Raw genomic sequence first — 40,916 nt, 5'->3', positions numbered from 1 at the left:
ACAACGGCATCCAGTTCGCAGAGCAACCCCGGAACCGGAACACTATCTATTCCAGGCCGATGCGGTTCGACATGATCTGCGAGGTCAACGGGGTTGAACATCGTCTGACAAAGCCGAACCACCCATGGACCAACGGTCAGGTCGAACGCATGAACCGCACCATCAAGGACGCAACCGTCAAGCGGTATCACTACGAAAACCACGACCAGCTTCGCCCGCACTTGGCCGACTTCCTCGATGCCTACAACTACGCCCGTCGTTTGAAGGCACTAAGCGATCTCACGCCATGCGAATACATCTGCAAAACCTGGACTTCAGGACCAGATCGATTCATCGTCAATCCAATCCACCAGATGCCGGGACTTAACGCCTTAGCAACCATGCTGGATTCACAAGATGAATCCCCTAGGCCGATTTATGCAACAAAGCCGCGTTGAGCAATTTGCCCCAAAGCTGATCATTCGCTAAAAACACAAAAGAAATCCTCATTGTGCCAAAATAAGTTCACCATCGATCTTTGAAAAGCTTTTCAAGCCTATGGTCAGGATTCAAAACCAGTAAATGACAGATGCCGCGAGTGCGATGGCTGAAAGAAAAACTTTGGGACAGAGGTCATATCGGGTCGCCGCGTGACTCCAGTCTTTGAGCCTGCCGAACATGATCACAATGCGGTTTCGCCGCTAGTATCTGTGCTTGTCGTATTTGATCGGTGTCTTGCGCTACATACGGTCGTGGATGCAGGCGCATATCCCTTTGTCTTTCAACGCCACTCTGAACCAGTTGGCGTCATAGCCGCGACCCCTTAGACTTCAATCCACGTTTGGCAGGCTGCCAAGCAGAGCCCGAGCACCTTTGTGCTCATTGACCTGCCAGGCAGTCACCAAGAGGTTCAAAGGCCGCCCTTTGCTGGCACAGATGGCGTGCAGTTTGGTATTCATACAACCTTTAGTTCGACCGATCAGGCGGCCATGCCCCCTTTTTGACGCCCCAACTGGACGCCGTGCGGTGGGTTTCTAGAGAGGCCGCCATTATCATAGCCGTCCTCTTTTCGCCGTGCTCGGCGGCTAAACCGGCCATCATTCGTGCGAAGATGTCTTTCTCGCTCCACCGGCTATGAAGAGTCTTGTGCGGGTCATGGGCTTCAGGCACGTCTCGCCAACGCAACCGATTGCGGTTGATGAAGATAATCCCATTCAAGACCCACCAATCATCGACCCGAGGTTGGCCGTGGAAATTCGGACAAAAAAGGGGCTAGCTTGGTCATCTGTTCGTCAGTCGGCCAGTAAAGGTCGCTCTTGTCACCGTTGCGTTTTTTGGACCGGGGATCCAACAAATTAGTTTCAACCTCCTGCCGGGCATTGTCCCTGGAGCTGACTTTTCCGCTTTTAGTCACAAGCGATCGGCAAAATGCCTCTTGCCCTGGCGATCTCGTTTGCGGCACGCAAAGGTTCGATCAAAGATGCCAGGCTCGCTATCGGAAAGCCGGCAAAAAGTGGAATTCTGATCTCTGGCCTTTTTTTCTGACAGCATGATTATTTTACTATCAGGAAAACTTTGATGCTATGATGCTCCGAATGGATTGGGTTTTCCGCTGCTCCTGCTTGCAGAACCGGTTTGGACAAGTGTAGCAAGACATTGAAAGAGTGAAATTGAAAAAACGCGATAAAGAAATGGCGGCAAATCTGACTCAGGACCCACATTCCGTTCGTTCGGGTAACAGAGAAAAAGTTCTTGAAGTTGCCATCGGCCGCGAGGTTCGCGCCTTTCGCAAGCAGCAGGAAATAACCGTCGCGGAGCTTGCACAGCTAACCGGATTGTCGATCGGCATGCTGTCCAAGATCGAAAATGGAAATACGTCACCGTCCTTGACGACCTTGCAGTCATTGGCGGATGCACTGTCGGTTCCTTTGACAAGTTTTTTCAGACAGTTCGAAGAACGCCGGGAGGCGGTTCATACAAAAGCAGGTGAAGGTGTCGAGTTGGAGCGTGAAGGAACACGCGCCAACCATCAATATAATCTTTTGGGGCACATAGGCGCCAACGGATCAGGCGTAATCGTGGAACCCTATCTGATCACCTTGACTGCTAAATCCGATGTGTTTCCAACATTCCAACATGGTGGCATCGAGACGATTTACATGCTGGAAGGTGAAGTGGATTACCGCCATGGAGACCAGATTTACGCCCTGAAACCAGGTGACACCCTGTTCTTTGATGCGGATTCACCCCATGGCCCGGAACGGTTGGTTAATCTGCCGGCCCGCTACATATCGGTGATCAGCTATCCACAGACAAACTGATCGGCTTGCGCAATTGGAAATCCGTGGGTCTGTTATAGCCTTCATGGCTGCCCGTATTCACGATCGTGAACCCAAGCCTTGAAAAAACGCGATGGTTTTCAGTAAGTTCCACGCGCGTTTCCAGTTCCAGCGCAGGCAGACCAAGCTCAGTTGCACGGCTTGCAGCATGATCCACCAATGTGCGGCAGATACCTTGCCCCCGCAATCCTTCCTGAACTGCAAGCTTCCCCAAGTACAGGCAGTTGGGTTTGGGCGTCAGAAACATACATGCGAACAGCGGTCGACCAATGGCCCAGATTTCACCACCATCCTGACAATGCTCCCGCATCCCTTCCACCGTCAGTCTATGGATAGAAGACGGCGGGTCGATCCGGGCATCCATGAATTGAAATGACGCACGAAGCAGCGCAAGCGCGTCATACAAAGCAAAGTCATCGCTTGGAATAAGCCAAGGCGTGATGTCCGGATCAGTCATTTGAGCAAGGGCACTTCACAATGCTCACTTCGACAAAGGCGGTTCCGTTTCCAAGTCCGGCCAAATCCCTGGCGAAGTGGGTAACCCGTCGTCGAACTGGCTGAGATAGTCCAGCATCATCGGACGGTTGTCAATGAACCCCTTATACGTTGCCAGCTCTTCAGGCAGGTCCCGAATAACCCGGTGCAGACGGCGACCCCATTTGGGAACAGTCATCAGATCCTGAAAACTGCACAGATAGCAGCGGATCGGGAACACCAGCGCATTGGAGCGCGGCAGACGGAAGAACGTCTGCAACTCGACCCGCAGATGCTGCTTGTGGGCGATGTTTTCGGGCGTCAACGTGGTCTTTTGAATGCCCCATTTGTGATAGTTTTCCGGACTTGTATCCAGCAAAGGATTCACCGTCATGGTCCAGTTGAGACGCCGCACAGGGGCGCCCTGTTGGATATTCAGCAAGAACTTCAGCGCGCGCTGGAAAATACCCATTTCATGGGCCTTCGGAACCGGCGCATGCCATTCGAAAAAGTTCATGCCGATGTCGAAATCCAGACTCCAATCGGCTTGCGTCGTCACCATACCAGCATCCATCCACAGCATCTCATCACGCTGATCCAGCACAGCGAAATCGCCCTGAGCCTGTCGCGTGATGTATTCCATCGGCCCATAAGGCAGCGTGGTTTCATCCATGAAGGTAAAGCTGTGATCGATGCCCATTGGCTTGTTGATCCAGCGCCACTGATTGCCGTTGCGATGCAACTCGAACAGATCAGGATAGTCTTCGGACTTACTGACCATGATCAGTTCCAGCAAGTCCCAACCAGCCAATGTCATATGCGGCAACGACTGACAACGCAGCGGGTCCTGATCCAGAACCATTGCGCGGTCTTTCATTTCCGAGACATAATGCTCGTCCACATCGAACCGCATCTCATAGACTGATCCCTCTGGCCCGCCGCGATGTTGTTCCATGTTGACCGAGTACATGTAGCTGTCTTCGTGAAATGGGAACGGAAAACGTTTGATCGCCCAGTCCGAGTTGTGGAACGTATAGTCGTCGCGGAAGGACTCGTCGTTGAATTGAATGGTCATGGTGGGCCTCCTCTCAGCGGTCCAGCACGAGGGACTTGCCCTCGAAACGCGATACGCAGGGCATGATTTTCTTGCCCGATGCCTTTTCTTCGTCGGTCAGCCAGTGATCGCGGTGCACAAAGTTGCCGTCGTGGTCTAGGACCACGGTTTCGCACTGACCGCAGGCTCCGCCACGACACAGATAGGGCGCATCCACGCCTTCGCGCTCGATAGCTTCCAGCAGGCTTTCGTTCTCGCCGACATGAACGACTTTGTCTGACGCGGCCAGACGCACTTCGAACGGTTTGCCGGGCTGTGGGGCCAGAAACTCTTCGTAATGCACGCAATCATCGGGCCAGCCTTCAGCAGCGGCCGTGTTGCGTACCCAGTCGATCATGCCCTTGGGGCCGCAGACATAGACATGTGTGCCCAAAGGTTGCCCGCTCAGCAGGTTCTTCAGATCAATCTGCTGGTTCTGGTCGTCGTAGTACAGATGCGTCTCATTGGGATGCCGGTCGGTCAGTTGATCCGCATAAGACGCCAGCGCGTGATTGCGGCAGGCATAGTGCAGCTCCCAATGTTCGTGCAGCAATTCAAGTTGTTTGATCTGCGCCAGAAACGGGGTGATCCCGATGCCACCGGCCAGAAACAGGTGCTTGCGGGCGCGTAAATCGAGCGAGAACAGGTTGACCGGATAGCTGATGGTCATCTCGTCGCCCAGCTTGACCTGGCGGTGCATGAATAGTGACCCCCCCCTGCCCTCATCATCACGCCGAACCGAAATGGTGTAGGATGACTGATCAAACGGGTCCGACATCAGCGAATAGGGATTAAGCCGCGTGATGCCACCATCCTGCATTTCGACAACCGTATGAGCCCCGCCCGAAAAGGTCGGCAACTGACCTCCGTCGATACGTTCGAACCGGAACCGCGTCACCAACTCGTTCAAGGGAGTGATTTCGGTCACTTTGGCTTGGATTTTCTCGGCACCACTCATTCGTAGATCCCCTTCGGCTCGGGCACGTTGCCATGGTCTTCGGCATCGACACGGACGCCCTGATAGGCGGCAAGACGGCGGGAATAATGATCGCGCACGAACAGGTTCAGCCCGCAATGCGCGCAGACAAAGGGGTCAACCTCAACATCTTCGGTGATGCCTTTGCAATGCACACATTGCATTCGGCGCGCAACCGATCCGCGATGTTCGGTCTGAATTGCCGTGTGCGGCAGGCCTACGGCCATCACCTCGTTCATGGCCTGACCCATCATGCCTTCAGAGCCGGTCAGGTAGACCTGCAACCCCATATGCGCGTCTTCCAAAACGCGGCGAATGCGCTGCAGCGAGGCTTCATAGGATGGACCTTCGTAGAATTGCGCAGGCTTCAGTGCCTGCAGTCGCTCAACGTAATCCGTTCCCTTGGGAATGTAGATCAGATGGGTTTTGGCCATCAGGTCGGGTGTTGCGATGGCAAGAACGGCTTCGACCCCTTCGGCCTCAGCGATCATGAGATGGTGTTCGCCCGGGCGGACCTCTAGCGTGCCCCAGACTGGGCGGCTTGCGATTGACTTGGGAAATTCGAACTTTGACATTGTGCCCTCAAATAGGAAAAGGGCGCCACGGTGTGTCCGTTGCGCCCCCTGAAACTCAGCCCTTTGCGGTTCGGATAGATTTGTCCTGATCGTAGAACGGCATCTCTTCTGCAGTCACCGCTATTTCTGTCCCATCACCGTTGCGCACTGTCAGCTTGGTGCCGGGTGAGGCACAGGCGACCGGCATTCGCGCGATACCTACGTTGTGCCCGTTGATTTCGGAATACATGCCAAAGGTGACAACCCCGACCTTTTCGCCGTTTTGCAGCAGGTCCGCACCCTCATCCGCAGGGGTCGTGCCGCCAAGCTTGACGCCGTAGATCTTGAACCGTTCTTTGCCTTGCGCGGCATAGTGGTTCTCGGCCCCAATAAATCCGGTTTTACCGGGTGAGACTGTAAATTCCAGGCCCAGTTCCCAAAGCGTATCACCGCATGTTTCATCGTCGAAGGGATAGGTTTCCGAGTTGTCACCGGGGTAAAACAGCAGATAGCTCTCGGTGCGCAGCAGATCGAGGGTCGAGAACTGTACCGGGACGATCCCCATATCCTTGCCTTCCGCCAAAATGTTGTCCCACAGGTGTACTGCGTGCTTGGCCTGACAGAAAATTTCGTATCCGCGCTCACCAGTATAGCCCGTCCGCGAAATCATCACGGGGCAGCCATAGAGTTTGGTTTGCATGATGCCGAAATAGGCCAGATCCCGAATTCCGGGAATGTGGTTGGCCAGGAAATCAACGGCCACCGGTCCCTGCAGCGACATGTCGTGCATGTCGTCGTCAAAAATGACCGAGCAGTTCTTTCCAGCCGCAACCGACGTCAGCTGCTCCATGCCCGTGCCGGTGCCGTGCACCACAAGCCATGTGTTCACCGACAAGCGATAGATGATGCAATCGTCAACGAATTTACCTTCGGCATTCAGAATCGAGGCATAGGTCGAACGACCCGGCATGATCTTTTCCACGTTCCGCGTGGTGACCCGATCAATGACATAAGCGGCATCTTCGCCGACCACGTGAACCTTTTTCAGTCCGGAAACATCCATGAGGCCCGCCTTGGTGCGGATTGCCTCATAATCAGCTTTGGCGCGCTCCGGGCTGTGGTCATAGAACCATGCGGTTCCCATGCCGTTCCAGTCCTCAAGTTCGCCGCCGATCTCGGCATGGCGCTGCGCAAGGGCGGACGTCCTCCAAAGAATGGCCATGGTTCAGCTCTCCCGTTGATTGCTTTTTGTTGCCCATATTGAGGCCGATGTCAGATTGAAAATCAACACCTCTGTGCAGATTATTTTCCTGTTGGGAATATTTGCCTTCAAATTCTGAACCCTTAGACGGGGGCTTAGAGTTAAAGAAAACCCCTTATTTTCATGAAGAAAAGCCAGTTTCCGACCCTTCAAATTGAGTATGCGACACCACCGTTAAAGATGTTTGCCCCACATATCTATTGACAGGTGCCCCACGAGATTGTCCCCTGAGTAGATAAAATTTCCCAGCAGGAAAACTCCACAGAGAGACCTCCTGCTGCAACAACAGGGAGACTACGAAGTGGATGGCAATCTAAATGCTCTCACGACGATCTTTACCGAGTTCTACTACTGGGTAACGGTCGTTTTCATGTTCCTCATCCATGTGGGTTTTTGCATGTACGAAGTCGGCGCCAGCCGTGCCCGTAACCATATGCACACATTGATGAAAAACATCATGATCATCCCACTGGTGACGGTCACGTTCTTCTTCTTTGGATGGTGGATCTACTGGGCTTTTCCGAACTTTCCGTTCTGGGGCGGTCTGGACGCAGAAGCGGGCGCAGCGAATCTGCCTTGGGCCGACACGATGGCAACCAATGTTAGTGACAGAATCACCGGCGTTTTCTGGGCAGCATTCCTGCTGTTCTCTTGGACGGCAGCCTCGATCGTTTCGGGTTCCGTGATCGAACGGATCAGGTCTTCGGCGCTCTGGGTACATGCGGTCATGATCGGATCGGTCTGGTGGATCATCGACGCTGCATGGGGCTGGCACTACGGTGGCTGGATGGTTCGAATTCTCGGCTACCATGATGCATACGCTTCCGGTGTAATTCACGCAATTGCAGGTGGTTACGCATTGGGTGTAATCATGGTTCTTGGCCCGCGCCTAGGCAAGTTCGCCAAGGACGGGACACCACGGGACATTCCTCCGCACAATCCGTGGCTGCTGACGATCGGCATCTTCCTGATCTACACTGGCTTCTGGGGCTTCTATGCCGCGTGCAACGTGCCTGTGATTTCACCTGAAGGGATCGATGGGCAGATCACTGGCGTAACCTGGACAGCTACCAATATCTATCTGGCTCCGACGACCCTGTCGGCGATCACCTTCAACTTCCTGATGTCGCTGTCCGGCGGTCTGATGGCGGCTTATGTGATCTCGAAAGGTGATGCGTTCTGGACCTTCTCAGGCGGGCTTGCCGGAATTATCACTGCCTCGGCCGGAAACGATTTGTATCATCCGATTCAGGCAATGATCATTGCCGCGATCGGCGTCGTGATCGTGTACAAGCTGCACTACTGGGTTGAACGCCGGTTCAAGCTGGATGATGCGGTGGGCGCCGTTGCTGTGCACGGTTATGCCGGGGTTGTTGGCCTGGTGATTTCAGGCTTTGTCCTCTGGGGTGTGCCATCTTCGCCGTACGAAGGATACGCAACAATCAACCCGATCGGTCAAATCACCGGCGCGGTCATCATGTTCTTTGTTCTTGGCTTCCTACCCGGCTGGGCTCTGGCCAAGATGCAAGCGGCCGCAGGTGTGCTTCGCATCCCGGAAGAGGTTGAACTTCAGGGCCTCGATTACGCCGAGCACCACGCCTACGAAGATGCCAAGACAGCGATCATTGAAGCTGACAAACAGGAATTGGCTGCCCGTGCTGGCGCGGCAGCGAAGTAAAGGAGAAAGACATGTCTACGAATGGATACACAAGCTGGGCTGTCGATCTTGCCGAGGTCGGTCCGATCTACCCCTTCCAAGGTTACGAAGTTCTGATGGTCATCATTGGTGTGGTCTTCTGGATTGGCTGGCATCGCATCCAGTTCGTCCGGGAAGGTGAACACCTTGAGAAGGCCCGCCACACTGGCGACGAAGAGAAGGTGAAGGCACAACTGGAACGATACTGATCCAGCTTTAAGAACTGGCAATGGGCGTGAAATCAGAGATCGCGCCCATTGCCTCTTAGGAAAAAAACTTTCCTACTATTATTGATGTCCCCCAGTTTTGTTGATACCGTCGAATCATAGTGAAACACACAAGGAGATCTGCCAGCCATGTGCGGAATTGTTGGATTATTCCTCAAAGACCAGTCTCTTGCGCCCCAACTGGGTAACATGCTGACGGACATGCTGATTACGATGACAGACCGCGGCCCCGATAGTGCCGGTATCGCGATCTATGGCGCAGAGTCGGCAGGCAAAACCAAGATTACAGTCCAGTCGCCCAACCCCGATGCTGACTTTGTCGGCCTGGCTGATGAACTGGGTGAAAAGCTGGGCGCAACGGTTGGTCAGACAAACAACGACACACACACCGTTCTTGAAATTCCCGCCGGTCAGTTTGAAGCCGCACGCGCTGCGCTGGCCGACATCCGCCCGTCGGTTCGGATCATGAGCCGCGGCGAAAGCCTCGAAATCTACAAGGAAGTTGGCCTGCCTAAAGATGTTGCAGACCGATTTAACCTCAACGGTATGAGCGGCACCCATGGCATTGGGCATACGCGTATGGCGACCGAATCCGCCGTGACGACAATGGGCGCACATCCGTTCAACACCGGCCCCGATCAGTGTCTGGTCCACAATGGATCGCTGTCCAACCACAACTCGTTGCGCCGCAAACTGCGCCGCGAAGGTGTGGTTATCCAGACCGAGAACGACACCGAAGTGGGTGCAGCATATCTAACCTGGAAAATGATGAACGGCGCAACACTGGGTGAAGCTCTGGAAACCAGCATCGATGATCTGGACGGCTTTTTTACCTTTGTTGTTGGCACCAAAGACGGGTTTGGCGTCGTACGAGACCCAATTGCCTGTAAGCCTGCGGTGATGGCCGAAACAGACCAATATGTGGCCTTTGGTAGCGAATACCGTGCTTTGGTAAACCTGCCGGGCATTGAAGACGCCCGGGTTTGGGAACCTGAACCTTCCACCGTATATTTCTGGTCGCACAACGACAGCCCTACAACCCACGAAAAGGCCGCCTGATATGCAGACCTATGATCTAGAGGCAGACGGGCTGCGCGGATTGAACTCATCCCTGCAGGCGCAAAACGCCGAGACCAATCAAACCCGCTGGGAAATTGTGAACCCTAAAGGCAGCCACGCAATCGCCGTCGGTCTGGACGCGCCGATTGAGGTGACGGTCAAAGGCTCGACCGGGTATTATTGTGCCGGGATGAACCAGCAGGCAACCATCAAGGTTGAAGGCTCTGTTGGTCCGGGCGTGGCCGAAAACATGATGTCCGGTCAGGTCATCGTCGATGGTGACGCCAGCCAATACGCCGGAGCGACAGGCCATGGCGGATTACTGGTGATCAAAGGTAATGCCAGCTCGCGCTGTGGCATCTCAATGAAAGGGATCGATATCGTCGTTCATGGCAACATCGGCCACATGTCCGCCTTCATGGCACAGGACGGCAATCTGGTAGTCTGCGGGGACGCAGGGGATGCGCTGGGGGATTCACTCTACGAAGCCCGGCTGTTCGTGCGTGGTTCGGTCAAGAGCCTCGGCGCGGATTGCATCGAGAAGGATATGCGTCCCGAGCATCTGGATATCCTGAGGGATCTGCTGGCCCGCGCGGGCAGCGACGCCAAACCGGAAGAGTTCAAACGCTATGGTTCGGCTCGTCAGCTTTATAATTTCGACGTTGATAACGCCGCCGCTTACTGAGGAAGAAGGGTATGAAAGATATGGACGATCAGATCCCCCGCACCCTGCCGATCCAGTCGGCGACATTTTCCAACCCGATCAATGCCGAGATCCGTCGCGCCGCTGCGACCGGCATCTATGACATTCGAGGTGGGGGGGCCAAACGGAAAGTACCTCATTTCGACGATCTGCTGTTTCTGGGTGCGTCGGTATCGCGCTATCCGTTGGAGGGTTATCGCGAACGTTGCGATACCTCAGTAACGTTGGGCACACGCTTTGCCAAAAAGCCGATCGAGCTGGATATCCCGATCACCATTGCGGGTATGAGCTTTGGCGCATTGTCCGGTCCGGCGAAAGAGGCTCTGGGCCGCGGCGCATCCGCAGCGGGCACGTCAACCACCACCGGTGACGGTGGCATGACACCAGAGGAACGCGGCCATTCAACCAAGCTGGTCTATCAGTATTTGCCTTCGCGTTACGGCATGAACCCGAACGATCTGCGCAAGGCTGATGCAATTGAGATTGTGGTTGGCCAAGGTGCCAAGCCCGGCGGCGGTGGTATGCTGCTGGGTCAGAAGATTAGCGACCGCGTGGCCGAGATGCGAACCCTGCCCAAGGGTATCGACCAGCGCTCGGCCTGTCGACATCCCGACTGGACTGGCCCGGACGATCTTGAGATCAAGATCCTCGAACTGCGCGAGATCACTGACTGGCAAGTGCCGATCTATGTCAAAGTTGGCGCGACACGCCCCTACTACGACACTGCTTTGGCCGTGAAAGCTGGAGCCGACGTTGTTGTCATGGATGGAATGCAGGGCGGCACCGCTGCCACGCAGGACGTTTTCATCGAACATGTCGGTCTGCCGACGCTGTCCTGTATCCGCCCCGCCGTGCAAGCGCTGCAGGATCTGGGTGTGCATCGTGAGGTGCAGCTGGTTATCTCGGGCGGTATCCGCACCGGGGCCGATGTGGCCAAGGCTTTGGCGCTGGGTGCAGATGCGGTTGCTATCGGCACCGCCGCTCTGGTTGCCCTCGGGGACAACGATCCCAAATGGGAATCCGAATACCAAAAACTGGGCACAACAACCGGTGCATATGACGATTGGCACGAAGGACAGGACCCGGCTGGTATTACCACGCAGGACCCCGAACTGGCCGCACGTCTGGATCCGGTCGATGCGGGCCGCAGGCTGCGTAACTACCTGAAAGTTATGACGCTTGAGGCGCAGACCATTGCGCGCGCCTGTGGTCACAATCACCTGCACAACCTCGAGCCCGAGGACTTGTGTGCCCTGACAATGGAGGCCGCCGCAATGGCGCGGGTGCCGCTGGCGGGAACCAGTTGGTACCCCGGTAAGGAAGGGTTCTGAATAGATGCTGCGCGGCTCCCTGATGGGGGCCGCGTTTTTGCTTTGAAAAACTAAAATTCAACAGGGAAAGGAAAGCAATCGTGACGATAGATCTCGCAGCTTTCGCAAAAGAAAAAGGCGTCAAATACTTCATGATCTCGTTCACCGATCTGTTCGGTGGACAGCGGGCTAAACTGGTGCCTGCACAGGCGATTGCTGACATGCAGGAAGATGGCGCTGGCTTCGCAGGGTTCGCCACATGGCTCGACATGACACCGGCGCATCCGGACATGCTCGCGGTACCGGATCCGTCCTCGGTCATTCAACTGCCGTGGAAGCCCGAAGTGGCTTGGGTCGCCGGGAATTGCGTGATGGAAGACAAGGATGTCGCGCAGGCCCCGCGCAACGTTTTGCGCCGGTTGATTGACGAAGCTGCAAGCGAAGGCATGCATGTCAAAACTGGTATCGAGGCTGAGTTCTTTTTGCTGACCCCGGACGGCGAGCAAATCAGCGACCCATTCGATACAGCAGAAAAGCCCTGTTATGACCAACAAGCCGTAATGCGCCGCTATGATGTGGTACGCGAGATCTGCGATTACATGCTGGAACTGGGCTGGGGCCCCTACCAGAACGACCACGAGGACGCCAATGGCCAGTTCGAGATGAACTGGGAATTTGATGATGCGCTGCGCACCGCAGACAAGCATTCGTTCTTCAAGTTCATGACCAAATCCGTGGCCGAAAAGCACGGGCTGCGGGCGACCTTCATGCCGAAACCGGTTGAAGGCCTGACCGGCAATGGCTGCCACGCCCACATCTCGGTCTGGGATGCGCCGGGCGATGCGGCCAAGACCAACGTCTTTGCAGGTGAAGGCGACGGCCCCACCGGAGAGGTTGGCCTGGGAGAGCGCGGCAAGCACTTCCTTGGCGGCATCATGAAACACGCCTCGGCGCTGGCGGCAATTACCAACCCCACTGTGAACAGCTACAAACGTATCAACGCGCCGCGGACAATGTCGGGCGCAACATGGGCGCCCAATACAGTGACCTGGACAGGTAACAACCGGACGCACATGGTTCGCGTTCCCGGGCCCGGCCGGTTTGAGTTGCGTCTGCCCGATGGGGCAACCAACCCCTATCTGCTACAAGCGGTGATCATCGCCGCTGGTCTGTCCGGTATCCGGTCCAAAGCTGACCCGGGCAAACGTTGGGACATCGATATGTATGCAGAAGGCCACAAGGTGCGCGGTGCGCCGAAACTACCGTTGAACATGCTTGATGCCCTGCGCGAATACGACAAGGACAAGGAACTGAAGGCCATGATGGGTGCCGAGTTCTCATCCGCGTTTCTGAAAATGAAACATCAGGAATGGAACTCTTTCGTCTCTCACTTCTCGCGCTGGGAAAAAGACAACACTTTGGACATCTAAGCCGGGTTGCAGGGTTGCATCTCTGGGCCGCTGCAAAAGCTGCGGCCCCGTTTTTTGAGGTCCCAAGAGGCTCGTCAGGAACGCTTTCATGTTTCAGCATGCGCAAGGCGGGTCCCAGCTTATTTTGCAACCACATCACCAAGCATCAAGACGACCCGCAGATCGTACATTTCTGCAAAGAGTAATCTATTCCGCAACTAGACGAATTTGACCTTTTGCGCGTGATGCGCAGCCCGTTGGACGTTTGGGAGTTTAAGGCCAACCCTTTGCAAAAAATCGAAAAGAAAACCATCAGAATGTGGGTGCATGTTCTCGACCGACCGTATTTTGGAAATAGTCATTGGCATCAGCTTTAATTGGAACCGCAGAACACGTAACGTGATTTCCGCAAAGCGTCTTTACGTATACCCAGCATCTGCTTCCAACCGCCAATCTGGAACGTCATTGACCAGCATAAGCGCAGCCCTACGAAGCGTCGCGCGCATCTTTTCCACAACCGGACCGGTCAATTCGCAATCCGCCAATGCGGCATCGAAAGTATCCAGCCAAAGCTCTGCGTCGGCCTTCCGGATGGGAATATGCGCATGGATTTCGCGCAGGTCCATATGGCCGAAACGTTCTCGATAGTAGGCGCGTCCGCCGAGAAACCCGCTGAGAAATTCAAATTGAGCTTGTCTGGTGTGGTTTAGCCCATGTCCCCGAAAATGCAGCCTGTGCAACGAATGCGCTGCCGGATCCGTTTCCATCCGGTCATAGAAACGCTCGACCAGAGCGCGCAGTTGGGTCTCACCACCAAGTTGCTCTATCGCAGATTCCATGTGCTGCCTTTCTGTATCTCCGGCATCTGAAATATTGCATAGCAGGAAAATAAGTTTATCAACAGTGACATACTCATACTCAGAAGCGGAACCAGGTGAAATCAGTGATGGTGATGACGGAATGAACGCTCTGGTGCTTGGCCTTTTGGCGGCACTTTGCTGGGGGGTACACGATCTGGCAGTGCGCTATATCAGCCAGTCAGTCAGCGTGATTGCTTCGCTCATGGCTGTGCTGGTTTCGGGTGCGGTACTGCAACTTGGTCTGGTTGCGATGATGGGTGAAGTCGACCCAATTCCTAGCACGGCATTGATCAGCGCTGTTGCTGCAGGGGGGTGTTATCTGTTGGCGGGCGTCTGCATGTACGCCGCTTTTCAGCGCGGCCCCGTCCGGCTGGTTGCTCCGATTGTTGCAAGCTATCCGGTGTTGTCTGTCTCACTGGCCATCTGGCGCGGTGCAACGATCAGCCCGTTGCACTGGCTTGCCGTTATCGCGATTGGTGTCGGCGTTTCTGTTGTGGCTGCCCAATCTGAACGCGACGCAACCGAATACCCAGCAGCTGGCCCGACGGTGGTGCTATCGATACTTGCAGCAATCGGGTTCGCCGCCACCTTTGCGCTAGGACAATATGCAACCGAGCAAAATGACGAATACTCAGTCTCTCTGGTTATTCGGCTGACGGCAGTTTTTGCCCTAGGCATGATCGCCATGGCATCCCGCAGATCAATCTGGCCCAGGCGGCGGGCACTGCCTCTTCTCTGTGTCATGGGTGTTCTGGATGCTGTTGCCATCCTTTGCGTGATCGCGGCCGGCGGGTTGCCGAATGCGCAATTTGCCTCGGTGACAGCGTCCGTCTTTGGGCTGCTGACGGTTGTGTTGGCTTGGGCTATTTTGCGTGAAAAGATGTTGCCACGCCAATGGCTTGGATGTTTGGTTGCGTTTGCGGGCATAGGCTATCTGGCGCTCTGAGGCGACCATTCCGAAAGCTATTTTAAACAGGTCAGGCTGTGAGGCCTTCTGGTTCTGGCAGTTTGTTTGCGCGGCAGCAGGCGGTGAGTGTGTTGGCCAGCAGGCAGGCGATGGTCATGGGACCTACGCCGCCGGGGACCGGGGTGATGGCGCCGGCGCGTGTTGCGGCGCTGGCGTAGTCGACGTCGCCGACCAGCTTGTTCTTGCCGTCGCGTTCAATGCGGTTGATGCCCACGTCGATGACGGTGGCGCCTTCCTTGATCCAGTCGCCCGGCACCATTTCTGGGCGGCCAACGGCGGCCACGACGATGTCGGCGCGGCGGACCACGTCGGGCAGATCCTTGGTGCGGCTGTGCGCGATGGTCACGGTGCAGCTGTCGCCCAGCAGCAGCTGCGCCATCGGCTTGCCCACGATGTTCGAGCGTCCGATCACAACCGCATCCATGCCCGACAATGAGCCATGGTGGTCGCGCAGCATCATCAGACAGCCCAACGGGGTGCAGGGCACCATCGATTTCTGGCCGGTGCCCAACAGGCCCACGTTGGAGATATGGAACCCGTCCACATCCTTGGCCGGGTCGATCGAATTGATCACCAGATCCTCGTTCAGATGCTTGGGCAGCGGCAATTGAACCAGAATGCCATGCACAGCCGGATCGTTGTTCAGCTTTTCGACCAGCGCCAGCAGGTCCTCTTCCGAGGTATCGACATCCAGCTTATGCTCGTACGAGTTCATGCCGACCTCGACGGTCATCTTGCCCTTGGAGCGGACATAGACCTGGCTGGCCGGGTCTTCGCCGACCAGAACCACGGCCAGGCCGGGGGTGATGCCGTTTTCCTCTTTCAGCTTTGCAACCTGATCGGCCACTTGCGCACGGACCTTGGCCGCAAAGGCCTTGCCGTCGATAACCTGCGCTACCATCCTTTGATCCCTTCTTTCAAAAACGGATCGGGCGCGTGAAGCGCCCGGTCATTCAGTCCGGGCCGAGAACACGTTCCTCACGTGCAATCGACCAGTCAATCAACATGCGCCACAGTCTTTCGGCCAAATCCGGATCCATTCCCAGCTCGGCCGAGCTTGCGCGCACGCGGTGCACCACGTCTTCGACACGGTCCGGAATACGGGCAGGCAGGCCCTCGCCCGGCTTCAGCTCGGACGCGCGGTCAATGTAGCCTGCGCGCGCCACCAACATTTCGATCAGTTGGCGGTCCAGCTTGTCGATCTGAACCCGCAGATCCTGCATCGTTGCACAGTCTTGCGGCGGTGTCAGAGTGGGCATCGCGATCTCCTCATGGCCCGGGAAAACCCCGGACCACGAGATGTCCTATTCGGCGGCTTAGAACAAGCCCTCGATCTCACCTGCGTCATTGAGGCAGATGGTTTCCGCAGCCGGTTTGCGTGGCAGACCGGGCATGGTCATGATCTCACCGCAGACAACCACGATAAAGCCGGCCCCCGCGCTCAGGCGTACCTCACGCACCGGAACCGAATGACCGGTGGGCGCGCCGCGCAAGGTCGGATCGGTCGAGAACGAATACTGCGTCTTGGCCATGCAGACCGGCAGATTGCCGTATCCGGCCTCTTCCCATTCACGCAGCTGGTTGCGGATCTTGTTGTCGGCCAGAACCTCGTCGGCGCGGTAGATGCGCTTGGCGATGGTTTCGATCTTCTCGAACAGCGGCATGTCATCGGGGTAGATCGGTGCGAAGTTGGCACTGCCGCCTTCGACGATCTCGACAACCTTCTCGGCCAGCGGCGCAGAGCCTTCCGAGCCCAGTTCCCAGTGACGCGACAGAACCGCCTCAACCCCATGCTCGGCGCAATAATCGCTGACCGCCTGCACTTCTGCATCGGTGTCGGTGACGAAGTGGTTGATGGCAACTACAACCGGCACGCCAAAGGATTTCACGTTCTCGATGTGACGGCCTAGGTTGGCACAGCCTGAGTTGACCGCGTCGACGTTTTCCGCACCCAGATCGACCTTGGCAACGCCGCCGTTCATCTTCATCGCACGCACGGTGGCAACCAGCACCACTGCAGACGGCGCGATGCCCGCCTTACGGCACTTGATGTTCATGAACTTCTCAGCGCCCAGATCGGCCCCAAAGCCAGCCTCAGTCACAACGTAGTCAGCCACTTTCAAAGCAGTCTTGGTGGCAATGACCGAGTTACAGCCGTGCGCGATATTGGCGAACGGGCCACCGTGGACGAATGCCGGGTTGTTTTCCAGCGTCTGCACCAGGTTCGGCTGCATCGCGTCTTTCAACAGCACGGTCATTGCGCCTTCGGCCTTGATGTCGCGGCAGTAAACAGCGGTCTTGTCGCGGCGGTAGGCCACGATGATGTCACCCAGACGCTTTTCCAGATCCTTCAGGTCGTTGGACAGGCACAGGATCGCCATGACCTCGGACGCCACGGTGATGTCAAAGCCGGTTTCGCGCGGGAAGCCGTTCGACACACCACCCAGGGACGCCGTGATCTGACGCAGGGCACGGTCATTCATATCGACCACGCGACGCCATGCGACGCGGCGTACATCGATCTCGGCTTCATTGCCCCAGTAGATGTGGTTGTCGATCATCGCCGACAGCAGCGAATGCGCCGAGGTGATCGCGTGGAAATCCCCGGTAAAGTGCAGGTTCATTTCCTCCATCGGCACAACCTGCGCGTAACCGCCCCCTGCAGCGCCGCCCTTCATGCCGAAGTTCGGGCCCAGCGAGGCTTCGCGAATGCAGATCATCGCATTCTTGCCAATGCGGTTCAGACCATCACCCAGACCAACGGTTGTGGTCGTCTTACCCTCACCCGCAGGCGTCGGGTTGATCGCGGTGACCAGCACCAGCTTGCCGTCTTCTCGACCCTGAACCGAGTTGATGAACTCCTGGCTCACCTTCGCCTTATCATGGCCATAGGGCAGCAGATCAGCAGAATCGATGCCAATCTTAGCGCCGATTTCCTGAATAGGCTTCTTCTGCGCCTCGCGCGCAATTTCAATGTCCGATTTATAGCTCATTGGGCAAAACCCCCGGTTGAATTCCCTGCAAACCGGCGCAGCTGGGCCGGTGCTGGTCAATCCATACCGTTGTGTACAATCCCGATGGATAGAGATTCCGACATATTCAAGCCATGAAACGGCGTAGCGTCATTTCACCGGTTTCAAATCGAAAACGCTTGACGCTTAGGGCGCCCACGCCCGCTGATCCGGAACGAACAGGCTCATCTGGTCCCCCAACCGCAGTTGTCCGGGTCGTTCCACCCACGCGGTCACACCCCTTCGGCCCTGTGCTGCGGACTTGAAGGACGCCCCGTACCCGGGTTGATCGGCTTCGATCTCACGCCCGGGAATGACGCAGGGGCGGTTTTCCATATCCACGGTTATCGTGACACCGTCGCGGCCCTGCAAACGCGAGGATGGCGGAAGATGTGTAAAGTCCGGAATGCCGCGCAACAAGATGCTGACGCCCAGAAACGACGGGTCCAACCGATCCAGCCCCATCTCGTTGGCGGTGGAATCCATTTCCTCGGCGGACAGAACAGACAATTGGCGCACGTTGCGGATTTCAGTGCCTTGCGGATACAGATTCTTGACCCTGACACATGAGGCCCGGTTGAGACCCTCGTGCCGTTCGCCTTTGTCCCCTGAGAAATCCAGATCCAAAACATCGACCGCTTTGGCCCGGATTGAACCACCCGCGGGCACATGACCCAGCCAAGCAACTTCATCCGTGAATTCTGTTTCTCGCAATACCGGCATTTGAAATCCCCTTAGGCTGCGGGCCGTCAAAATCGTACTAAAAGTCAGACCGGGCCAAATGAAAAGCTGAAAAGAAAAGACCCGGGACTTGGCCCGGGTCTGATTTCTTTATGCCGAAGGTTCCGGCTCCATCCCACCGTCGGGCGGGGTCTTTTTGACCTTGGTCTTGGGAATGGCCGTAACGCTGGGCGCGCTGCCCTCATCCGGCTTGTCACCCTCGTCATCACCATCGGTCGGCGATTCGCCATTCATGACACGCTTAATCTCGTCCCCAGTCAGGGTTTCGTATTCCAGCAAGCCTTGCGCCAGACGTTCCCATTCCTCGTTCTTGTCGGACAGGATCTTGTGCGCGCGCTCATAACCCTGCTGGATCAGGCGTTTCACCTCTTCCTCGATCAGCTCTTTGGTATGCGCTGAAACCGAGAAGCCAGCAGTGTTGCCCGAATAGCCATCATGCGCCTCGGCATAATCAATGTTGCCGACTTTGTCAGACATACCCCAGCGCATCACCATGGCACGGGCCAACTGGCTGGCCTGCATGATGTCACCGGCGGGACCGTTTGAGACGTGGTCTTCACCGTATTTGATCACCTCGGCGGCTTTGCCTGCCATAGTCATGGCCAGCTTTTGCTCGCATTCGTCGCGGTGATAGTTCAGACGGTCCATTTCCGGCAACGACACCACCATACCCAATGCGCCACCGCGCGGAATGATGGTCGCCTTGTAGACCGGATCGCACAACGGCAGCGACAGACCGACGACCGCGTGACCAGATTCGTGATAAGCGGTCTTTTCTTTTTGGTCTTGCGTCAGCACCATCGAACGGCGCTCGGCCCCCATCATCACCTTGTCCTTAGCGTTCTCAAAGTCTTCCATGGTGACGAAGCGACGACCAACACGGGCAGCCATCAGTGCGGCCTCGTTCACGAGGTTCGCCAGATCAGCGCCTGAGAAACCCGGAGTACCACGCGCGATGATGCGCAGGTCGACATCGGGGCCCAGAGGCGTCTTGCGCGCGTGCACGCCCAGGATCTTCTCACGGCCTTTGATGTCGGGGTTGCCGACGGTCACGTTGCGGTCAAAACGACCGGGGCGCAGCAGCGCAGGGTCCAGAACGTCCTTACGGTTGGTGGCCGCCAGAATGATCACACCCTCATTGGCCTCGAACCCGTCCATCTCAACCAGCAACTGGTTGAGTGTCTGTTCGCGTTCGTCGTTCCCGCCGCCATAGCCGGCACCACGATGGCGACCCACGGCGTCGATTTCGTCGATGAACACAATACAGGGTGCATTCTTTTTGGCCTGTTCGAACATGTCACGCACACGGGATGCACCAACACCAACAAACATCTCAACAAAGTCAGAACCTGAGATGGTAAAGAACGGCACACCCGCCTCACCAGCAATCGCACGGGCCAGCAGCGTTTTACCGGTGCCCGGAGGGCCAACCAGCAGCGCGCCTTTCGGGATCTTGCCACCAAGACGGCTGAACTTCTGCGGGTTGCGCAGGAATTCCACGATCTCTTCCAGCTCTTCCTTAGCTTCATCGATGCCTGCGACATCGTCAAATGTCACGCGGCCATGCTTTTCGGTCAGCATCTTGGCCTTGGACTTGCCAAAGCCCATCGCGCCGCCTTTTCCACCGCCTTGCATCCGGTTCATGAAGTAAACCCAAACACCAATAAGCAGCAGGAACGGCAGCAGCGTGATCAGGAACGACTGGAAACCGGATTGCTGCTGTTTCTCGGCGCGAACGGGAATGTTCTCGTCGATCAGCAGTTTGGTGACCTCAGCATCGCCGGGTTTGATGGTGACATAGCTGGCACCGCTTTGCGTGGTATAGCGAATCTGTTCGCCATCCAGAGTCACATTCTTGACTTCGTCGGCTTGAACGGCCGTTACGAAATCAGAATAAGTTCTTTCATTGCTCTGAAGCGTCCCGCCTGGTCCGCTGAACAAATTGAACAGTGCAAGGATCAGCAAAAACAGAACGACCCAGAAGGCGATGTTACGAGCGTTGCCCAAGGAAAGTCTCCCAAAAGATTTCGGCAGATGGGGGTCTGCCGGGTTGCTCTATAAAATAGAGATGATTCAAGGAGGTTCAATGCGATAAAAAAGAAGAATGAAACTCGGGCGTTCCTGGGGCCAATTCAGCCGTCCATCCGTTTACGAACCCGGCAGTTGGCGCTGACACCAGTTCATCCGCAAGCCAAACAGCGGGTGAGGCCAACAAGACTTGACGCGGTTTACCCAAATCCCGCCAATCTGGAACCCTTGGCAGGCCCTGCTCGCCTAACGGGCGGATTTGCATACCAGCAGTCGAAGGTCCTGACAGAATCCAGCGTTTGTCCCACGGCTCGCCTGGGCGCGCGATTTCGCCCTGAACTACGTTTAGTTCTCTGCAAACCCACGTTTTATTGACCTTTGGGACAAGCAAACAGCCATTGATCGACGTACCGGTACCCTCTTCAACAGCCTTCACAGCCTGATCCACCGACGTTTGGCGTGGTGGATACCCCGCTCCGGCAATCCATGCGATGCAGCCGATCACAAGCCGGCGCTGGATTTCCTGAGGCAAAGACTGAAAGGCGGTGCGATCCAAGCAAACATCACCGGTTTCCACCACGGCGATTTTTCGGGCGGATTCCTGCGTAAAACGCTCCAACGCCTCACGCGCCTGCGCAAGGTTTTCTGCGACTCGGGTCAAAGAACTGGCCGTGATTCCCAAATCCTTGAGGTCAGACAAGGCCTGCCGTGCCTTGATCCGGTCAAACCGGAGGTCCTGATTCGAGGGATCTTCGATCCAGCCAACTCCCTCACCAGACAGATAGCCACGCAATGCTTGCCTTGTTATACCAAGCATCGGCCGCAACATCGTCACGCCATCCAAAATCCGTTCAACCGGCATGCCCGACAGACCCGTAACACCAGCTGCGCGGCCCAGTCGCATCAGGAAGGTTTCGGCCTGATCATCCGCGGTGTGGCCTAACGCAATCGCGCTGATCGCATTGCGTGTGGCCCATTCGGTCAACATCCGATAACGCGCCTGTCTGGCCTGATCCTGAAGGTTCCCCTGACCGGCCCACCCTGTCCATTTCAACGTTTGATGCGTGATACCCATACGCGCGGCAAGCTCGCTTACTTCCTGCGCTTCGACTGCGGACTCGGGGCGCAAACAGTGGTCAACGGTCGCTGCGAACAGCCTAACCTGCTCGTTTTGGGCAATATCATTCAACAGCAAAAGCAGAGCGACAGAATCGCCCCCGCCAGAGACAGCCACACCCAGACGCGAAGGAAGGGTCTTGGGTAAACGCGCCCGAATCTCGGCCCGCAGTTCTTCAGCGTTTTCGGTCAAGAACAGCCCAGGCTTGCCATTTCCTGTGTGGCATTGGTGGCCGAGGCCGAAGACGGGAAGCGCACGCCCACCTCGCCAAGGGTGATGCAAGCCTGATCGGTCTGACCCAGACGCCCCAGCGCCGAGCCCAACTCAAACAGCGCCTCGGGTGCGAATGCACCTTCGGAATCGCCGGTAAAGCTGGCCAGAAAGGCCCGCGCGGCCTCACGCGTGTCACCGATCCCAACAAGCGCCCGCCCTCGTTTCAGGTTGGCTTCGGGGGCCAGCGGACTGCCGGGATACGAGGTTTCGAATGTGGCGAATTGCTCCGCTGCGGCCTGATAGTTGCCATCTGCCAGCGCCTGTGATGCGGCATCAAAGTCCGCGCGCTCACCCACTGCAAGTTCACCTTGTTCGGTCGGTGCCGGTGCCGTCGGGTTTGCTGGTGTTGCGGGAGCCGCAGCGGTGATTTCGGTTTCGCCACCCAGGGTCGAGGTCTCACCAAGCGTGCTAAGATCGCCGCCTTCCAGTTCCACCAACCGGAATTCCAGATCGCCGATCCGATTGGTCCCGTCGGTGACGATGTTTTGCACACGCTGGTTCAACTGTTCGGTCTGACGGGTCAGGCGCTGCAATTCAGCCTCAATGGCGTCAACACGTTCCAAAACGGAACTGCCAGCCAGATTGGGTGCCGGAGATCCGGTCGTTGAAAACTCGCGCTTGAGGCGTTGAACCTCGACATGCAGCACCGTAAGCTCCTGACGGATATCCGCCAGGGTTTGCTGATCCTGTGCACCTGCCACGCCCGCAGTCGCCACGACCACAGCCAGAACCCATCCTGCAATTCGCATCATCTTACCCCAAAGTTGAACCGGTCAGGACCGTCACCGAACGACGGTTTTTGGAATAGCATTCCTCGGTGCTGCAAATCTCGATCGGACGTTCCTTTCCGAAACTGACGGTGGTCAACCGGTTGCCCGCGACCCCACGTGAAATCAGGTATTCACGCGCCGCATTCGCGCGACGCGCGCCCAGAGCCAGGTTATACTCGCGAGTACCCTGTTCGTCCGCGTGACCCTCGATCGTGGCGACGAAATCCGTATTGGCCAGTAGCCAGTCTGCCTGTCCCTGCAATATCGTCTGCGCCTGCCCGGTCAGGGTCGATTGATCGACCTCAAACAACACGCGGTCACCAACAGTTTGCTGGAAATAGGCCGGTGACTGAGGGTCGCTGGGCGAACCCGGCAGGATCGAGCCGTTACCGCCCGCGCCACCGCCCAGTGCCGAAGGATCGTTGTTGGTACAGGCGGCCAATACACTTAGCACGCCCAATGCTATGACTTTGCTCAATACATTCATTTCAGGTGCCTCGTCGTTTTATTGCTTTATTGCTGTCTCTGTTATCACAGTGCAGGAAATTTGTGAACTTTTCCAACCCCCTGCCCCGATCACTTCTGCAGTGGTCCCCAGGATGGATCGCTGCCACCATCCGGTGTACGTACCGGGCGCAGGTTCCGACCCGAGATATCCACCGAATACAGTGTCGCCCGACCGCTTGCGCCCTGCGATTCACGGGTGAACATGATGACGCGACCATTCGGCGACCATGTTGGCCCCTCATCCAGGAAGGACGAGGTCAGCAGGCGTTCCTCGCTGCCATCCGTCCGCATAACACCGATATGGAACCGGCCCTTGTTCTGTTTGGTAAAGGCGATCAGGTCCCCACGCGGCGACCAGACAGGTGTGCCATAACGCCCCTGCTTAAAGCTGATGCGGGTCGCCTCTCCGCCATTTGAAGGCATGATGTACAGTTGAGGTGTGCCAGAGCGGTCGCTTTCAAACACGATCTGCGACCCGTCCGGAGAATAGCTGGGGGCGGTCTCAATGGCAGGCGTGTTCGTCAGGCGCACGCTTTGCCCCGAGGCCAGATCCATTTTCCACAGGTCCGTGTTGCCACCCTGAATCAACGAATACAGAATGGAACGGCCGTCGGGCGAAAAGCGCGGCGAAAAGCTCATGGTACCGTCTTGTGTCTTCAATTCGGTCCGTTTGACGCGATCGACGTCCAAAACATAAATGCGCGGCTGACCGGTTTCATAGCTTGTGTACAACAGCCGATCGCCCGAGGGCGAAAAGCGTGGCGCCAGAACAATCGCGGCACTGTCGGTCAGGTACTGAACGTTTGCGCCGTCATAATCCATGATTGCCAGACGCTTCAGACGCTGGTTCTTGGGGCCGCTTTCGGACACAAACGCGATGCGGCTGTCAAAGTAACCGCTCTCGCCGGTCACACGGCTATAAACCTGATCGGCCACTTTGTGCGCCATGCGCCGCCAGCCGTCTGTAGTGCCGGAAAACTGCAGACCATTGCCCAATTCCTGACCCGAGAACACGTCCCAAACGCGAAACCGCACAGTCAGGCGCTTGCCCGAGACATTGACTGCTCCCGTCACCAGGGCCTCAGCATTGATGGCCTTCCAATCGGCAAATTGCACTGGGGCTTCGAAACTGCTGACCCGACTGATGAACGCGTCTGAAGAAATTTCACGGAACAGTCCGGTTCCCGTCAGATCCGCCGCTACGACGCGCGATAAGTCGTTTGCGTATTGTGTGGCTGCTGGCCCGTCGGGCACGAAATTCGGCACCGCAAAAGGCAAGGGTTCGATAATCCCCTGATCCAGCTCAAGACGCAGTGGTCCGCTTTGTGCATACACAGGCGCCGCCAAAATTGTCAGGCCAAGCAACAGGCTGGTCAGAAATCTCATCATTTGATCCGCATCCTCTCGGGATTGAATGTAATCTCAATATCCCGCCATTGTTCGTATTTGTCAGCAGGCAGGGTGTATCCTTTGGCCCCGCAGCGCAAAATCGCTCGCCGGGCGGCCTCGTAGGCTTGTCTTGCAGACGCATCATTACCGCCGGAACTGTCCAGCATGCGCAGGCTGCCGCCGAGCACCTTGCCATCCGGCGTCAGCGAGAACCCGACCACAACGACCGTTTGCAGTGCGTCCGTGGACAGAGAACCAACGTTCCAGCACTTCGACACAGCCAGTCGCATAGCATCCTTCTCACCCGCAGTCAGGGGTGGACCAGACGATTCGCTGCTCTGCCCCAGCGCCTCGGCCAGTGCGTCGTTGATCGCGGTTTCATCACTTGGCGCGGGCTCTGGTTCGATCGGTTCTTCGGTCTCGGCCACTTCGGGCTGCGCCGGCGGCGTCGGCCGGTTCGGCCGCACCAGCGGGCGCGGAGAGCTGCGCGGCGCATATTCCTTGGCTTCTTCCGCCTCGGTCACGATTTCATCCGTGGCCTCTTCGGGTGCCGTTTGATCCTGCTGTTCTTGCTGAGTTTCAGCTCCCTCGTCCAGCGATACAGCCGGGGATTCAATATCATCTGGCGTGGCCTCGGGCGGCGGCGGCGCAACAGGTTCAGGCGCTACTTTGTCCGCAGGCTGCGGCTGTGCCTCGGGCCCTGGCGGGGTGGGCAAAACGACGGCCTCGGGTTCTGGGGGGGCCAATTCGGGGGGCTGTTCGATCGCGACCGGTTCGGGAGGAGGGGCCAGCGGTTCTGGTTCCAGCTCTGGCTCTGGTTCATTTGGCTCAGACACTTCAGGCGTCGGAGGTTCCTGCTCCACCGGTTCAGGGGTGGGGATTTCTTCCTCGGGCGCATCGGGCTGTTGCAGGGCAGTTGGCGTAGGCAGCTCAGGCGCCTCACTCTGAGCCGTCATTGCTGCGAACTGTTCAGCCGAGATCACCGAGATATCCTGAACAGGCATAGGCAATGGTTCGGACCGAAAGGTGCCGCCAAACAGAGCCCACGAAATCAAACTGACATGGGCAATTGCCGAGATCTTGGTGCCGGTATCCACCGCGCGGCCTCACTCTCCACCTTCGTCCAACGCGGGGCCGCCGGTATCGGTCACCAGCCCCACATTGGAAAACCCACCTGCATTCAGCGCACCCATAACCTGCATAACCTGCGCATAAGGGATCGCGCCATCCGCGCGCAGGAACACCCGGTCACTGCTGCGTTCTGCCGCAATGGCGCGCAGCTTGCCAATCAACTCTTCGCGGGCAACATCGGTGGTTTGAATCTGAACGCGCCCTTCTGCAGTCATCGTGACTGTCAGCGGTTCTTCGTTATCGCCCGGCAACGCGCTTGCCGCCGTCTTGGGCAGGTCCACCGGCACGCCAACGGTTAGAAGCGGTGCCGCCACCATAAAGATAATCAGCAAAACCAACATGACGTCTACAAAAGGCGTCACGTTGATCTCGGCCATCGGCTGCGCCCGCCCGCGACGACGGCCGCGTCTGCGCCCGTTCCCGCCTCCGTTCTGCTGAACCGCCGCACCCATCTTAGCTGTCCAACTGACGCGACAGGATGGTGGCGAACTCGTCGGCAAAAGCCTCGTAGCCACCCACGATCCGATCACTGTCTGAACTGAGCTTGTTGTAGAAAATTACCGCCGGGATCGCAGCCAACAGACCCAGGCCCGTGGCCAAAAGCGCTTCGGCAATGCCGGGTGCCACAACGGCCAGGTTGGTGTTTTGCTGCTCGGCAATCTCAATAAACGCGTTCATGATGCCCCAAACGGTCCCGAACAGGCCAATGAACGGCGCGGTCGAGCCCACCGTCGCCAAAATGGGCAAGCCTTTTTGCAATGTCTCGGACTCTTTGGCGATTGCCACGTCCATCGAACGGTCAATCCGCGCAGTGGCCCCCGCGATCAGCCCACCATCCGTTCGGTGCGACCTGCGCCATTCGATCATGCCAGCGGCAAAAATCTTCTCGGAACTGCCGTCGGGCTGCGATCCGGTATGTTCGAACAACTCATCAAGCGGGTTGCCAGACCAGAAGGCCTCGTCAAACACCTGCGCCTCGCGGCGGGCCGCGCGATAGTTGATCAATTTCTGAATGATAATCGCCCAAGACCAGATGGATGCAGCGATCAGCATCAACATCACCAGTTTGACGACAAAGGTCGCGCGGGCATACAGCCCCCACATGGAGAAATCGATCTCCTGCGCCAGCGCCAGCGTTTCAGCTTCCATGAACCTGCTCTTTGTTTTTTGCCTGACGGCCGTTCGTTTGGCCTTGTTTTTCCAAACGCTATCGCAGTTGGTTATGAAAAGCCAACATAACCACCCCTGACCGACAAATTGTTACATCAATGCGCGAATCTCTGCCGGAAGGCGGACCGGCTTGCCTTGCGCGTTCATGCAAACAGCAGTCACCGAGGCGCGAAATATCTCGGTCTCCCCCCTCTTGACCAACTGCCCCATGGTCAGCCGCACACAAGAGATTGACGACAGCCAAGTTTCAACGATCAGCTCATCATCGAACTTTGCCGGGACCAGATAATCGGCCTCGATCCGGCGCACGACCCAGACGATCCCGCCATCGCGCATCGCGTTCTGATCATTGCCCAGACGGCGCACATAGTCAGATCGCGCGCGTTCGATAAACTTGAGGTAATTCGCGTGGTATACGACCCCGCCCATATCGGTGTCTTCATAGTAGACCCGGATCGGAAAGATATGCTTGTGGGGCGCATCAGCTTCATTGGCCATGTTATCAAGTCCGGTCTCTCAAATATGTAACGCGCGGGGCAAATCCTGCTTTGAAACAGATGCATGGTTGCCGCGGGTCCTGCAATCCCCATGTGGGGGCAAATTCCGCACCTTCCCAAGTCTGCTATCGAATTTCTACGATTTGCCCTCTAGAATTTCAACCAACCCACGTGAATTCAACAGGAGTTTCAATGGCTAAAGGACAAAAAGAAGAGAGGATGTTCTTTCTTCCAGTCCTTCAAGGCGTCTTGCCATTCAACCGCGCGACTTTGCCTGCGGAAATTTTAGCAGGCCTGACTTTTGCCTGCCTCGCGATCCCCGAGGTCATGGGCTACACAAAGATCGCAGGCACACCGGTTGTGACTGGGTTGTACACCATCCTTATCCCAATGGCGCTGTTTGCGCTGTTCGGTTCGTCCCGCCATCTTGTTGTGGGCGCGGATTCTGCCACGGCGGCGATTACGGCCTCTGCCCTGGCTGGCATGGCAGTGTCGGGTTCGTCCGAGTATCTGGCGCTGGCCTCCCTGTTGGCGCTGATGGCTGCAGTTTTGTTGATTGCCGCACGCATCATCGGCTTAGGGTTTCTGGCTGATTTCCTATCCCGGACAGTTCTTGTCGGGTTCCTGACAGGCGTGGGCATTCAGGTCGCAACCGGTGAAATACCGGGGCTTTTGGGGATCGAAAGCGACGGTCACGGGACCATCGCCAAGCTTCAGGCAACCATTCAGAACATCGACCAGACAAGCTGGCCCACATTGGCGGCGGCGGCGGCAGTTCTGCTGATCGTCGTCGGATGCCGGCAGCTGTCACCGAGACTACCCGGCCCGTTATTCGCCATACTTGGGGTAATCCTATGCAGCTGGGCGTTCCAATTCGCAGCATCCGGCATCGCGGTACTGGGCTCGGTTCCCAGCGGCTTGCCTGCGCTCTCTGTCCCGAACGTGGATTGGAGCTGGACCCTGTTCAAACAGCTGCTGCCAACCGCGCTGTCAATCTTCGTTGTGATCCTGGCCCAAAGTGCTGCAACCTCGCGGGCCTATGCGGCGCGCTACGAAGAGAAGTTCAGCGAGAACACAGACCTTGTCGGGCTGGGTCTGGCCAATCTGGGAGCGGCATTTACGGGCACATTTGTGGTAAATGGCAGCCCAACAAAAACCGAGATGGTGGCCAGCGCCGGTGGCCGCAGTCAGGTGGCACAACTGACTACCGTCTTGATCGTCTTGGTGGTCATACTGTTCCTGACCGGCCCACTGGCCTACCTGCCGAATGCGGCACTGTCTGCAGTCGTGTTCCTGATCGGCCTGAAGCTGATCGACCTGAAAGGCCTGATTGCAATTTACCGGCAAGCCCGGTCCGAATTTTGGATTGCTGTCGCCACGGCTACAGTTGTCGTTATCGTGGGGGTCGAACAGGGTATCATCTTTGCGATGGTACTGTCATTGATCGACCATACCCGCCGCGGGTACCGCCCCAAAAATTCAGTGATCGTCAAAACCAAAGACGGTGGTTGGCATTCGAAACCCATTCCTGCACCGAACCAATTCGAACCCGGGCTTGTCATCTATCGCTTCTCTCACAGCCTTTACTACGCGAATGCACAGCGGCTTTCGGATGAGATTGCGACAATCACCCATGATTCAGATAACAAAGTACGTTGGTTCTGCATCGAAGCCTCGGCCATCGATGACGTGGACTTCACCGCAGGCTATACGCTGCGCAATGTTCTCAATCTCATGCAGGAGAAGAACATCAGGCTGGTTTTCCTCCTGGTCGAACCGCATGTCCGGTCAGAGTTGGACAGGTACGGCGTGACCGATTTGGTGGGCAACGACGCTTTCTTCGACACGGGAAGCGACTTGTTAAGCGCTTTTCAACACCGCAACACATCCAAATCGTAGATGATCTCAGCTTAAATCACTGCGACTGCTGCATTCGTGCAAACAATCGCAAGCCATGCGCCGGATCCTGCGCTGCCCCCGGCAAAACCGGATCATAGGCTGCCCTGATCAGCCCAGCGATGTCCGGGCGCAGGATCGTCACCCCCTCGGCAACCGCCAGCGGCGATTGCGTTCTGAACGCAGTGTCCGACCACAGCAAAATGGTCTGCACCACCTGGCTGAGCGCTAAAGTCTCTGCCGGAATCTTGGACAGCTCTTTGTCCATGCGCAGGAAGACAAACGCAGCCCGGATCGCACCGTCCTCTTCAAACCGGACCACCCGATACTGATTGGCATCCGCCGCGATCAGTCGATCGACTAACGGCGCAAGACCGGGAACCAGCCGATCCAGATCGGGAACTTCCAGCAGTTCCTTCCAGTCGCGGAAAAAGAACACCATGCAATTCGCACCAAGTTCCGGATCCGTTTCGGCCATCTTATGATCGGCCAGGCTTACCACGGCCTCAAATGCGCCCTTGACGGTGGTCAGAGTTTCCTCCTCGACCCCAAAGACGATGGGCACGATGGGCCGCCCCCAACGCGCGAACAGAAACTCTCCGCTTTCACGGGTGAACAACGACTGAATGTCTTCGGGGGTCACGCCCAATCCTTCATCTTTTCGAAAGTACTCTCGCCGAAGGCATAAAATTTAAAGGCCGCAGCTTCAACCAAACAGATCGTTTTGCCCCTTAGGAGCCGCCATACCCAGATGAGCCCAAGCCTTCTGCGCCAACATCCGCCCGCGCGGCGTGCGCTGGATCAGGCCTTGCTGCAACAAATAGGGCTCAATCACTTCCTCCAGCGAATCGCGGCTTTCAGACAACGCTGCCGACAGGGTCTCAATCCCGACCGGACCACCGGCATAGTTCTCAGCGATCAGCTTGAGGTATCGCCGGTCGGCACCATCCAAGCCCAGATTATCCACACCCAACCGCGTCAGCGCGCCATCCGCCAGATCCAGGGTGATACGTCCATCGCCCTCGACGATGGCAAAATCCACTACCCGTCGCAGCAATCGCCCTGCGATCCGCGGGGTCCCGCGCGATCGGCGCGCAATCTCTCTGGCACCTGCATCATCAGCCGGCGCGCCCAGTTTGCGGGCGTTGCGAGTAACGATCTCGTGCAACTCGTCCACTGTGTAAAACTGCAACCGCGTCGGAATGCCAAATCGGTCGCGCAATGGGGTGGTCAGCAAGCCCATCCGCGTCGTCGCACCAACCAAAGTAAACGGCTGCAGCTCAATCCGCACCGTGCGCGCCGCCGGGCCTTCGCCGATCACCAGGTCCAGCTCGAAATCCTCCATCGCTGGATACAGCACCTCTTCGACGGCCGGGTTCAGACGGTGGATTTCGTCGATGAACAACACATCGCGGGATTCCAGATTGGTCAGGATCGCCGCCAGATCACCTGCTTTGGCCAGAACCGGCCCCGAGGTCATGCGGAAATTCACCCCCAACTCGCGCGCCATGATTTGCGCCAGCGTCGTTTTACCCAGACCCGGAGGGCCATGAAACAGCGTGTGATCCATCGCCTCGCTCCGCATACGCGCGGATTGAATGAAGATGCGCAGATTGGCCCGCGCCTCGGCCTGACCGATGAATTCGTCCAGCCCCTGCGGACGCAGGGCGCGGTCGTTATCCTCGGGCAAGGGCTCGGGGCGCAATGTGGGATCGGCGTCTACCATTCAGTTACCCTTTCGGAGCCAGCAACTTGAGCGCCGCCCGGATCAATTCAGCCTCGCCTGCATCCGGCAGGCTGGCGGCCGCTTCGGCCACGGCCGAGGCCGCCTCGGATGGTCCGTACCCCAAATTGCCAAGGGCTGACAGTGCCCCCGCCGAGGCTGCAGCCGACCCCGAGGCAGGTTTGGTCTCCCGCTTGGGCACTGGTGCCGGTTCAGACAACTCAACAACTTCCAGCCCGGGGCCGCCCATCGCTTCGGTCACGGTCCCGCCCATAGCCATCACACCCGGCGCCTTGTCTTTTAGATCCAGCACGATCCGCTGTGCCGTCTTTGGGCCCACGCCTTTCGCCGCTTTGACGGCACCCCAATCCCCAAGCGCAATGGCCCGGCTGACCCCATCCGGACCCAGCGCGGACAGAATGGCGAGCGAGACCTTGGCCCCAACGCCCTGAACCGAACACAGCAGGCGATGCCATTCCTTTTCGACCAGGGACAAAAACCCGAAAAGCTGCATCAGGTCCTCGCGCACCACCATATCGGTATAGATCGAGACAGCCTCGCCAACGCCCGGCAACGCGGCCATGGTCCGGTCCGAGCAGTAAACGAGATATCCGACCCCACGCACGTCGATCAACACGTGATCTGCTGCGCGATAGTCCAATCGTCCGGTCAGTTTTCCGATCATGCCCGCACCTCTTTCACGCGCGCCTGCGGCGCTGCGCCGTAATATGAATGACAGATGGCAATCGCCAGCGCATCCGCCGCATCCGCCCCTTTGGGCTTACAGCCCGGCAGTTGCAATTTGACCATATGAAGAACCTGCTCTTTCTCGGCATGCCCAACGCCCACAACCGTTTTCTTGACCCGGTTGGGCGCGTATTCACCCACGGGCAGCCCTGCTTGCGCCAGCGTCAGCAACGCCACACCCCGCGCCTGACCCAGCTTCAGCGTACCAGCCCCATCCTTGTTGACGAAGGTCTGTTCGATGGCCGCCTGATCGGGTTGATGTTCTGCAATGACTTCGACGATCTGATTGTACAGCGACAGCAAACGCTCGCCCAAATCGTCCCCGTCAGACTTGCATAGCCCGTTGGCGACGTGGCTCAGGCGGCTGCCATGCGATTCGATGACGCCCCATCCCAGGGTCCTAAGCCCCGGATCAATGCCCAAAATCCGCATGTTTCGCCCCGGCCTGCTCGAGTTTTTGTGATCTTTTTTATGGATTAGCACGAAGCGTGAACATTTTCCAAGCGAATTGACAGAGAGCGCAAAAACGACAGACCTGTTTCACGCGCGACAAAACGGCCAGTTTGCGACAGTCAAAAGTCTGAAATCGACACGTTTCATGAAGCAAAAATGGCCAATAAATTAAGGGGTTCTAATGAATCTTGAGCTCTGCAAAAAACGCATAGGACAGTTGCAATTTCCGCACTTGCACAGCTGATTTGGCAGCACTAGATGCCGCTCAGATCGAACGATCAAAACGTAAACTTAAACCAGAAGGAAACAGGATATGGCTGCACTGGACACCACCCGCACCACCACCGGCTCATTCGGCCTCGTCGGCCGTATCGGCGCATATTTCGCATCGGTCGTGAACGCCGTTGTCGAATGGAATGACGCCCGCGTGACTCGTAACACGCTGAGCGGTCTGACAGACCGCGAGCTGGAAGATATCGGACTGTGCCGTGGCGATATTGACGTCGTGGCCGAAGGTCGTCGTTAAGATTTAACACACCCACTCATATGCCCCTTCCCTCCCTCAGGGGCAAAACAGAACGCCGCGCATGCAGAATGCGCGGCGTTTCTGATTCATTGGCCTGATGTCAGGGCAGCAGCCGTGCCAACTGTTCCGAAAGCACCAGCGATACTGGGTCGATTTGCATCACCCAGGCACCGGCTTGTTCAACCGAGGTGCCCTCGTTCAATGCGTCAACCCTGTATTGATAGCCCGAAGGCCCAAGGCTGGTGAGCAAGAACGTCTTGAATGCAAACAACCCAAGCAGACACATCAGAAGAACCTTAAGGGGCAAAGCCGACTTCACCCTCTGCGGTTTCATCACAACCAACCCGTCCTTACGCATCGTCGCGCGATAGCCACGGCTTAGTTTTGCGTGTTTCTTGCTCAGGCGATTCACGCGCTGATCAAATTCCAGTTGTTTTCCTGTCATGGCAGCCTCCAAAACCGCCCCCCGCTTCTAGGTTAAGACGGTAGAAACAGAATGCGACAAAATCGAGGCAAAACCCCAGAAAGCTCCAGCAAATGGCCCCAATTTAGCCCTGTTTGCTTAATATTAGCGTCGTCCACTCACCAATTTGGTCATTTTTCTCTAAATTGAACCCGTTTTGTAGATAAACGGAATCCACATCATCGGCTTGTTCGTTAAGGATTCCGGACAAAATTGCATAACCACCGACGCGCAGATTCGCTGCGATTTCGGGGGCCAGAGCAACCAGTGGCCCTTTAAGGATATTTGCAAAAATCAGATCGTAGGGTGCGATCACGCCCAGATCGGGATGGTCAAAGCCCGCCGCTTCCACGCAACGGACCTTGCCTGCCATTCCATTGGCCTTCAGGTTGGCTTCGGCGACATCAACGGCCACTTCGTCGATATCGCTGGCGATGATCTCACCTTCCCAGACCCGCGCGGCCGCCATGGCCAGCACGGCAGTGCCGCAGCCGATATCGGCCACTTTGGTCGCCGTGAACCCTTGGCTCAAAAGATGGTCCAGCGCCTTTAGGCATCCCAACGTGGTGCCGTGGTGGCCGGTGCCAAAGGCCATTGCAGCCTCGATCAGCAGCGGGATACGTCCCTCGGGCAGTTTGTCAGCGTCATGGCTGCCATAGACAAAGAACCGTCCGGCCTCGACCGGAGCCAGTTCCCGGCGCACATGGGCCACCCAATCCGTATCGGGCAGTTCTGACACAACAAAAGGCTTGGCCTCAAACGCGGCGGCTAGAACGGCCAGAGCGGTTTCGTCCGGAGTTTCCGTGAAATACCCACCAACTTCCCAAAGGCCCGAGCCATCCTCGACCTCGAATACTCCAACGCCGGTTGGTTCCGGATCCAGACGCTCCATCGCTTCGCCCAGCCCTTCGGCAGCTTTTTTACCGGTCAGTGTAGTCAGCGCAGTGAATGTGGGCATGAGGGCCTCCTGTATCGATTGACACAGCGCCTATGGCGATGGCCCGCCAAGGTCAAGCATTGGCGCTTATTCGGCAGGTGCCGGCGCGTATTTCGACAAGATCGTTTCATTTCCCGGTTCCGGGTGGCGCGGGATCAGCAAAGACAAACCCAGCGAGATCATCGCCATCGCAGCGGCCAGTGCAAAGACTGCACCGGGTGAGATGACCCACAGCAGGCCCAGAAGCGCGGGAAGGAACACAGCGGCGATATGGTTGATCGTGAACGCCACGGCCGCCGTCGGTGCGATATCCGCAGGATCGGCGATTTTCTGAAAGTAGGTCTTCAGGGCAAGCGCCAAAGCGAACAGAACATGGTCGATCACATATAGGGTTGCAGCCAGCACCACGCCCCAACCAAACCAGTAGATACCGCCATAGGCCGCAAAAACGATCGCCAAGCCGGTGTATTCGAAGATCAGCGTGCGGCGCTCACCGAACATCGACACAGCCTTACCCAGCATCGGAGCCGCCGCCATGTTGATCACCAGATTGATCAGATAGAGGCTGGTCAGCTCGTGTACTTCAAACCCGAACTTCTCGACCATCATGAAGCCCGCGAAGACAACAAAGATCTGCCGTCGCGCACCGGCCATGAACTGTAGTGCATAATACAACCAGTAGCGACGACGCAGGATCAGTTTTTTGGTCTGTGGGGTTGGCGAGTCAAACTGCGGAAAGGCGAACAGACAGAACAGCGCCAGCAGGGCGGTCACACCACCAGCGGCCATGAACACAATGTTGTAGGACAGATCAAACCGGTCCCAGGTCAAAACGATCAGACCGTAGACTACTGCGGTCGCGGCTGATCCCATGGCAACAAGCCAGCCCAGCACCTGCGGCGCGCGGTCCTTGGGCAGCCATTGCAGCTGCAGCGACTGATTCACTGTCTCGTAGTAGTGAAATCCGATCGAGCTGAAAAGGGTGACAAACAGCAACCCACCAAGGCTGGGAAACCATGCTGTCAACGCAGTTGCCACGCCCAGCATCATCAGCGAGATCATCGCCAGTACCTGCTCGCGCACGAAAATGATCACCGCGATTACGCCAACAGCAAGAAATCCGGGGATCTCCCGCACAGTGTGCAGTAACCCAATGTCGGCCCCGTCAAAATTCGCCATCTCGATCACGAAATTGTTCAACAGCGCGCTCCACGCGTTGAAGGCAATGGGCATCGTCAGCGCCATGACGAACAAGAGCGTCACAGGGCGGCGCCAGAACGGAAGGCTCTGCGCCTCGGACAGGGGCATCGGTTTCAACATGGGACTCCTCTACGCCCATTTTTAGATTTTGGCGAGGGCGAAGCAGCGGGCGCACAATCGGTCTGCGCTGATGCAGAGGTCAGTAGAAACTCTGCGGGTCGATATCCACGGTCAAACGCAGGTCGCCCTTCATGCGCAAGGGTGCGATCCAGCGGGCAATCGCGTCCTGAATCGGAGCGCCCTTGGGTGCCTTGACCAACAATCGCACGCGGTGTCTGCCGCGAATCCGCGCAATAGGCGCCGGAGCCGGGCCAAAGACCTGTGCCCCGATATCGCGCAGTGGCGCATCGTTTCGGGCCATTGCATTTCCGATATCAAAAACTGGTCCAACCTCAGGTCCGGACAGGACGATCCCCGCCATACGGCCGTATGGCGGCACACCCGCCGCCTGCCGTCCGGCGGCCTCGGCCTTCCAAAATCCTTCTTCGTCACCTGAAAGAATAGCACGGATTACGGGATGCTCGGGCTGGAATGTCTGCAACAGGGCCTGCCCTGGCTTGTCCGCTCGGCCTGCCCGACCCGCGACTTGCCGCATCAACTGGAATGTCCGCTCAGCGGCGCGCAGGTCTGCCCCGTGCAGACTGAGGTCGGCATCGATTACCCCGACCAAAGTCAGATTGGGAAAGTTGTGCCCTTTGGCCACCAATTGCGTTCCGATGACGATATCGGCATCGCCCTCGGCAATCTCTTCGATCTTGGCTTTCAGGGCGCGGGCCGAGCCGAACAAATCGGAACTCAGCATCGCGATCTTGGCATCGGGAAACGTCGCCTCAGCCTCTTCGGCCAGCCGCTCGATCCCCGGACCGACCGGGGCCAGCTTGCCCTCGACCCCGCATGAGGGACATTCGTCGGGCATCGGCTTGGTCTCACCGCATTGGTGACACATCAGCCGTTTCAGAAACCGGTGCTCGACCATCCGCGCGTCGCAATGATCGCAGGCAATCTGTTCCCCGCAAGCGCGGCACAGGGTCACCGGCGCATACCCACGGCGGTTGATGAACAGCAGCGATTGCTCGCCCTTCTCGATCCGCTGCATCACCGCCTGCCGCAAAGACGGAGAAATCCACGTCCCCGGTTGCATCTGTTCGGCCCGCATGTCGATGGGCTTCATCTCGGGCAACACCGCCGCCCCAAAGCGCGAGGTCAGATCAACCCGGTCGTATTTTCCCGCTTCGGCGTTGGCCCAGCTTTCCAGCGAAGGTGTTGCGCTGGCCAGAATCACCCGCCCGCCACAAATGGCAGACCGCAGCACCGCCATGTCCCGCGCGCTGTAATGCACGCCGTCCTCTTGTTTGTACGAGGTGTCGTGTTCCTCATCGACCACCACCAGGCCAAGGTTACGAAATGGCAGGAACAAAGCTGAGCGCGCGCCAATCACCATTTGCGCATCCCCCTGCCCGACCATCCGCCAGACCCGGCGGCGTTCCGTCATGGTCGCGCCGGAATGCCATTCGGCCGGGCGTGCACCGAACCGCGCCTCAACCCGCGTCAGGAATTCCGCTGTCAGAGCGATCTCGGGCAGCAGAACCAAGGCTTGTCGGCCCATCCGCAGCGCCTCGGCTACAGCCTCCAGATACACTTCGGTCTTGCCCGAACCCGTCACGCCCTTAAGCAGCGTGGTTCCATATTCCCCGGACCGCTGGCCCTTCTGCAACTTCTCAACCGCCGCCGCCTGATCGTCGGTCAAAGCTTTGCCCGGCAAATCCGGATCCAGATGCGGATAGGGCAAATCGCGCGGGCTGTCTTCTTCCCGTACAGCGCCCTGCTTGACCAACCCTTTGACGACCGAAGACGTCACGCCCGCTTGTTCGGCGAGTTCTTTCAGGGTGAATGCCAGCCCGCCATAGTCGCGGAGAACGTCCAGTACACGCGTCCTGGCGTCGGTCATGCGATCCGGATCGCCATTACCCAGCCGATAAACCTTACGCATCGACGGCGGATCACCAAGCCCCGGCGCTCGGGTTGCCAGACGCAACATTGCGGGCATCGGCGTCAGAGTGTAATCGGCAACCTTCCCCAGAAACAGCCGCATTTCTTCGCGCATCGGCGCGACCTCAAGCACCCGGATCACGGAGCGCGCCTTGTTCAGGTCGAACCCGCCCTGTCCCGGGCCCCAGACGACACCCAGAACTTTACGCGGCCCCAACGGGACCTCAACGAACGCCCCCAGAAAACAGCCCCCCTCGGGCGCCTTGTAATCCAGCGTCCGGTCCAGCGGCTGTGCGGTCAGAACCGCAACCAGCTCTCCGTGGTCGAAATACTCCTGAGTGCTCAACGCATATCCTTGGGCTCGGGGGTTCCAGCATGGGTCTCTTTGAGGTAAAGCCATCCGCGACCAAGGCCAACCCATCAAAGGACTGCCCGCATGAAATTCTTCGTAGACACAGCCGAGATCGACGCCATTGCCGAACTGAACGATCTGGGCATGGTGGACGGCGTGACCACCAACCCCTCGCTGATCCTGAAATCAGGTCGTGACATTCTGGAAGTGACCAAGGAAATCTGTGATCTGGTCGACGGACCGGTTTCAGCCGAAGTTGTCGCAACCGAAGCTGACGACATGATCGCCGAGGGCCGCAAGCTGGCCAAGATCGCGCCGAATATCGCCGTGAAAGTTCCGCTGACATGGGCCGGTCTGAAAACCTGCAAGACGCTCAGCGACGAAGGCCAGATGGTCAACGTCACACTCTGCTTCTCGACCAACCAGGCGCTTCTGGCCGCAAAGGCGGGCGCAACCTTCATCTCGCCCTTCATTGGTCGTCTGGATGACATCAATCTCGATGGCATGGATCTGATCGCGGATATCCGCCAGGTCTATGACAATTACGGCTTTGAAACCGAAATTCTGGCCGCTTCAATCCGCACCGTGAACCACGTGACCGACAGCGCCCGCATCGGTGCTGACGTGATCACCGCACCGCCCGCTGTGATCAAGAAACTGGCCGATCACCCGTTGACGGAAAAAGGTCTGGAAACCTTCCTGGCCGACTGGGCCAAGACCGGTCAGAAAATCCTCTGACCCTTTACGCGACCGCGCGGCACCTGACAGTGCCGCGCCTGGCCCAACTGCCAAGCCTTGATCTTTGATCAAGGTTTCGCAGGCGGGAGCCGTAGGTCACAGTGGGAATGAAATGCACTGCCAATGCATTTTTTCCAAGGAAACCGCCATAACTCATGTTATAAGCCCCTCAACAAAAAAGACCGAGCGGGACATGAGCAGTAACACCAAACTCCAGGACAACTTGCGCGCCGCGATTCTGGCCAAACCAGACGCCGTGCTGGATGACAAGGACCTGATGCAGGCACTTGTGACGGCCAACGAACAGGCGCGCGGGGACAACGTCATCGACCTGCGCGGCATCGCCATGCAAAGGCTCGAGGAACGGCTGGACAGGCTGGAAGACACCCACCGGTCCGTCATCGCCGCAGCATATGAAAACCTTGCGGGCACAAATCAGGTGCATCGTGCTGTTATCCGCATGCTGGAACCGGCCGAGTTCGAAGATTTCCTGCGCACGCTCGGCTCGGATGTGGTCGAAATCCTGCGTGTGGATCGCATCAAGCTGATTCTGGAATCCACAGCAACGCAGGAAGACCCCGCCATCGACACTCTGGGCGGCGTTCTGTCCGTAGTCGAACCCGGTTTCGTGGACAATTACCTGACGTTCGACCGCGGCGGCCCCGCCCGCGACGTGGTTCTGCGCGAGATCCTCCACCCGACGCACAGGATTTTTGGACCCAACGCAGATCACCTGCGATCCGAGGCTTGCCTGCGGTTGGATCTGGGTGAGGGCCGGTTGCCCGGCATGATCGTGATGAGCGCAAGGGACCGCAATCATTTCTCACCGCAGCTCGGCACTGATCTTCTGTCGTTCTTCGCCGGAGTCTTCGAACGCTCGATGCGCCACTGGTTGTCGTGAGCCTGATCTCACCTGCCTGCCGCGACGCGTTACAATATTGGCTGGACAGCTTAAGCGCGCTGGCAGGGCGATCGGAAAACACCCAAGCCGCTTATCGTGGTGATGTCACCGACTTCCTGTCTTTTATGACACTACACCACAGTGAACAGCAGGGATTGGCAGCGCTGGCCCGGATCACCGTGTCCGACATGCGCGCCTGGATGGCTGATCAGCGCAGCGCAGGTGTTGGTGCGCGATCCTTGGCGCGCAAGCTGTCGGCGGTCAAAAGCTTTTATCGATGGCTGGCTGAACGTGAAGGGTTCGAACCCACTGCCGTTCTGTCAACACGCGCGCCAAAGTTCACCCAAAAACTCCCCCGCCCGCTGGCCGAAGACGCGACCCGCGCGATGATCGACACGGTCGAACTTCAGTCGTCAAACGACTGGATCTCGGCGCGCGACGTTGCTGTCGTCACACTGCTCTATGGCTGCGGTTTGCGCATCTCCGAGGCGCTGTCTTTGACAGGAAGCGACGCGCCTTTGCCGAGTAGCTTGCGTATTGTGGGAAAGGGCGGAAAGGAACGCATCGTTCCGGTGATCCCGGCCGCCCGCACCGCCGTTGACCGTTACCTGCAGCTTTGTCCGCATCCACAATCCCAGGAAAAGGCTTTGTTCCGCGGGGTGCGGGGCGGTGCGCTCAATCCGCGTGCAATTCAGGGCGTGATGGCCAAGGCGCGCATGCAGCTTGGCCTGCCCGCAACTGCCACACCGCACGCTTTAAGGCACAGTTTCGCCACCCACCTGTTGTCCGCCGGTGGTGATCTGCGCGCCATTCAGGAATTGTTGGGCCATGCCTCTCTGTCCACCACGCAGGCCTATACCGCCGTAGATACGGCCCGACTGATGGAAGTCTACAACCGCGCTCACCCCAAGGCCTGATCCCATATCCCACGATGACGTCTGGGCGGTACCCTTACCCGGCTTTTGGTTTGCATCTGCAGCTCGCATCGTCCAAGAGACACAAATGACAATAAAACTCAAAGCCCTTTCCGTACATCTGTTCACCGCAACCGGCGCCGTCTTTGCAATGTTGGCCATGTTGGCCGCGGTCGAGGAAAAGTGGAGCCTTATGTATCTGTGGCTGGTGATCTCGTTCATCGTGGACGGAATCGACGGCCCGCTTGCGCGCCACTACCATGTCAAAAAGAACGCATCGGAATTTGACGGTGTTCTTCTGGACCTGATCATCGACTATCTGACCTACGTGTTCATTCCGGCCTTTGCGCTGTTCAAATCGGGGCTGATGGACGGTTGGACCGGCTGGTTTGCGATCATCGTGATCACCTTTGCCAGCGCCATGTATTTTGCAGACACGCGGATGAAGACCAAGGACAACTCGTTCTCTGGGTTTC

42 protein-coding genes and 1 pseudogene (1 of these 43 cut by a window edge) are annotated in these 40,916 nt (G+C 57.4%); 15 read left to right on the top strand and 28 right to left on the bottom strand.

What is annotated here, in order from left to right; genetic code table 11:
- On the top strand, window positions 1-437 hold a 437-nt coding region (locus DHN12_RS24850), incomplete at its 5' end, for an integrase core domain-containing protein (RefSeq protein WP_234416658.1).
- A 111-nt stretch (window positions 438-548) separates the two neighbouring features.
- Here DHN12_RS24850 and DHN12_RS15580 read toward each other — a convergent pair.
- Window positions 549-1,264, bottom strand: a pseudogene (locus tag DHN12_RS15580) (IS5 family transposase).
- Window positions 1,265-1,670: 406 nt separating this feature from the next.
- On the opposite strand from DHN12_RS15580, the gene DHN12_RS15575 reads away from it, so the two are divergent.
- A complete protein-coding gene (locus DHN12_RS15575) occupies window positions 1,671-2,300 on the top strand; it encodes an XRE family transcriptional regulator (protein WP_108861051.1) in 630 nt (209 codons plus the stop codon).
- On the opposite strand, the gene DHN12_RS15570 is transcribed toward DHN12_RS15575, so the two are convergent.
- Genes DHN12_RS15570 through DHN12_RS15550 form a run of 5 tightly spaced genes read right to left on the bottom strand, consistent with a single transcriptional unit; the run spans window position 2,278 to window position 6,637 of the window.
- Window positions 2,278-2,775, bottom strand: a complete 498-nt coding sequence (locus DHN12_RS15570; RefSeq protein ID WP_108861034.1) for an N-acetyltransferase — start codon at window positions 2,773-2,775, stop codon at window positions 2,278-2,280. The two genes, DHN12_RS15575 and DHN12_RS15570, sit on opposite strands and share 23 nt — an antisense overlap.
- Window positions 2,776-2,799: 24 nt before the next feature.
- On the bottom strand, window positions 2,800-3,867 hold the full coding sequence (locus DHN12_RS15565) for a DUF3445 domain-containing protein (RefSeq protein ID WP_108861033.1): 1,068 nt from the start codon (window positions 3,865-3,867) through the stop codon (window positions 2,800-2,802).
- Between the two features lie 13 nt (window positions 3,868-3,880).
- A complete protein-coding gene (locus tag DHN12_RS15560; protein ID WP_108861032.1) occupies window positions 3,881-4,843 on the bottom strand; it encodes a PDR/VanB family oxidoreductase in 963 nt (320 codons plus the stop codon).
- Window positions 4,840-5,436 (bottom strand): dimethylamine monooxygenase subunit DmmA family protein, encoded by a 597-nt coding sequence (locus DHN12_RS15555; protein ID WP_108861031.1) that lies wholly within the window; start codon window positions 5,434-5,436, stop codon window positions 4,840-4,842. The genes DHN12_RS15560 and DHN12_RS15555 overlap by 4 nt, the downstream gene beginning before the upstream one ends.
- Before the next feature lie 55 nt (window positions 5,437-5,491).
- The gene (locus DHN12_RS15550; protein WP_108861030.1) at window positions 5,492-6,637 is read right to left on the bottom strand and encodes an aminomethyltransferase family protein; all 1,146 of its coding nucleotides are present in this window, start codon (window positions 6,635-6,637) and stop codon (window positions 5,492-5,494) included.
- 340 nt (window positions 6,638-6,977) lie between these two features.
- Between DHN12_RS15550 and DHN12_RS15545 the strand changes: the two genes are divergently transcribed.
- The 6 genes from DHN12_RS15545 to glnT all read left to right on the top strand — a co-directional run bounded on the left by DHN12_RS15545 (window position 6,978) and on the right by glnT (window position 13,101).
- Entirely contained in the window at window positions 6,978-8,354 is a 1,377-nt protein-coding gene (locus DHN12_RS15545) for an ammonium transporter (protein WP_108861029.1), read from the top strand.
- An 11-nt stretch (window positions 8,355-8,365) separates the two neighbouring features.
- Window positions 8,366-8,581, top strand: a complete 216-nt coding sequence (locus DHN12_RS15540) for a hypothetical protein (RefSeq protein WP_108861028.1) — start codon at window positions 8,366-8,368, stop codon at window positions 8,579-8,581.
- 147 nt (window positions 8,582-8,728) lie between these two features.
- The gene (locus DHN12_RS15535; protein WP_108861027.1) at window positions 8,729-9,658 is read left to right on the top strand and encodes a glutamine amidotransferase family protein; all 930 of its coding nucleotides are present in this window, start codon (window positions 8,729-8,731) and stop codon (window positions 9,656-9,658) included.
- A gap of 1 nt (window position 9,659) precedes the next feature.
- A complete protein-coding gene (locus tag DHN12_RS15530) occupies window positions 9,660-10,343 on the top strand; it encodes a GXGXG domain-containing protein (RefSeq protein ID WP_108861026.1) in 684 nt (227 codons plus the stop codon).
- A 20-nt stretch (window positions 10,344-10,363) separates the two neighbouring features.
- Window positions 10,364-11,692 (top strand): FMN-binding glutamate synthase family protein, encoded by a 1,329-nt coding sequence (locus DHN12_RS15525; protein WP_108861050.1) that lies wholly within the window; start codon window positions 10,364-10,366, stop codon window positions 11,690-11,692.
- A gap of 80 nt (window positions 11,693-11,772) precedes the next feature.
- Window positions 11,773-13,101 (top strand): type III glutamate--ammonia ligase, encoded by a 1,329-nt coding sequence (gene glnT, locus DHN12_RS15520; protein ID WP_108861025.1) that lies wholly within the window; start codon window positions 11,773-11,775, stop codon window positions 13,099-13,101.
- Between the two features lie 398 nt (window positions 13,102-13,499).
- On the opposite strand, the gene DHN12_RS15515 is transcribed toward glnT, so the two are convergent.
- Window positions 13,500-13,919, bottom strand: coding sequence for a group II truncated hemoglobin (locus DHN12_RS15515; RefSeq protein WP_108861024.1), 420 nt, complete (start codon window positions 13,917-13,919; stop codon window positions 13,500-13,502).
- A 64-nt stretch (window positions 13,920-13,983) separates the two neighbouring features.
- Between DHN12_RS15515 and DHN12_RS15510 the strand changes: the two genes are divergently transcribed.
- On the top strand, window positions 13,984-14,886 hold the full coding sequence (locus tag DHN12_RS15510) for a DMT family transporter (RefSeq protein ID WP_234416657.1): 903 nt from the start codon (window positions 13,984-13,986) through the stop codon (window positions 14,884-14,886).
- A gap of 31 nt (window positions 14,887-14,917) precedes the next feature.
- Here DHN12_RS15510 and folD read toward each other — a convergent pair whose 3' ends face one another.
- From folD to ybgC, 13 genes are all read right to left on the bottom strand, one after another.
- The gene (gene folD / locus DHN12_RS15505; RefSeq protein WP_108861023.1) at window positions 14,918-15,808 is read right to left on the bottom strand and encodes a bifunctional methylenetetrahydrofolate dehydrogenase/methenyltetrahydrofolate cyclohydrolase FolD; all 891 of its coding nucleotides are present in this window, start codon (window positions 15,806-15,808) and stop codon (window positions 14,918-14,920) included.
- A gap of 52 nt (window positions 15,809-15,860) precedes the next feature.
- Window positions 15,861-16,166 carry a chorismate mutase gene (locus DHN12_RS15500; RefSeq protein ID WP_058272292.1) on the bottom strand — a complete coding sequence of 102 codons (306 nt, stop codon included), beginning with the start codon at window positions 16,164-16,166 and terminating at the stop codon, window positions 15,861-15,863.
- A 57-nt stretch (window positions 16,167-16,223) separates the two neighbouring features.
- Window positions 16,224-17,900, bottom strand: coding sequence for a formate--tetrahydrofolate ligase (locus DHN12_RS15495; protein WP_108861022.1), 1,677 nt, complete (start codon window positions 17,898-17,900; stop codon window positions 16,224-16,226).
- A 165-nt stretch (window positions 17,901-18,065) separates the two neighbouring features.
- Complete coding sequence (locus tag DHN12_RS15490) at window positions 18,066-18,641, bottom strand: MOSC domain-containing protein (RefSeq protein WP_108861021.1); 576 nt, start codon at window positions 18,639-18,641, stop codon at window positions 18,066-18,068.
- 108 nt (window positions 18,642-18,749) lie between these two features.
- Window positions 18,750-20,666, bottom strand: coding sequence for an ATP-dependent zinc metalloprotease FtsH (gene ftsH, locus DHN12_RS15485; protein WP_058273226.1), 1,917 nt, complete (start codon window positions 20,664-20,666; stop codon window positions 18,750-18,752).
- 76 nt (window positions 20,667-20,742) lie between these two features.
- Window positions 20,743-21,996 carry a tRNA lysidine(34) synthetase TilS gene (tilS, locus tag DHN12_RS15480; RefSeq protein WP_108861020.1) on the bottom strand — a complete coding sequence of 418 codons (1,254 nt, stop codon included), beginning with the start codon at window positions 21,994-21,996 and terminating at the stop codon, window positions 20,743-20,745.
- Window positions 21,993-22,826: a tol-pal system protein YbgF gene (ybgF, locus tag DHN12_RS15475; protein ID WP_108861048.1), complete on the bottom strand. Its 834-nt coding sequence runs from the start codon at window positions 22,824-22,826 to the stop codon at window positions 21,993-21,995. The genes tilS and ybgF overlap by 4 nt, the downstream gene beginning before the upstream one ends.
- Before the next feature lie 4 nt (window positions 22,827-22,830).
- Window positions 22,831-23,334, bottom strand: a complete 504-nt coding sequence (gene pal / locus DHN12_RS15470; RefSeq protein WP_108861019.1) for a peptidoglycan-associated lipoprotein Pal — start codon at window positions 23,332-23,334, stop codon at window positions 22,831-22,833.
- Between the two features lie 89 nt (window positions 23,335-23,423).
- Window positions 23,424-24,743, bottom strand: a complete 1,320-nt coding sequence (gene tolB, locus DHN12_RS15465; RefSeq protein WP_108861018.1) for a Tol-Pal system beta propeller repeat protein TolB — start codon at window positions 24,741-24,743, stop codon at window positions 23,424-23,426.
- The gene (locus tag DHN12_RS15460; RefSeq protein ID WP_108861017.1) at window positions 24,740-25,840 is read right to left on the bottom strand and encodes an energy transducer TonB; all 1,101 of its coding nucleotides are present in this window, start codon (window positions 25,838-25,840) and stop codon (window positions 24,740-24,742) included. The genes tolB and DHN12_RS15460 overlap by 4 nt, the downstream gene beginning before the upstream one ends.
- 9 nt (window positions 25,841-25,849) lie before the next feature.
- On the bottom strand, window positions 25,850-26,326 hold the full coding sequence (gene tolR / locus DHN12_RS15455) for a protein TolR (RefSeq protein WP_108861016.1): 477 nt from the start codon (window positions 26,324-26,326) through the stop codon (window positions 25,850-25,852).
- Window position 26,327: 1 nt separating this feature from the next.
- A complete protein-coding gene (tolQ, locus tag DHN12_RS15450; protein WP_108861015.1) occupies window positions 26,328-27,023 on the bottom strand; it encodes a protein TolQ in 696 nt (231 codons plus the stop codon).
- Between the two features lie 111 nt (window positions 27,024-27,134).
- A complete protein-coding gene (gene ybgC, locus DHN12_RS15445) occupies window positions 27,135-27,542 on the bottom strand; it encodes a tol-pal system-associated acyl-CoA thioesterase (RefSeq protein WP_108861014.1) in 408 nt (135 codons plus the stop codon).
- A 191-nt stretch (window positions 27,543-27,733) separates the two neighbouring features.
- Here ybgC and DHN12_RS15440 point away from each other — a divergent pair, with 191 nt between their 5' ends.
- Window positions 27,734-29,440, top strand: coding sequence for a SulP family inorganic anion transporter (locus tag DHN12_RS15440; RefSeq protein ID WP_108861013.1), 1,707 nt, complete (start codon window positions 27,734-27,736; stop codon window positions 29,438-29,440).
- A gap of 16 nt (window positions 29,441-29,456) precedes the next feature.
- On the opposite strand, the gene DHN12_RS15435 is transcribed toward DHN12_RS15440, so the two are convergent.
- The 4 genes from DHN12_RS15435 to ruvC all read right to left on the bottom strand — a co-directional run bounded on the left by DHN12_RS15435 (window position 29,457) and on the right by ruvC (window position 32,339).
- The gene (locus tag DHN12_RS15435) at window positions 29,457-30,080 is read right to left on the bottom strand and encodes a hypothetical protein (RefSeq protein ID WP_108861012.1); all 624 of its coding nucleotides are present in this window, start codon (window positions 30,078-30,080) and stop codon (window positions 29,457-29,459) included.
- A 63-nt stretch (window positions 30,081-30,143) separates the two neighbouring features.
- The gene (ruvB, locus tag DHN12_RS15430; protein ID WP_108861011.1) at window positions 30,144-31,163 is read right to left on the bottom strand and encodes a Holliday junction branch migration DNA helicase RuvB; all 1,020 of its coding nucleotides are present in this window, start codon (window positions 31,161-31,163) and stop codon (window positions 30,144-30,146) included.
- Between the two features lie 4 nt (window positions 31,164-31,167).
- Window positions 31,168-31,845: a Holliday junction branch migration protein RuvA gene (gene ruvA, locus DHN12_RS15425; protein WP_108861010.1), complete on the bottom strand. Its 678-nt coding sequence runs from the start codon at window positions 31,843-31,845 to the stop codon at window positions 31,168-31,170.
- A complete protein-coding gene (gene ruvC, locus DHN12_RS15420; RefSeq protein ID WP_058273216.1) occupies window positions 31,842-32,339 on the bottom strand; it encodes a crossover junction endodeoxyribonuclease RuvC in 498 nt (165 codons plus the stop codon). Before ruvC ends, ruvA begins: the two co-directional genes overlap by 4 nt.
- A 334-nt stretch (window positions 32,340-32,673) precedes the next feature.
- Here ruvC and DHN12_RS15415 point away from each other — a divergent pair, with 334 nt between their 5' ends.
- Entirely contained in the window at window positions 32,674-32,886 is a 213-nt protein-coding gene (locus tag DHN12_RS15415) for a DUF1127 domain-containing protein (RefSeq protein WP_108861009.1), read from the top strand.
- Between the two features lie 100 nt (window positions 32,887-32,986).
- Here the strand turns inward: DHN12_RS15415 and DHN12_RS15410 are convergent, their stop codons facing one another.
- The 4 genes from DHN12_RS15410 to DHN12_RS15395 all read right to left on the bottom strand — a co-directional run bounded on the left by DHN12_RS15410 (window position 32,987) and on the right by DHN12_RS15395 (window position 37,881).
- Window positions 32,987-33,331, bottom strand: coding sequence for a hypothetical protein (locus DHN12_RS15410; protein ID WP_108861008.1), 345 nt, complete (start codon window positions 33,329-33,331; stop codon window positions 32,987-32,989).
- Window positions 33,332-33,434: 103 nt separating this feature from the next.
- Window positions 33,435-34,307, bottom strand: a complete 873-nt coding sequence (locus tag DHN12_RS15405) for a 50S ribosomal protein L11 methyltransferase (protein WP_108861007.1) — start codon at window positions 34,305-34,307, stop codon at window positions 33,435-33,437.
- A 66-nt stretch (window positions 34,308-34,373) separates the two neighbouring features.
- Complete coding sequence (locus DHN12_RS15400) at window positions 34,374-35,606, bottom strand: MFS transporter (protein ID WP_108861006.1); 1,233 nt, start codon at window positions 35,604-35,606, stop codon at window positions 34,374-34,376.
- Between the two features lie 79 nt (window positions 35,607-35,685).
- Window positions 35,686-37,881 (bottom strand): primosomal protein N', encoded by a 2,196-nt coding sequence (locus tag DHN12_RS15395; RefSeq protein ID WP_108861005.1) that lies wholly within the window; start codon window positions 37,879-37,881, stop codon window positions 35,686-35,688.
- Window positions 37,882-37,971: 90 nt separating this feature from the next.
- Between DHN12_RS15395 and fsa the strand changes: the two genes are divergently transcribed.
- The 4 genes from fsa to DHN12_RS15375 form a co-directional block, all read left to right on the top strand.
- A complete protein-coding gene (gene fsa / locus DHN12_RS15390; protein ID WP_108861004.1) occupies window positions 37,972-38,625 on the top strand; it encodes a fructose-6-phosphate aldolase in 654 nt (217 codons plus the stop codon).
- Between the two features lie 193 nt (window positions 38,626-38,818).
- On the top strand, window positions 38,819-39,526 hold the full coding sequence (locus DHN12_RS15385; RefSeq protein ID WP_058273210.1) for a DUF484 family protein: 708 nt from the start codon (window positions 38,819-38,821) through the stop codon (window positions 39,524-39,526).
- Window positions 39,523-40,443, top strand: a complete 921-nt coding sequence (locus DHN12_RS15380) for a tyrosine recombinase XerC (RefSeq protein WP_108861003.1) — start codon at window positions 39,523-39,525, stop codon at window positions 40,441-40,443. Before DHN12_RS15385 ends, DHN12_RS15380 begins: the two co-directional genes overlap by 4 nt.
- 85 nt (window positions 40,444-40,528) lie before the next feature.
- On the top strand, window positions 40,529-40,916 hold the 5' portion of the coding sequence (locus DHN12_RS15375) for a phosphatidylcholine/phosphatidylserine synthase (protein ID WP_108861002.1). It continues 308 nt past the right edge of the window; only the first 388 of its 696 coding nucleotides appear in the window; it begins with the start codon at window positions 40,529-40,531; the stop codon falls past the right edge of the window.

Source organism: Ruegeria sp. Alg231-54, from assembly GCF_900143525.1.
In the GTDB taxonomy this organism is placed as follows: domain Bacteria; phylum Pseudomonadota; class Alphaproteobacteria; order Rhodobacterales; family Rhodobacteraceae; genus Ruegeria.
This window is presented reverse-complemented; position numbering and strand designations above follow the sequence as displayed.

Bases quoted from the DNA above. Each gene is read 5' to 3' on its own strand.
- DHN12_RS15575 (WP_108861051.1), top strand. From the start codon at position 1,671: ATGGCGGCAAATCTGACTCAGGACCCACATTCCGTTCGTTCGGGTAAC.
- DHN12_RS15570 (WP_108861034.1), bottom strand. From the start codon at position 2,775: ATGACTGATCCGGACATCACGCCTTGGCTTATTCCAAGCGATGACTTT.
- DHN12_RS15565 (WP_108861033.1), bottom strand. From the start codon at position 3,867: ATGACCATTCAATTCAACGACGAGTCCTTCCGCGACGACTATACGTTC.
- DHN12_RS15560 (WP_108861032.1), bottom strand. From the start codon at position 4,843: ATGAGTGGTGCCGAGAAAATCCAAGCCAAAGTGACCGAAATCACTCCC.
- DHN12_RS15555 (WP_108861031.1), bottom strand. From the start codon at position 5,436: ATGTCAAAGTTCGAATTTCCCAAGTCAATCGCAAGCCGCCCAGTCTGG.
- DHN12_RS15550 (WP_108861030.1), bottom strand. From the start codon at position 6,637: ATGGCCATTCTTTGGAGGACGTCCGCCCTTGCGCAGCGCCATGCCGAG.
- DHN12_RS15540 (WP_108861028.1), top strand. From the start codon at position 8,366: ATGTCTACGAATGGATACACAAGCTGGGCTGTCGATCTTGCCGAGGTC.
- DHN12_RS15535 (WP_108861027.1), top strand. From the start codon at position 8,729: ATGTGCGGAATTGTTGGATTATTCCTCAAAGACCAGTCTCTTGCGCCC.
- DHN12_RS15530 (WP_108861026.1), top strand. From the start codon at position 9,660: ATGCAGACCTATGATCTAGAGGCAGACGGGCTGCGCGGATTGAACTCA.
- DHN12_RS15525 (WP_108861050.1), top strand. From the start codon at position 10,364: ATGGACGATCAGATCCCCCGCACCCTGCCGATCCAGTCGGCGACATTT.
- DHN12_RS15515 (WP_108861024.1), bottom strand. From the start codon at position 13,919: ATGGAATCTGCGATAGAGCAACTTGGTGGTGAGACCCAACTGCGCGCT.
- folD (WP_108861023.1), bottom strand. From the start codon at position 15,808: ATGGTAGCGCAGGTTATCGACGGCAAGGCCTTTGCGGCCAAGGTCCGT.
- DHN12_RS15500 (WP_058272292.1), bottom strand. From the start codon at position 16,166: ATGCCCACTCTGACACCGCCGCAAGACTGTGCAACGATGCAGGATCTG.
- DHN12_RS15495 (WP_108861022.1), bottom strand. From the start codon at position 17,900: ATGAGCTATAAATCGGACATTGAAATTGCGCGCGAGGCGCAGAAGAAG.
- DHN12_RS15490 (WP_108861021.1), bottom strand. From the start codon at position 18,641: ATGCCGGTATTGCGAGAAACAGAATTCACGGATGAAGTTGCTTGGCTG.
- ybgF (WP_108861048.1), bottom strand. From the start codon at position 22,826: ATGCGAATTGCAGGATGGGTTCTGGCTGTGGTCGTGGCGACTGCGGGC.
- pal (WP_108861019.1), bottom strand. From the start codon at position 23,334: ATGAATGTATTGAGCAAAGTCATAGCATTGGGCGTGCTAAGTGTATTG.
- tolB (WP_108861018.1), bottom strand. From the start codon at position 24,743: ATGATGAGATTTCTGACCAGCCTGTTGCTTGGCCTGACAATTTTGGCG.
- tolR (WP_108861016.1), bottom strand. From the start codon at position 26,326: ATGGGTGCGGCGGTTCAGCAGAACGGAGGCGGGAACGGGCGCAGACGC.
- tolQ (WP_108861015.1), bottom strand. From the start codon at position 27,023: ATGGAAGCTGAAACGCTGGCGCTGGCGCAGGAGATCGATTTCTCCATG.
- ybgC (WP_108861014.1), bottom strand. From the start codon at position 27,542: ATGGCCAATGAAGCTGATGCGCCCCACAAGCATATCTTTCCGATCCGG.
- DHN12_RS15440 (WP_108861013.1), top strand. From the start codon at position 27,734: ATGGCTAAAGGACAAAAAGAAGAGAGGATGTTCTTTCTTCCAGTCCTT.
- ruvB (WP_108861011.1), bottom strand. From the start codon at position 31,163: ATGGTAGACGCCGATCCCACATTGCGCCCCGAGCCCTTGCCCGAGGAT.
- ruvA (WP_108861010.1), bottom strand. From the start codon at position 31,845: ATGATCGGAAAACTGACCGGACGATTGGACTATCGCGCAGCAGATCAC.
- ruvC (WP_058273216.1), bottom strand. From the start codon at position 32,339: ATGCGGATTTTGGGCATTGATCCGGGGCTTAGGACCCTGGGATGGGGC.
- DHN12_RS15415 (WP_108861009.1), top strand. From the start codon at position 32,674: ATGGCTGCACTGGACACCACCCGCACCACCACCGGCTCATTCGGCCTC.
- DHN12_RS15410 (WP_108861008.1), bottom strand. From the start codon at position 33,331: ATGACAGGAAAACAACTGGAATTTGATCAGCGCGTGAATCGCCTGAGC.
- DHN12_RS15405 (WP_108861007.1), bottom strand. From the start codon at position 34,307: ATGCCCACATTCACTGCGCTGACTACACTGACCGGTAAAAAAGCTGCC.
- DHN12_RS15400 (WP_108861006.1), bottom strand. From the start codon at position 35,606: ATGTTGAAACCGATGCCCCTGTCCGAGGCGCAGAGCCTTCCGTTCTGG.
- fsa (WP_108861004.1), top strand. From the start codon at position 37,972: ATGAAATTCTTCGTAGACACAGCCGAGATCGACGCCATTGCCGAACTG.
- DHN12_RS15385 (WP_058273210.1), top strand. From the start codon at position 38,819: ATGAGCAGTAACACCAAACTCCAGGACAACTTGCGCGCCGCGATTCTG.